The 56,991-nt window shown below is 68.2% G+C and carries 51 protein-coding genes and 1 tRNA gene (2 of these 52 only partly in view); 35 read left to right on the top strand and 17 right to left on the bottom strand.

The window, feature by feature from the left end:
- From ASE20_RS09595 to ASE20_RS09605, 3 genes are all read left to right on the top strand, one after another.
- Positions 1-359, top strand: partial view of a cupin domain-containing protein gene (locus ASE20_RS09595; protein ID WP_056894326.1) — the 3' portion only. Its footprint begins 52 nt before the window's first position; 359 of the gene's 411 nt are visible here — the last part of the coding sequence; its start codon lies beyond the left edge, outside the window; the stop codon is at positions 357-359.
- A gap of 67 nt (positions 360-426) precedes the next feature.
- A complete protein-coding gene (locus ASE20_RS09600; RefSeq protein ID WP_082612293.1) occupies positions 427-3,675 on the top strand; it encodes an ATP-dependent helicase in 3,249 nt (1,082 codons plus the stop codon).
- Complete coding sequence (locus ASE20_RS09605) at positions 3,672-6,875, top strand: ATP-dependent helicase (protein ID WP_056894327.1); 3,204 nt, start codon at positions 3,672-3,674, stop codon at positions 6,873-6,875. The genes ASE20_RS09600 and ASE20_RS09605 overlap by 4 nt, the downstream gene beginning before the upstream one ends.
- Here ASE20_RS09605 and ASE20_RS09610 read toward each other — a convergent pair.
- A complete protein-coding gene (locus ASE20_RS09610) occupies positions 6,856-7,359 on the bottom strand; it encodes an OsmC family protein (protein ID WP_056894328.1) in 504 nt (167 codons plus the stop codon). The two genes, ASE20_RS09605 and ASE20_RS09610, sit on opposite strands and share 20 nt — an antisense overlap.
- A 54-nt stretch (positions 7,360-7,413) precedes the next feature.
- On the opposite strand from ASE20_RS09610, the gene nudC reads away from it, so the two are divergent.
- Positions 7,414-8,325: an NAD(+) diphosphatase gene (nudC, locus tag ASE20_RS09615; RefSeq protein ID WP_056894329.1), complete on the top strand. Its 912-nt coding sequence runs from the start codon at positions 7,414-7,416 to the stop codon at positions 8,323-8,325.
- A 12-nt stretch (positions 8,326-8,337) separates the two neighbouring features.
- On the opposite strand, the gene ASE20_RS09620 is transcribed toward nudC, so the two are convergent.
- Positions 8,338-8,592 (bottom strand): mycoredoxin, encoded by a 255-nt coding sequence (locus ASE20_RS09620; protein ID WP_082612294.1) that lies wholly within the window; start codon positions 8,590-8,592, stop codon positions 8,338-8,340.
- 193 nt (positions 8,593-8,785) lie between these two features.
- On the opposite strand from ASE20_RS09620, the gene ASE20_RS09625 reads away from it, so the two are divergent.
- The 5 genes from ASE20_RS09625 (at position 8,786) to ASE20_RS25150 (ending at position 12,330) form a co-directional block, all read left to right on the top strand.
- Entirely contained in the window at positions 8,786-10,867 is a 2,082-nt protein-coding gene (locus ASE20_RS09625; protein ID WP_056894422.1) for an ATP-dependent DNA helicase UvrD2, read from the top strand.
- 125 nt (positions 10,868-10,992) lie between these two features.
- A complete protein-coding gene (locus ASE20_RS09630) occupies positions 10,993-11,280 on the top strand; it encodes a hypothetical protein (protein WP_056894330.1) in 288 nt (95 codons plus the stop codon).
- A gap of 152 nt (positions 11,281-11,432) precedes the next feature.
- Positions 11,433-11,708 carry a WhiB family transcriptional regulator gene (locus ASE20_RS09635; RefSeq protein WP_056894331.1) on the top strand — a complete coding sequence of 92 codons (276 nt, stop codon included), beginning with the start codon at positions 11,433-11,435 and terminating at the stop codon, positions 11,706-11,708.
- A gap of 66 nt (positions 11,709-11,774) precedes the next feature.
- Positions 11,775-11,942 carry a hypothetical protein gene (locus ASE20_RS25145; protein WP_164483668.1) on the top strand — a complete coding sequence of 56 codons (168 nt, stop codon included), beginning with the start codon at positions 11,775-11,777 and terminating at the stop codon, positions 11,940-11,942.
- Positions 11,943-12,165: 223 nt separating this feature from the next.
- Entirely contained in the window at positions 12,166-12,330 is a 165-nt protein-coding gene (locus tag ASE20_RS25150; protein WP_164483669.1) for a hypothetical protein, read from the top strand.
- A 7-nt stretch (positions 12,331-12,337) separates the two neighbouring features.
- Here ASE20_RS25150 and ASE20_RS09640 read toward each other — a convergent pair whose 3' ends face one another.
- Positions 12,338-13,222, bottom strand: coding sequence for a hypothetical protein (locus ASE20_RS09640; protein ID WP_056894332.1), 885 nt, complete (start codon positions 13,220-13,222; stop codon positions 12,338-12,340).
- A 133-nt stretch (positions 13,223-13,355) separates the two neighbouring features.
- Positions 13,356-13,514 (bottom strand): DUF5679 domain-containing protein, encoded by a 159-nt coding sequence (locus ASE20_RS25155; RefSeq protein ID WP_164483670.1) that lies wholly within the window; start codon positions 13,512-13,514, stop codon positions 13,356-13,358.
- 139 nt (positions 13,515-13,653) lie between these two features.
- On the opposite strand from ASE20_RS25155, the gene ASE20_RS09645 reads away from it, so the two are divergent.
- From ASE20_RS09645 to ASE20_RS09655, 3 genes are all read left to right on the top strand, one after another.
- Complete coding sequence (locus ASE20_RS09645; protein ID WP_056894333.1) at positions 13,654-14,475, top strand: enoyl-CoA hydratase/isomerase family protein; 822 nt, start codon at positions 13,654-13,656, stop codon at positions 14,473-14,475.
- A gap of 369 nt (positions 14,476-14,844) precedes the next feature.
- Complete coding sequence (locus ASE20_RS09650; protein WP_056894334.1) at positions 14,845-15,888, top strand: PHP domain-containing protein; 1,044 nt, start codon at positions 14,845-14,847, stop codon at positions 15,886-15,888.
- 101 nt (positions 15,889-15,989) lie between these two features.
- Positions 15,990-16,556: a M48 family metallopeptidase gene (locus ASE20_RS09655; protein WP_056894335.1), complete on the top strand. Its 567-nt coding sequence runs from the start codon at positions 15,990-15,992 to the stop codon at positions 16,554-16,556.
- Positions 16,557-16,563: 7 nt separating this feature from the next.
- Here ASE20_RS09655 and ASE20_RS09660 read toward each other — a convergent pair whose 3' ends face one another.
- Positions 16,564-17,109 carry an NUDIX hydrolase gene (locus ASE20_RS09660; RefSeq protein ID WP_056894336.1) on the bottom strand — a complete coding sequence of 182 codons (546 nt, stop codon included), beginning with the start codon at positions 17,107-17,109 and terminating at the stop codon, positions 16,564-16,566.
- Positions 17,106-18,470, bottom strand: coding sequence for a zinc-dependent metalloprotease (locus ASE20_RS09665; protein ID WP_056894423.1), 1,365 nt, complete (start codon positions 18,468-18,470; stop codon positions 17,106-17,108). Before ASE20_RS09665 ends, ASE20_RS09660 begins: the two co-directional genes overlap by 4 nt.
- A gap of 73 nt (positions 18,471-18,543) precedes the next feature.
- Between ASE20_RS09665 and ASE20_RS09670 the strand changes: the two genes are divergently transcribed.
- The 12 genes from ASE20_RS09670 to mobF all read left to right on the top strand — a co-directional run bounded on the left by ASE20_RS09670 (position 18,544) and on the right by mobF (position 31,526).
- Positions 18,544-18,972 (top strand): molybdenum cofactor biosynthesis protein MoaE, encoded by a 429-nt coding sequence (locus ASE20_RS09670; RefSeq protein ID WP_056894337.1) that lies wholly within the window; start codon positions 18,544-18,546, stop codon positions 18,970-18,972.
- A 49-nt stretch (positions 18,973-19,021) separates the two neighbouring features.
- A complete protein-coding gene (locus ASE20_RS09675) occupies positions 19,022-19,369 on the top strand; it encodes a hypothetical protein (RefSeq protein WP_056894338.1) in 348 nt (115 codons plus the stop codon).
- Between the two features lie 47 nt (positions 19,370-19,416).
- Positions 19,417-20,466 carry a PDZ domain-containing protein gene (locus ASE20_RS09680; protein WP_056894339.1) on the top strand — a complete coding sequence of 350 codons (1,050 nt, stop codon included), beginning with the start codon at positions 19,417-19,419 and terminating at the stop codon, positions 20,464-20,466.
- Positions 20,467-20,504: 38 nt separating this feature from the next.
- Positions 20,505-21,059, top strand: a complete 555-nt coding sequence (locus ASE20_RS09685; RefSeq protein ID WP_056894340.1) for a PPA1309 family protein — start codon at positions 20,505-20,507, stop codon at positions 21,057-21,059.
- Positions 21,052-24,021, top strand: a complete 2,970-nt coding sequence (locus ASE20_RS09690; protein ID WP_157538403.1) for a UPF0182 family protein — start codon at positions 21,052-21,054, stop codon at positions 24,019-24,021. The genes ASE20_RS09685 and ASE20_RS09690 overlap by 8 nt, the downstream gene beginning before the upstream one ends.
- An 18-nt stretch (positions 24,022-24,039) precedes the next feature.
- Positions 24,040-24,642: a trimeric intracellular cation channel family protein gene (locus ASE20_RS09695; RefSeq protein ID WP_056894341.1), complete on the top strand. Its 603-nt coding sequence runs from the start codon at positions 24,040-24,042 to the stop codon at positions 24,640-24,642.
- 92 nt (positions 24,643-24,734) lie between these two features.
- A tRNA-Met gene (locus ASE20_RS09700) sits at positions 24,735-24,808 on the top strand.
- A 241-nt stretch (positions 24,809-25,049) separates the two neighbouring features.
- Positions 25,050-25,238: a helix-turn-helix domain-containing protein gene (locus ASE20_RS09705; RefSeq protein ID WP_157538402.1), complete on the top strand. Its 189-nt coding sequence runs from the start codon at positions 25,050-25,052 to the stop codon at positions 25,236-25,238.
- A gap of 123 nt (positions 25,239-25,361) precedes the next feature.
- Positions 25,362-26,435: a tyrosine-type recombinase/integrase gene (locus tag ASE20_RS09710; protein ID WP_200952756.1), complete on the top strand. Its 1,074-nt coding sequence runs from the start codon at positions 25,362-25,364 to the stop codon at positions 26,433-26,435.
- 484 nt (positions 26,436-26,919) lie between these two features.
- Positions 26,920-27,390, top strand: coding sequence for a nucleotidyltransferase domain-containing protein (locus ASE20_RS09715; RefSeq protein WP_056894343.1), 471 nt, complete (start codon positions 26,920-26,922; stop codon positions 27,388-27,390).
- Positions 27,390-27,779, top strand: coding sequence for a DUF86 domain-containing protein (locus ASE20_RS09720; protein WP_056894344.1), 390 nt, complete (start codon positions 27,390-27,392; stop codon positions 27,777-27,779). Before ASE20_RS09715 ends, ASE20_RS09720 begins: the two co-directional genes overlap by 1 nt.
- Before the next feature lie 222 nt (positions 27,780-28,001).
- Positions 28,002-31,526 carry a MobF family relaxase gene (mobF, locus tag ASE20_RS09725; RefSeq protein WP_056894345.1) on the top strand — a complete coding sequence of 1,175 codons (3,525 nt, stop codon included), beginning with the start codon at positions 28,002-28,004 and terminating at the stop codon, positions 31,524-31,526.
- A 107-nt stretch (positions 31,527-31,633) separates the two neighbouring features.
- Here the strand turns inward: mobF and ASE20_RS09730 are convergent, their stop codons facing one another.
- On the bottom strand, positions 31,634-31,993 hold the full coding sequence (locus tag ASE20_RS09730) for a winged helix-turn-helix transcriptional regulator (protein WP_200952757.1): 360 nt from the start codon (positions 31,991-31,993) through the stop codon (positions 31,634-31,636).
- 62 nt (positions 31,994-32,055) lie between these two features.
- On the opposite strand from ASE20_RS09730, the gene ASE20_RS09735 reads away from it, so the two are divergent.
- Positions 32,056-32,913: an SDR family oxidoreductase gene (locus ASE20_RS09735; protein ID WP_056894347.1), complete on the top strand. Its 858-nt coding sequence runs from the start codon at positions 32,056-32,058 to the stop codon at positions 32,911-32,913.
- 187 nt (positions 32,914-33,100) lie between these two features.
- Here ASE20_RS09735 and ASE20_RS09740 read toward each other — a convergent pair whose 3' ends face one another.
- The 3 genes from ASE20_RS09740 to ASE20_RS09750 all read right to left on the bottom strand — a co-directional run bounded on the left by ASE20_RS09740 (position 33,101) and on the right by ASE20_RS09750 (position 37,962).
- Positions 33,101-34,525 carry an NAD-dependent succinate-semialdehyde dehydrogenase gene (locus tag ASE20_RS09740; RefSeq protein WP_056894348.1) on the bottom strand — a complete coding sequence of 475 codons (1,425 nt, stop codon included), beginning with the start codon at positions 34,523-34,525 and terminating at the stop codon, positions 33,101-33,103.
- On the bottom strand, positions 34,522-36,351 hold the full coding sequence (locus tag ASE20_RS09745; RefSeq protein WP_056894349.1) for a flavin-containing monooxygenase: 1,830 nt from the start codon (positions 36,349-36,351) through the stop codon (positions 34,522-34,524). The genes ASE20_RS09740 and ASE20_RS09745 overlap by 4 nt, the downstream gene beginning before the upstream one ends.
- An 84-nt stretch (positions 36,352-36,435) precedes the next feature.
- On the bottom strand, positions 36,436-37,962 hold the full coding sequence (locus ASE20_RS09750) for a class I adenylate-forming enzyme family protein (protein WP_200952758.1): 1,527 nt from the start codon (positions 37,960-37,962) through the stop codon (positions 36,436-36,438).
- A gap of 432 nt (positions 37,963-38,394) precedes the next feature.
- Here ASE20_RS09750 and fabG point away from each other — a divergent pair, with 432 nt between their 5' ends.
- Together fabG and ASE20_RS09760 are read left to right on the top strand one after the other, a co-directional pair.
- The gene (gene fabG / locus ASE20_RS09755) at positions 38,395-39,150 is read left to right on the top strand and encodes a 3-oxoacyl-ACP reductase FabG (RefSeq protein ID WP_056894350.1); all 756 of its coding nucleotides are present in this window, start codon (positions 38,395-38,397) and stop codon (positions 39,148-39,150) included.
- Positions 39,147-39,596 (top strand): MaoC family dehydratase, encoded by a 450-nt coding sequence (locus tag ASE20_RS09760; RefSeq protein WP_056894351.1) that lies wholly within the window; start codon positions 39,147-39,149, stop codon positions 39,594-39,596. The genes fabG and ASE20_RS09760 overlap by 4 nt, the downstream gene beginning before the upstream one ends.
- A gap of 24 nt (positions 39,597-39,620) precedes the next feature.
- On the opposite strand, the gene ASE20_RS09765 is transcribed toward ASE20_RS09760, so the two are convergent.
- Both ASE20_RS09765 and ASE20_RS09770 read right to left on the bottom strand, forming a co-directional pair.
- On the bottom strand, positions 39,621-40,223 hold the full coding sequence (locus tag ASE20_RS09765; protein WP_056894352.1) for a TetR family transcriptional regulator: 603 nt from the start codon (positions 40,221-40,223) through the stop codon (positions 39,621-39,623).
- Between the two features lie 117 nt (positions 40,224-40,340).
- Positions 40,341-40,847: a thioesterase family protein gene (locus ASE20_RS09770; RefSeq protein ID WP_157538400.1), complete on the bottom strand. Its 507-nt coding sequence runs from the start codon at positions 40,845-40,847 to the stop codon at positions 40,341-40,343.
- Positions 40,848-40,998: 151 nt separating this feature from the next.
- Here ASE20_RS09770 and ASE20_RS09775 point away from each other — a divergent pair, with 151 nt between their 5' ends.
- On the top strand, positions 40,999-42,216 hold the full coding sequence (locus ASE20_RS09775; RefSeq protein ID WP_056894354.1) for an acetyl-CoA C-acetyltransferase: 1,218 nt from the start codon (positions 40,999-41,001) through the stop codon (positions 42,214-42,216).
- A 69-nt stretch (positions 42,217-42,285) separates the two neighbouring features.
- Here the strand turns inward: ASE20_RS09775 and ASE20_RS09780 are convergent, their stop codons facing one another.
- Positions 42,286-43,494 (bottom strand): PucR family transcriptional regulator, encoded by a 1,209-nt coding sequence (locus tag ASE20_RS09780; RefSeq protein WP_056894355.1) that lies wholly within the window; start codon positions 43,492-43,494, stop codon positions 42,286-42,288.
- A gap of 272 nt (positions 43,495-43,766) precedes the next feature.
- On the opposite strand from ASE20_RS09780, the gene ASE20_RS09785 reads away from it, so the two are divergent.
- The 5 genes from ASE20_RS09785 to ASE20_RS09805 all read left to right on the top strand — a co-directional run bounded on the left by ASE20_RS09785 (position 43,767) and on the right by ASE20_RS09805 (position 50,186).
- Complete coding sequence (locus tag ASE20_RS09785) at positions 43,767-44,624, top strand: enoyl-CoA hydratase/isomerase family protein (RefSeq protein ID WP_056894356.1); 858 nt, start codon at positions 43,767-43,769, stop codon at positions 44,622-44,624.
- 2 nt (positions 44,625-44,626) lie between these two features.
- Positions 44,627-45,892: an MFS transporter gene (locus tag ASE20_RS09790; RefSeq protein WP_200952759.1), complete on the top strand. Its 1,266-nt coding sequence runs from the start codon at positions 44,627-44,629 to the stop codon at positions 45,890-45,892.
- 204 nt (positions 45,893-46,096) lie between these two features.
- Complete coding sequence (gene ccrA / locus ASE20_RS09795) at positions 46,097-47,323, top strand: crotonyl-CoA carboxylase/reductase (RefSeq protein ID WP_200952760.1); 1,227 nt, start codon at positions 46,097-46,099, stop codon at positions 47,321-47,323.
- 154 nt (positions 47,324-47,477) lie between these two features.
- The gene (locus tag ASE20_RS09800) at positions 47,478-48,644 is read left to right on the top strand and encodes a flavin reductase (protein ID WP_056894358.1); all 1,167 of its coding nucleotides are present in this window, start codon (positions 47,478-47,480) and stop codon (positions 48,642-48,644) included.
- Positions 48,645-48,836: 192 nt separating this feature from the next.
- On the top strand, positions 48,837-50,186 hold the full coding sequence (locus tag ASE20_RS09805) for an aldehyde dehydrogenase family protein (protein ID WP_056894359.1): 1,350 nt from the start codon (positions 48,837-48,839) through the stop codon (positions 50,184-50,186).
- Between the two features lie 230 nt (positions 50,187-50,416).
- Here the strand turns inward: ASE20_RS09805 and ASE20_RS24260 are convergent, their stop codons facing one another.
- The 4 genes from ASE20_RS24260 to ASE20_RS09820 all read right to left on the bottom strand — a co-directional run bounded on the left by ASE20_RS24260 (position 50,417) and on the right by ASE20_RS09820 (position 54,810).
- The gene (locus tag ASE20_RS24260; protein WP_082612296.1) at positions 50,417-50,806 is read right to left on the bottom strand and encodes a hypothetical protein; all 390 of its coding nucleotides are present in this window, start codon (positions 50,804-50,806) and stop codon (positions 50,417-50,419) included.
- Positions 50,807-50,993: 187 nt separating this feature from the next.
- Positions 50,994-52,019 carry an ABC transporter permease gene (locus tag ASE20_RS09810; protein WP_056894360.1) on the bottom strand — a complete coding sequence of 342 codons (1,026 nt, stop codon included), beginning with the start codon at positions 52,017-52,019 and terminating at the stop codon, positions 50,994-50,996.
- Positions 52,016-53,557 (bottom strand): sugar ABC transporter ATP-binding protein, encoded by a 1,542-nt coding sequence (locus tag ASE20_RS09815; protein WP_056894361.1) that lies wholly within the window; start codon positions 53,555-53,557, stop codon positions 52,016-52,018. The genes ASE20_RS09810 and ASE20_RS09815 overlap by 4 nt, the downstream gene beginning before the upstream one ends.
- A gap of 2 nt (positions 53,558-53,559) precedes the next feature.
- A complete protein-coding gene (locus ASE20_RS09820) occupies positions 53,560-54,810 on the bottom strand; it encodes a sugar ABC transporter substrate-binding protein (RefSeq protein ID WP_162260988.1) in 1,251 nt (416 codons plus the stop codon).
- A gap of 386 nt (positions 54,811-55,196) precedes the next feature.
- Between ASE20_RS09820 and ASE20_RS09825 the strand changes: the two genes are divergently transcribed.
- Entirely contained in the window at positions 55,197-56,738 is a 1,542-nt protein-coding gene (locus tag ASE20_RS09825; RefSeq protein WP_056894363.1) for an amidase, read from the top strand.
- Positions 56,735-56,991 carry the beginning of a nitrile hydratase subunit beta gene (nthB, locus tag ASE20_RS09830; protein WP_056894364.1) on the top strand. Its footprint extends 451 nt past the window's final position, so the window shows 257 of its 708 coding nt (coding positions 1-257); it begins with the start codon at positions 56,735-56,737; its stop codon lies off the right edge, out of view. The genes ASE20_RS09825 and nthB overlap by 4 nt, the downstream gene beginning before the upstream one ends.

Below are 56,991 nucleotides of genomic sequence, written 5' to 3' on the forward strand. Positions count from 1 at the left end.
GTGGGTGGTACCGGCAGACGTGGGCGGCGCCGACGACGGTGACGCTCCCGGACGGGCGGGTGCGGCCGACGGCGACGCTGATCCACTTCCTGCTGCCGGCGGGCGAGTCGTCGGCGTGGCACCGGGTGCGCTCGGACGAGATCTGGCTCGCGCACCTGGGGACGGTGACCGTCGAGCTCGGGGGCGACGGTCCGGCGCCGGACCCGGCTGCCGCGAGGCAGGTCGTCGTCGGGGCGGACGAGCCGCAGGGACGGGTGCCGGCCGGCGTGTGGCAGCGGACGCTGGTCGCGGAGACCGATGCCCTGGTCAGCTGCCTGGTGTCGCCGGGCTTCGACTTCGAGGATTTCGAGCTCGCGTGAAGACAGGCTGAGTGCACGCCCCGACCGGCCGGTGGTTGTGTCGGGCGGGGGTGGTTGAGTGGCGCCCGTGGAGCAGGAGACCGGACACCCGACGTACGTCCTCAAGGCGGGACGAGCGCCCGGTCCTGCCCCGGAGCTGGACGAGCACCAGCGTCGCGTCGTCGAGCACGAGGGCGGCCCGCTGCTGGTGCTGGCCGGTCCGGGCACCGGCAAGACGACCACCCTCGTCGAGGCCGTCGTTGACCGCGTCGAGCGGCGCGGCGCGCGCCCCGACCAGGTGCTGGCGCTGACCTTCTCGCGCAAGGCGGCCGACCAGCTGCGCGACCGGGTCAGTGCGCGGCTCGGGCGCACGACCGGTCACCAGCTCAGCTCGACCTTCCACTCCTTCGCCTACGCGCTGGTGCGCAAGTACGCCCCGGCCGAGCTCTACGAAGCGCCGCTGCGGCTGCTGTCCGCGCCGGAGCAGGACGTGGTGCTCCGTGAGCTGTTGGCCGACCACCCCGAGTCGGTGACCTGGCCCGACCGGTTCCGGCAGGCGACGCAGACCCGCGGCTTCGCTCGCGAGGTGCACGCCGTGCTGGGCCGCGCGCGGGAGAAAGGCATGGACGGCGAGGAGCTGCGGGCGCTGGGGGAGGCCGAGGGCATCGACGAGTTCGTCGCCGCCGGGCTCTTCCTCGAGCAGTACCTCGACTCGCTCGACAGCCTCGGCGCCACCGACTACGCCGACCTGATCCGGCGGGCCCGCATCGAGGCCGAGGTCCACCGCGCCGAGCTCCGCGAGCGCTTCCGGCACGTCTTCGTGGACGAGTACCAGGACACCGACCCCGGGCAGGTCGCGCTGCTGCGCGCGATCGCCGGCGACGGGCGCGACCTGGTGGCCGTGGGAGACCCGCACCAGTCGATCTACGCGTTCCGTGGTGCCGAGGTCCGCGGGATCCTGGAGTTCCCGACGCAGTTCCCCCGCAGCGACGGGACTCCGGCCGACGTCGTGGCGCTGCGGACGACGCGGCGCTTCGGCCCGCGGATCCTGATCGCCTCGCAGCGGGTGGCCGGCCGGATCGGCCTTCCGGGCACGATCCCCGAAGCGGCCCGCGAGTCCTTCCTGGCGCCGCAGTGTGCGCCGGGTCCGCACGGCGACGGCAAGGTCGAGGTGCTCACCTACGACACCGACCGCGCCGAGGCCGACCACCTCGCCGACATCCTGCGACGTGCCCACCTCGAGGACGGTGTCGGCTGGGACGAGATGGCGGTGCTGGTGCGCTCCGGTCGGGCGAGCATCGGTCCGCTGCGGCGTGCGCTCGGCGCGGCCGGGGTGCCGGTCGAGGTGGCCAGCGACGAGGTCCCGCTCGTCCGCGACCCGGCGGTGCTGCCGCTCCTCGAGGCGATGCGGGCCGTCGTCAACCTCGACAACACCGACCACACCGACGTCGGGTACGTCGACCCCGGGCGCGCCGAGGCGCTGCTCACCGGGCCGCTGGGCGGACTCGACGCGGGCGACGTGCGTCGGCTCGCGCGCCAGCTGCGGGCCCGCGAGAAGGACGCCTGCCAGGAGACCGGCGGCACGCCGCGGAGCTCGCGCGAGCTGGTCCGGCTCGCGGTCGTCGACGCGACCCACCTCGAGGGTCTGTCCGGGACCGAGGCCGACCGCGCCCGAGGGGTGGCGCAGCTCCTGGCCGGCGCGCGGACCGCTGCCGACGGCGGGGCGAGCGCCGAGGAGCTGCTCTGGACCCTGTGGTCCGGCACGGCCTGGCCGCAGCGACTGCGGCGATCGGTCGAGGCAGGAGGCGGCGCGGCGCGCCGTGCCCACCGCGACCTCGACGCGATCTGTGCCCTGTTCGACCTCGCCGCGCGGGTGGGCGAGAAGCGCGAGCACCTCGCGGTGGTGCCCTTCCTCGCGAGCCTGGTCCAGCAGGAGATCCCGGCCGACACCCTCGCTGACCGCGGCGCTCGGGGTGCAGCCGTGCGGCTGCTGACCGCGCACCGGAGCAAGGGCCTGGAGTGGCGACTGGTGGTGGTGGCCCACGTCCAGGACGGCGGCTGGCCCGACCTGCGCCGGCGCGCGAGCCTCCTGCAGGCCGACCGGATCGGGCCGGGTGTCGTGGTGCCGGCGGTGACGCCGCGCGAGCTGCTGGCCGAGGAGCGTCGCCTGTTCTACGTCGCCTGCACGCGTGCGCAGGAGCGGCTCGTCGTGACCGCCGTTGCCTCGCCGGACGACGACGGCGAGCAGCCGTCGCGCTTCCTGGAGGAGCTGGTGCCCGACCGCGACCACATCGTCGCGGTGTCGGGCCGACCGCCCCGGCCGCTCTCCCTGGCGGGTCTCGTCGCGGAGCTGCGTCGTACCGTCGCGGACCCGGAGGCTCCCGAGGCACTCCGCACGGCCGCGGCGCGGCGGCTCTCCCGGCTCTCCGGCGAGCGAGCCGGCCGCCGGCAGCTGATTCCGGCGGCCGACCCCGCGAGCTGGTGGGGCACGCGTGCGGCCAGCCGGTCCGAGGAGCCGATCCGCGAGCTCGACAAGCCGGTGCCGATCTCTGCGACCGTGCTCGACGCGATCGCGGCCTGCCCCACCCGCTGGTTCCTCGAGCGCGAGGCCGGCGGCGTGGCCCGCTCGCACCAGTCGGCCAACCTCGGCCAGCTCGTGCACGCCCTCGCCGAGCGGGTGGCCGACGGCAGCGTCGACGGCCGGCTCGACATCCTGATGGGCGAGGTCGACCACGTGTGGGACCGCCTCGACTTCCGGACGCCGTGGTCGAAGGACCGCGAGTACAAGCGCGTCCGCGCCGCCCTCGCCCGGTTCCTCACCTGGCACGAGCGCAACCCGCGGCGGCTGATCGCCACGGAGGCGCGCTTCGCGACCGTGGTGACGATGGACGACGGCACACCCGTGCGCATCAACGGGTACGCCGACCGCGTCGAGGTCGACGGCGACGGACGCGTCGTCGTGGTCGATCTCAAGACCGGCCGCGGGAAGCCGAGCGGTCCTGCGGTGCGCGACCACGTCCAGCTCGCGCTCTACCAGTACGCCGTGGACGCCGGCGCCCTCGACGACCCCGAGGCCGGCCTCACCGGACTGACCAGCGGGGGAGCCGAGCTGATCCAGCTCGGCCTCGAGGACGGCTCGGTCGATGCCACCCGTCAGGAGCAGGACCCGCACGCCGACGACGGTCCCGAGCGCGCGGCGTTGCGCAGCCGGATCACCCAGGTCGCCCACCTGTTGCGGGAGGAGACCTTCCCCGCGGTGGCCGGCGACCACTGCCGCGACTGCGGCTTCGTGCCCCTCTGCCCCGTCAAGAGCCCCGGATCGGTGGTCGAGCGATGAACCAGGCGATCAACACCCCCGAGGACCTGCAGCGGCTGATGAAGGCGGAGTTCCCGCCCAGCCCCGAGCAGTGGACCGCGATCACGGCGCCGCTGTCGCCGGTGGTCGTGATCGCGGGCGCCGGGTCCGGCAAGACGACGCTCATGGCGGCTCGGGTGGTCCACCTGGTGCTCACCGGGCAGGTGCGGCCCGAGGAGATCCTCGGCCTGACCTTCACGACGAAGGCAGCGGCCGAGCTGCGCCAGCGGGTCCGTGCGGCGCTGACCGCGGCCGGCGTGCTCGACCTCAAGCCGGCGGTCGACGGTGAGGAGGTCCTCGAGCCGACCGTCGCGACCTACAACGCCTACGCCGCCGGGCTGCTCACCGACCACGGCCTGCGGATCGGCCACGAGCCCGACACCCGGGTGATCACCGACGCCGCGCGCTACCAGCTCGGTGCGCGCGCGGTCGACCGCTACGACGGCGCCGTCGAGAAGCTGTCCGACCACCCGCCGACCGTGATCCAGAACCTGCTCGCGCTCGACGGATCCATGAGCGAGCACCTGGTCGGACCCGACGACGTGCTCGCGTTCGACGCCGCGGAACGCAAGTCCTTCGAGCGGGCCGTCGCCGAGGAGCAGGCCGGCAAGAACCGCAAGACCTACGTCGAGGCGAGCCAGAAGGCGATCGACGTGATCGACCGCCGGGCCGAGCTGATGGGCCTCGTGGCGTCGTACCGGAACCTGAAGGCGGACCTGGGCCTGATGGACTTCAGCGACCAGATCGCGCTGGCGGCGCGGCTCGCGGTCGCGCAGCCCGAGGTCGGCCGGCTGGAGCGCGAGCGGTTCAAGGTCGTGCTGCTCGACGAGTACCAGGACACGTCGGTCGCCCAGGCGACCCTGCTCGCCCGGCTGTTCGGGGAGGGCCACGCGGTGATGGCCGTGGGCGACCCGAACCAGGCGATCTACGGCTGGCGGGGTGCCTCGGTCTCCAACATCATCAACTTCCCCGAGGTCTTCCCGGCAGCCGGCGGAGCGGCCGTTCCAGTGCTGCCGCTGACCGTCAACCGCCGCTCCGACACCCGCATCCTCGACGTGGCCAACACGCTCGCGCAGCCGCTCATGGCCACGTACGGCGACAAGGTCGCCGTCCTCCGGCACGGCTCGAGCAAGCCGGGATCCGTGCGGGTCAAGGTGTTCGACACCCACCTCGACGAGCTCGCCTGGCTGGCCGGCGAGGTGCAGGCCACCCACGACGCCGGGACGCCCTGGGCCAAGATCGCCGTGCTCAGCCGCGACAACCAGCACGGCGAGGCCGTGTTCGACGCGCTCACCGGGGCCGACATCCCGGTCGAGATCGTGGGCCTGTCCGGCCTGGTGCGGCTGCCGGAGATCGCGACCGTGGTGGCGACGCTCAAGCTCGTCCAGGACGTGACCGACAACGAGTCGCTGCTCAGCCTGCTGGCCGGACCGCGGTGGGCCATCGGGCCGCGCGACCTGCGCCTGCTGGGCCTGCGGGCCTTCGAGCTCGCCGGTCGTGGTGGGCGTGATGACGCCGCGGCGACCGTCCACGACCAGCTCGTCGCCATCGCCGACGGCATCGACCCGGCCGAGATCCCGTGCCTCGACGACGCCCTCGCCGACCCGGGCACGGCGCCGTACTCCCCGGAGGCGCTGGAGCGCTTCGCCCTGCTGCGCGACGAGCTGCGCCTGCTGCGGTCGGCGGTGGGTGAGCCGCTGCTCGACCTGGTCCGGCGCATCGTCGACGTCACGGGCGTCGACGTCGAGCTGGCGTCGTCGATGAGCAAGGCCGCCGCAGCCCGGCGCGAGAACCTCGACCTCTTCGTCAAGGCGGTCGCCGACTTCCAGGCCGTCGACGGCGATGTGACGCTTCCTGCCCTGATCGCGTGGTTGACGGCCGAGGACGAGGCCGGCAACGGGCTCGAGGTCGCGACGCCGTCGGGTGCTGACTCAGTCAAGCTGCTGACGGTCCACCGCTCGAAGGGCCTCGAGTGGGCCACGGTCTTCTGCGTGGGCGTCGGCGAGGGGCGGTTCCCCAGCACCCAGGGCCGGTCGTTGTGGTGCTCCTCGCCCAGCGTGCTGCCCGCCCCGCTGCGGGGTGACGCCGACGACCTGCCGCAGCTCGCCGGCCACGACAAGGCTGCGCTGGACGCCTACCGCGCGGACACACGCGCGCACGAGGCCGAGGAGGAGCTGCGCCTGGGCTACGTCGCCTTCACCCGTCCGGAGCACGACCTGTGGGTCACGTCCTTCCTGTGGGGGACGCGCAAGAGCCCCTACGGACCGTCGTCCTTCCAGGTGGCGATCCGCGAGCTGTGCGACGGCTGGGGGGAGCCGGTCGACTGGCTCGACAAGCCCGAGAAGGGCGCCGCCAACCCGTTCGACGCGGTCGACCCGTCGCGGCCGTGGCCGGTCGAGGGCGTGGGAGCCGAGACCGCCCGCCGGCTCGAGGCCGCCCTGCGGGTACGTGCGGCCGACCCTGCGGCCGGCGACGACGACCTCGCCCTCGACCTCGTCGAAGCGGCTCGGGTCGCGGACTGGGACGCGGAGATCGAGCGGCTGCTCGCCGAGGCCCGGTCCGACCGGTCCCAGCGGGTGGAGGTGCCGCTGCCGTCGTCCCTGTCGGCGACCGCGCTGGGCCGCCTGCGCGACGACCCCGAGTCGTTCGCGCGCGACCTGGCCCGGCCGATGCCGCGCCAGCCCGCGCCCGCCGCCCGGTTCGGCACGCGCTTCCACGCGTGGGTCGAGACCCGGTTCGGGCAGCAGGGGCTGTTCGAGCCCGACGAGCTCGAGGGTCGCGGCGATGCCGGCATCGACGACGACAGCGACCTCCAGGAGCTGATCACGCAGTTCGAGGCGGGCCCGTTCGGGTCGCGCGAGCCGACGGGCGTCGAGACGCCCTTCGCGCTGGTGCTGACCGGACCGAGTGGCGCCCGGCAGGTCGTGCGCGGACGGATCGACGCGGTCTACACCGAGGACGACGGCTCGTTCCTGGTGGTGGACTGGAAGACCAACCGTCGCCAGGACGCCGACCCGCTCCAGCTGGCGCTCTACCGACTCGCGTGGGCCGAGCTGCACGACGTACCGCTCGACCGGGTGCGTGCGGCCTTCCACTACGTGCGGACCGGCGACCTCGTCGTCCACGACGACCTGCCCGACCGGGCCGGCATCGAGGCGCTGCTCAGCGACGGACCACGCTGATCCGGGGCGGTACAGCGAGCGACCGGCCGACCACGCAGTACCGCTCCGTCGCCGTCGCGAGCCGGTCCAGGGCGGCGTCGTCGGCATCGGTGTCGAGGGTGACCGTCACGACCACGTCCTGCACGCCGACCGGTGCGGCACGGTCGACACCGAGCGTGCCGCGGGCGTCCCACCAGCCGTCGGCGCGCAGCGCGGCCGACCGGACCTCGATGCCCATGGCCGTCGCGACGGCGCGCAGGGTCACGCCGGCGCAGCCCAGCAACGCCTGCAGCAGCAGGTCCGCCGAGCACGCGTCCTGACCGTCGCCGCCGGCCGCGAGGTGGAGGCCGGCGCGGACCGGGCCGGCGAAGCCGTCGATGGTGGCGGTGACCTCGGGATCGCGGTAGTCGCCGGTCGCCCCGGTGGGGATCCGCGCCGTCGCCGGGTCGGTGCGGTAGCGGTCCTTGAGCGGTGCCTGTGCGGAGCGGAGCGTGCTGGCGTCCATGGCTCACGGTAGCGCCGCGGGCCGAGGGGTGGGGGGCGCGACTAGGCTCGCTGCGTGACGTTTCCGCACCTCTCGCTCGTCGCCGATCCCCACGACCGGCGCGGGTTGCTCCGGACCGACGAGGATTGGTTGCAGCAACGCTGGGAGGATCCGGCGAGCCGGGTCCTCGTGATCGCCGGGACCCTGGTGCGGCCCGGACCCGACGGCCTGGAGTGGGTGCCGTCGGCGGACGCGCCGGACGGCGTACGGCTGCTCCTCGGCGACCGCGACGGCACGACCTGGTGGGCGGTGGTCATCGACGGCGCCCTCGCCAGGACCGAGCCGGAGCGCTGGCTGCCGCTGCGTGGCCTGCTGCCGTACCTCGGCGGCGACGCCGCCGCGCAGGCACCGCTGGTGTTCCACGCGATCGGTCTGGCGGAGTGGTTGTGGGCGCACCGGTTCTGCCCGCGCTGCGGCGGCGCCCTGACGCCGCGGGCCGCCGGCCACGAGCTGGTGTGCACCGACTGCGGCAAGCCGCAGTTCCCGCGGTCGGACCCGGCCGTGATCATGCTCATCTCGGCGGGGGAGCCGGGGTCTGCGGAGGAGCGCTGCCTGCTCGGGCGCGGCGCCACCTGGCCGCAGGGCAGGTTCAGCACGCTCGCCGGGTTCTGCGAGCCGGGGGAGACGCTCGAGGACGCCGTGCGCCGCGAGGTGCTCGAGGAGACCGGCGTGGCCGTCGGCGAGGTGACCTACTTCGGCAACCAGCCGTGGCCGTTGCCCTCGAGCCTGATGCTCGGGTTCCACGGCCGCGCCGTCTCGGAGGACATCGTCCTCGACGACGCGGACGTCGAGGAGGCGCAGTGGTTCACGCGCGAGCAGATGCGTGCCGGCGCCGAGGAGGGCTCCCTGGTGCTCCCCGGGGGCGTGTCCATCAGCCGCTCGCTGATCGAGCACTGGTACGGCGGGACGCTCCCCGGCAGCTGGTGAGGACCGCGCCGCTCAGGCGCTGAGCTGCTCCAGTTTGGCCTTGACCTGCACGACGCTCGGGTTCGTCTGCGCCGTGCCGTCGCTGTAGACCAGCGTGGGCACGGTCTGGTTGCCGTTGTTGGCGGACTCGACGATGGCCGCGGCCTCGGGCTGCTGCTCGATGTCGACGACGTCGTAGGCGATGCCCTCACGGTCCAGCTGGCTCTTCAGCCGGTGGCAGTAGCCACACCACGGAGTGGTGTACATGACGAACCGTGCGTCGGACATCGGACGACCTCACTTGTCGAAAACTGGTTGACGTGGCTCCAACGTACCCACCGCGACCCGCATTCCCCCCAACGCCGCAGCGCGGGGCGAAGCCTGTCCACAAGCCACGGGGAGACCCTGCGGATGTGTCGCTGCCCCCGTCTAGGGTCGGTACGTCCTGCTTGACCGACCCGTGAAGGAGCCGTGGCACCCGATGGCCGACGCCGACTCGATCGAACGGCTCCTGTCCGCGCTCGACCCCGAGCAGCGGCAGGTGGCGGAGACGCTGCGGGGACCGGTGCGGGTGCTGGCCGGTGCCGGCACGGGCAAGACCCGCGCGATCACGCACCGCATCGCCCACGGTGTGCTCGCGGGCGTCTACGCCCCGACCGAGGTGCTGGCCGTGACCTTCACGACGCGCGCGGCTGGTGAGCTGCGTCAGCGGTTGCGCCAGCTCGGCGCGCCGGGGGTGCAGGCACGGACCTTCCACAGCGCCGCCCTGCGTCAGCTGCGCTACTTCTGGCCCCACGTGCACGGCACCGAGCTGCCCGAGCTGACCGAGTCCAAGCTCGGCATGATGGCGGCGGCCTGCCGCGCGATCGGCGTGCGCACCGACCAGGCGCTGCTGCGCGACCTCGCCTCCGAGATCGAGTGGGCCAAGGTCAGCAACGTCGGTCCCGACGACTACGCCCGGCTCGCGCCCGGCAAGGGCCGGGCCGTCGCCGACCAGACGCCGGAGACCGTCGCGCGGGTGTTCGCCTCCTACGAGGACGTCAAGCGCGCCCAGGGCCGGATGGACATGGAGGACGTGCTGCTGCTGACGGCCGGCGTGCTCGCGACCGACGAGCGGGTCGCGGCGCAGGTGCGCCGGCAGTACAAGTGGTTCGTCGTCGACGAGTTCCAGGACGTCTCGCCGCTGCAGTCGGCGCTGCTCGACCTGTGGCTCGGAGGACGCGACGAGCTGTGCGTCGTCGGCGACCCGGCGCAGACGATCTACTCCTTCGCGGGCGCCGACGCGGGCTACCTCCGCGACTTCCCGAAGCGCTACCCCGGCACGACGTCGATCGAGCTGGTGCGCAACTACCGCTCGACGCCGCAGGTGGTCGGCGACGCCAACCGGCTCCTGGCCGGCACGGCGAGCGCGGGCGTCGAGCTCCGCTCCCAGCACGCCGCGGGCTCCGCGGTGCGCTACGTCGGCGAGCCCGACGAGGTCGCCGAGGCGCGCACCGTGGCCGACCGGATCGCCCGGCTGCACCGCGCCGGCACGCCCTACGGCGAGATGGCCGTGCTCTTCCGGATCAACGCCCAGTCCGAGACCTTCGAGGACGCGCTCACCGACCGCGCCATCCCCTACGTCATCCGGGGCGCGGCCCGCTTCTTCGAGCGCCGCGAGGTGCGGGAGGCGGTGACCCGGCTGCGCGGCGCAGCCCGCTCCGGGGAGGCCGACGGCCACCCGTGGGTGACGGTCGTGCGCGACGTGCTCAGCGGGATGGGGTGGACGACCGAGCCTCCGACGGCCCGCGGCCAGGCCCGCGACCGCTGGGAGTCCTTCCAGGCGCTCGTCGACCAGGCCGAGGACTTCGCGACCGAGCGGGGCATCGAGGCCTCGGTCGGCACCTTCGTCGACGACCTCGACCGCCGTGCCGCCGAGCAGCACGCCCCGACGGCCGACGGTGTCACCCTGGCGACCTTCCACGCCGCCAAGGGGTTGGAGTGGGACGCCGTGTTCTGCTGCGGCGTGCAGGACGGCACGGTGCCGATCACCTATGCCAGCCAGGAGGGTGCGCCTCCGGGGGCGGTCGAGGAGGAGCGCCGGCTGCTCTACGTCGGCATGACCCGCGCCCGCAAGGAGCTGATGGTCTCGTGGGCGGCGGCCCGCAACCCGGGCCAGGCACCACGCCGTCAGCCCTCGCGCTTCCTCGTCCCGATGCTGCCTGCGTCCCAACAGCCGCAGGCGACCCGGGGGCGCACGAAGGTCGCCCGCTGCCGCGACTGCCTCCAGCCGCTGAGCTCTGCCGCGGAGAAGAAGCGGGGGCGCTGCGCGCACCACCCCGTCCGCTACGACGAGGCGCTCTTCGACCGACTCAAGGCATGGCGCCTCGAGACCGCCAAGGAGGCGGGGGAGGACGGCAAGCCGCTGCCGGCGTACGTCGTGTTCACCGACGCCACGCTCGAGCTGATCGCCGAGCAGAAGCCCACCTCGATCAAGGCGCTGGCGAAGGTCAACGGGGTCGGTCCGAACAAGATCGAGCGGTACGGCGAGGCGGTCCTCGCGCTGGTTTCAGAAAAACCTTGAAAAAACCGCAATAAATGATTTGCGTCGCCTGATACGCGGCCGTTACGGTCGTCAGGCAATCAACCGCTGCGCATCACAGCCCTGGCAAGGCTGGCGCCATTCACGCACCTGAGGAGGTGGCCCCCATGGAGAACATCACGATGATCCCGCTGACCGACGTCAACGTCTGGCAGATCTCGCTGAGCCCGCTCGACTGCGCCACCTCTGCTCTCGCGACCCTCGAGGTCCAGGGCATTGCCGTGCGTCCGGCCGTCCCGGCGTCTGCCGCCTTTGCACCCTTCGCCGCTGGCGAGGCTGCTGTGGCCAATGACGTGACGCCCGTCAAGCGGGAGCGCGCCCTCACCGGCATGGGACACCGCGGCATCACGTCCGCCTACGTCCCGGGTTCACCAGCCTGGAGTCATCCGAACTGACCAACATCAGCTCGGCAGCCTCCAGGCCGCGGAACCCGAAAGACCGGGATCCGCGGCCTTTGTGTTTCTCAGGACCTGAGAACCGCGAAGTCGCAGATCCCTCAAGGAAACCGACCAACGCGATCAGGTCATTGAAGAGGAGGTGAAAGCAGATGACGACCAGTGTTCTCGAGCCGACGCTGGACGAGCTGCTGCCGTGCCGGCTGAACGACGCGGAGCTGTGGTTCGCCGAGTCCCCGTCGGACGTCGAGTCCGCCAAGGCGCTGTGCCAGGCGTGCCCGGTGCAGGAGATGTGCCTGTCCGGCGCCCTCGACCGGCGCGAGCCGTGGGGCGTGTGGGGTGGCGAGCTGTTCCTGGCCGGCGTGGTGATCCCGCGCAAGCGGCCCCGGGGCCGGCCGCGCAAGGACGCCACCGTGACCGCGGCCTAGGAAACGACTGCTCCACCCATCGATCACCGAGTGATCAACCAGACCAGACGACCAAAGGAATTCACGATGTACAACATGCTGAACGAAGACATGGCGCGCGCGCAGATGGCCGCGCGCCTGGGAGAGGCGCAGCAGCTGCGCGATGCCACCCGCGTGGCTCGCGCCCGCCGCTTGAGCCGCAAGGCCGAGCGTGCTGCGCAGCAGGCTCGTCTCGCCCTCGCTCGCGCTCTCTGACCCAGACCGGGTCCCCCTGCCACGGGACCCTGCCTGACAGCGAGACAGAACGTCCTGGAGGACCTCCTCTGGGAGCACCTGATCGCGGGTGACAAGAAGGGGCCGGAACCGACCACCGTCGGGTCCGGCCCCTTCGCAACTTTTCGGTCACGACCCAGCCACGACCCAGCCACGACCCAGCCACGAAGGCCCGGCGGGCGCTCGTGGCTCCTACGCTGGGCCCATGCCCGTGTCCTGTGACTTCTGCGGTCGCCGCGCCGACGGTGAGGAGCCGCCGGTGACGTGGACGACGGCGTTCGAGCGTGGCCGGGTTCGCCGCTACTGCGACGAGTGCTCGCGGGCCCACCTGCGGTCGATGGAGGCCAAGCTCGACAGCGAGTGGTGGTAGCCCGGCGTCAGCCGAACAGCGTGGCCGCGTCGTCCCAGGCGCAGCCGCAGTCGGGGTGCCGGCCCCACCGAACCCGGTCCGGGCCGAGTGCGGGGCCGACGTCGTACGTCGTGGACCACGTGCTGGGCAGGTCGCCCTCGACGAAGCGGGTCAGGTCGCGCACCGCCCAGGCGAGGACGAGCAGGTCGAGCACCGGGTCGACCGGCGGCGGCGTCTCGGCGGCCGCCCGGGCCGCCTGGGCGACCAGGAGGGGTCGACGGGCGTCGTGGAGCGCCTCGTGGGCGTCCACGCAGCGCAGGCAGGCCGTGCGGCCCGGGTCCACGAACGGGCCGAGTCGGCGCCCGCCGGCCGCCCCGCTGACCACGAGGTGGGGCAGCGAGGCCCGGACCAGCGGGTCGAGACGCTCCCTGTCGACGGGGCCGTTGCCGACGACGAGGTGGACGGTGGCGTCCTCCACGTCCGGGCCCGCCGTACGCCGCAGGCCGGCGCGCTCCAGGAGCGGGCCGAGCACGGGCTCGGCCGCGGGAGCGGCCCGCACGGCGACCACGGCGCGGGCGCGCGCCGCGCGGCGTCGTACCGCGTCGGGGCCGAACTGGGCGCGCAGCAGCACGTCGGCGGGGTCGGCCACGCCCTCCCCGTCCGGTACGACGACCACGAGCCCTGCTGCGCGCAGCCGCTCGAGCAGCCCCGCGGACTCCGGGTCGAGCTCGTCCAGCGGCTCCGTGACGCCACGGCCGGCGCCCAACGCGCTCAGCAGGCTGCGGACGGCCGGTTCGTCCGGGACCCGGACGCCGGGCTCGTCGAGGCCGACCTGGAGCACGCCGGGGGAGCGGGCCAGGACAGGGGTACCGGGGCGAAGGGTGAGGCGACGCTTCCCGAGGGCGGACGGCATGACAGCAGCGTGGCACCGGGCGCGATCAAGCGGGTCGGCTCATCCACAGACGTGGTCGTCGGCGAAAAAGTGCCGCGGGCGGCACCACCGGTGGGTGGTACCGCCCGCGACGAATCGGTCTAAGGCCGAGAAATCAGGCCTTGCCGAGGATGCGGTTGAGGTTCGTGCCGCACTCGGGGCAGACGGCCTTGGCCATCCGGGTGCCCTTCTCGTTGACCTTGACCTCGCCCGTGGCCTCACGCTTGGCCTTGCACTTCACGCAGTAGAACTCGCCGCTCCAGGTCTCCGCCATGACGGCCTCCTTGCCATGTTTCATCGTTGGTCGTCGCGACGGGGGTCTTTGGGGGAAGCCCGTCGGGGTCCGGAGTCCGACTCCAGAACCGCCCCGACCCTACGCCACGCCGCCCAGCAGGCGCAGTAGCGTGCCCCGCATGTCTGAAACGGCTCTGAATTCACCTCGACCGCCGGAACTGACCCATCTGCGTCTCGAGCGGCCCTCGGAGGGGGTCGCGCTGCTCGTGCTGGACCAGCCGGACCTGCGCAACGCGATGAGCGACGAGATGACCGCGTCGTGGGTCGCGGCGGTCGACCACCTGGCCGCGGACCCCTCCGTCCGGGCCGTCGTGGTGACGGGCGAGGGCAAGGCCTTCTGCTCGGGCGGCAACCTGTCGTGGCTGGCCTCGGAGCCGGACGCGACGGTCGACGACCTGCGCAACCGGATGCTGCCTTTCTACCGGGCCTGGCTGTCGATCCGGCGCCTGGAGGTCCCGACGATCGCCGCCATCAACGGCGCGGCGATCGGGGCGGGGCTGTGCATGGCGCTGGCCTGTGACATCCGGTACGCCGCGCGCGGAGCCCGGATGGGCGTGCCGTTCACGAAGCTGGGGATCCACCCGGGCATGGCCGGCACCTACCTGCTGCCCGACACGGTCGGCCCCGCGGCGGCACGGGACCTGTTCCTGACCGGACGTCTGGTCGACGCCGAGGAGGCGCTCGGGCTGGGCCTGGTGTCGCGGGTGATGGAGCCTGCCGACTTCCGCGCGCAGGCGCTGGCGGTCGCCGCCGACATCGCCGGAGCCGCGCCGATCGCGACGAAGCTGACCAAGCGGGCGCTGCAGCGCGGGCACGCGAGCATCGAGACGGCGCTCGAGTGGGAGGGCCTGGCCCAGCCGGTCACCCTGGCCACCGAGGACCTGCTCGAGGGCATCCGTGCGGCGCAGGAGAAGCGGCCGCCGGTCTTCCGTGGGCGCTGAGCGCGCACCGGGAGCCGCAGACGTGGCGAGGCCCCCGGTTCGCAGGACCCCTCGCTTGCCTTCCCCTTGCGAGCGAGGGACTGCGGCCCGGGGGCCTCGTCGAAGCAGACGCTAGGGAGGCGTGGCGACTCCGGTCAATCCAGCGCCGGGGGAGCCTGTGGACGACGCTGTGGACACAGCTGTGGATGAACGGCGTCAGCGGTGGATGGTGGGGGAGGATCGGTGAGTTCGGTGTGGACGATCCGCGGTGAGAGCGGGCTTTTCTGGCGTCGTACGGTCGGATGACCTGCGGAAACACTGCCCACAGGTTCTTCCACCGCCTGTGGACAACAAATAGTCGAGCGGCAATCGAAGGGTGATCGGGGTCACATGGAGGAGCAGGGCTACGACGGGACGCCGGTCGCCGCGCTGCGCCGGATCGCGTTCCTGCTGGAGCGCGGCCGCGCCGACAGCTACAAGGTCAAGGCCTACCGTGGCGCCGCCGCCGCGATCCTGCCGCTGTCGTCCGACGAGGTCGCCGAGCGGGCGCGCGCCGGCACGCTGACCCAGCTGTCCGGTGTCGGCGCGAGCACGGCGCGGGTGATCAGCCAGGCGGTCGAGGGGCAGCTGCCCGAGAAGCTCGCCGAGGCCGAGGAGCAGTACGGCGGCCCGCAGACCGCCGGCGGCGCCGGCACCGCACTGCGCGCCCGGCTGCGCGGCGACCTGCACTCGCACTCGGACTGGTCCGACGGCGGCTCGCCCATCGAGGAGATGGCGATGACGGCGATGGAGTTGGGCCACGACTACCTGCTGCTCACCGACCATTCGCCGCGGCTCAAGGTCGCCCGCGGCCTGTCCGCGGAGCGGCTGACCCGCCAGCTCGACGTGATCGACGCCGTCAACGAGCACCTCGGCGACGGGTTCCGGCTGCTCAAGGGCATCGAGGTCGACATCCTCGACGACGGCCGGCTGGACCAGACCGACCGGATGCTCGAGCGGCTCGACGCACGGGTCGCGAGCGTGCACTCGAAGCTGGCGATGGACCCCGAGCAGATGACGAAGCGGATGGTCGCCGCCGTGCGGAACCCGTACACCAACGTGCTCGGCCACTGCACCGGGCGTCTGGTGACCGGCAACCGGGGCACACGGGCGCAGTCGCGCTTCGACGCGCGAGCGGTGTTCGAGGCGTGCGCCGAGGAGGGTGTGGCGGTCGAGATCAACTCGCGGCCCGAGCGCCGCGACCCACCGACGAAGCTGCTCGACCTGGCGCGCGACATCGGCTGCGTGTTCTCGATCGACAGCGACGCGCACGCGCCGGGCCAGCTGGACTACCCCCTGCTCGGCTGCGAGCGCGCCGAGACCGCCGGCATCGACCCGGACCGGATCGTCAACACGTGGCCTGTTGAGCGCCTCCTCGACTGGGCCACGCCCTGAGCCGTCATTCCTGCCGGTGCTGGCTGCTGCGCGCCACGAGAGGGGCACGCTCGTGTCGCTCGCTACGCCACCACCGACACGATGACGGCTAGGGTCGGCCCATGGGAGCGCGGAGCAGGCCGCGGGTCGAGGTACGACGGTCCGACAAGCGCCGTCGTACGGTCTCCGCCTACCGCGACGGCGCCAAGATCATCGTGCTCGTCCCCGACAACCTCACCGGTGACGAGGAGCGGGCGTGGGTGTCCAAGATGGTCGCCCGCATCGAGCGCAAGGAGATGCGCGCCGCCCCCCGCAAGTGGGACGACGCCGACCTGATGGCTCGCGCGCAGGAGCTCAGTGACGCCTACCTCGGCGGACTGGCGGTGCCGGAGTCGGTGCGCTGGGTCGGCAACCAGCGCTCGCGGTGGGGTTCGTGTACGCCGCGCGACCGCACGATCCGGCTGTCCGAGCGGCTGCAGCGGATGCCGGAGTGGGTCGTCGACTACGTGATCGTGCACGAGCTGGCCCACCTGATCGAGCCGCAGCACGACGAGAAGTTCTGGGGCTGGGTGGCGCACTACCCGGCGACCGAGCGGGCCAAGGGCTACCTCGCCGGCTGGTCGGACGCGGCCCGGATGCCGCGGCCGCCCTCGCACGAGGTCTACCCCGCCGGTGACGCGGTCGACTAGACCTCGACTAGAGGAGGATCTCCCGCGCCCGGGCGATCAGCGCGTGCATGGCCGGCTCGAGCTCGGGCAGGGCGTCGACCGGCCACCAGCGCACGGCCAGGGACTCGTCGCTGACGACGGCCTCGGCCGCGGCCGGTGCGGCGGCGACGTAGCGGACATCGAGGTGGTTGACGCCGCCCCGGTCGCCGCAGAAGGGCACCGTGTGGAGGTCGAGCTGCACCGGCTCCGGGTGGAAGGCGAGCGCGGTCAGCCCGCTCTCCTCGTGCGCCTCGCGCAGCGCGACGGCGGCGAGGGTCGCGTCAGCCTCCTCGGCGTGGCCGCCGAAGTGGAACCAGCGCCCGGCCTTGCGGTGCAGGTTGAGTAGCACGTTGTCGCCGGTCGCGTCGATGACGAGGGTGCCCGCCGTGACGTGGTCCGGGTACGACGCCCGCCACATCCCGTCCGGCGTGGACTCCAGGTGCCGGACGTAGCGCACCCGGAGCGCCTCCTCCGCGGCGTCGGGCGCGCGCCAGTCGGCCAGGACGCGCAGGGCGTCCGTGTGCAGGCCGCTCACTCGGCGTCGGGCTCGTCGGGCTCGTCGGTGTCGTCAGCGGAGGCCGCCGGGCCGTCGAGCAGCCGGCGCAGCTCGGCGTCGAACTCGTCCTCGCTCAGCTCCTCGGGCGTCGTGGCCTCGGCACGGAAGGACAGCGGGTCGTCGAGGTCGGCCGCGGTCGGCAGCAGGTCGGGGTGCATCCACACGCCGTCGCGCGCCTCGGCGCCGGAGCGGGCGCGCAGGCCACCCCACAGGGTGGAGGCGTCGCGGAGCCGGCGCGGGCGCAGCTCGAGGCCGACGAGAGCGGCGAAGGTCTGCTCGGCCGGACCGCCGGCGGCGCGGCGGCGTCGTACGGCCTCGCGGAGCTTGGCGGCGGCGGGCATCCGCTCCTCGGTGGCCTGGCCGACGACCTCGTCGACCCAGCCCTCGACGAGCGCGAGCGCGATCTCGAGCCGCGACAGGGCGGCGGTCTGCGCCTCGGTCTGCGGCGGCTCGAACATGCCGCCCTCGAGCAGGCCCTGCATCGACTCGAGGTTGGTCGGGTCGATGCCGCGCAGCTGCTCCTGGACCTGGTCCTGGATCTGCTGGGCGTTGATCTCGAGGCCACGGGCGTAGTCGGTCACCGCGCCGATCAGGTGCTCGCGCAGCCACGGCACGTGGGCGAACAGCCGCTGGTGGGCGGCCTCGCGCAGGGCGAGGTAGAGGACGACGTCGTCCTCGGTGACGTCGAGACCCTCGGCGAACGCGCGCACGTTGCTCATCACCAGGGCGGCCTTGCCGGCGGCGCCGAGGGGCAGACCGATGTCGGAGGCGGTGAGCACGTCGCCGGCCAGGGCACCGAGGCCCTGGCCGATCTGCATCGCCAGCATCCCGCCGACGGCCTGGCCGATGATGCCGACCAGCGGGCCGGCGGCGGCCTTCATCTCCTCGGGGAGTCCGCTCGACAGGCTGGTCACCGAGCGCGCGGCGACGGGCTCGACGAGGACCTTCCACACCGGCTGGGTCTCGACGAGCCACTCCGCGCGCGACCAGGCGGCGGTGGTGCTGACGCCCGACGGGAAGCCGGTCGTCGCGTCGAGCCAGTGGTCGGCGAGCCGGACCGAGTCGGCGACCCGGTCGTGGTCGCGGCCGGTCGGCGAGGGGTCCTGCTCCTGGGCGACCTGCTTGCGGGCGATGTCGCCTGCCGCGTTCCAGTTGAGCGGGCCGTCGTAGGGCTGCATCAGCGACTGGAGCTGCTGGAAGAACGCCATCTGGCCGCCCGGTCCGAACGGGCTGGCGCCGCCCGGCACCCCGCCACCGAGTGCTCCGAAGAGCTGCTCGAAGGGCGTGCCCTTGAACGGGTTCGGCTGGTCGTCGCCCGGGTTGCCCGGATCGTTGCTCATGACCACGAATTTACGCCTGATCGCCAACCGGGGGTGTGGGGGAGACCCCTGAACGGACCCTTAGGCTGACCCCATGCCCCACCCCGCCGTACGCCTGGTCGCGATCTCCGAGGAGCCGCTGTCGGTCGCCGACGTGCTCGACAGCCTCGAGGACGGCACCGCAGGCGGCCTCGTGCTCTTCGTCGGCCGGGTCCGCGACCACGACCACGGCCAGGGGGTGACCGGCCTGTCGTACTCCGCCCATCCCAGCGCGCTCGGCCGGTTGCAGGAGGTGTGCGACCGCGTGGCAGGGGAGTACGACGTCACCGGGGTCGCCGCCGTGCACCGGGTCGGCGACCTGGAGATCGGCGACCTCGCCGTCGTCGTCGCCACCACCGCGGGGCACCGCGGCTCGTCCTTCGAGGCCAGCCGGGCACTGATCGACACCCTCAAGGCCGAGGTACCGATCTGGAAGCACCAGCGCTTCGTCGACGGCAGTGACGAGTGGGTCGGGAGTCCCTGACCCGCGTGTCCTGTCGGATCCGCTGGGTCCGGCGACCTAGGCTTTTCGGGTGGAGGTCCTCTTCTGGCTGTTGCCCGCCGGCATCGCGACTGCGGTCGCGATGCTGTGGGTCGGCTGGTGGGGCCGTGAGGGCCGGGGCCAGGTCGACCGCGAGACCGCGGCCCGACGCCTCGGCGAGGCGCTCTCCCGCGAGCAGCGCACCCGGCCCGGGTACGCCGTCCCACCGCGTGAGCGGGACCGGTCCACCGGCATCGCGCTCCGGCCGTCGAAGGCACGCCCGGTCGTGGTGCCTGCTGCCGTGGAGGAACCGGTGGTCGAGGAGTCAGTTGTCGAGGAGTCGGTGGTCGTGAAGGAGCCCGCCTCCGAGACCTCCGCGCGCGACCGCCGCGCGTCCTGACCCCCTCTGGCGCCGCGACGTTGGCGCCGTCTGAGAAGGTAGGCGCCATGAGCCAGCGCCTGATCGCCGTGTGCATCGCGGGACCCCTGGCGCTGATCCTCGGGGGTGTCGCCCTGGCGGTGCCGCTGCCGTACGCCTCCTACAGCCCCGGCCCGACCTTCGACATGCTCGCCACGGACGCCAACCGGGCCGAGATCATCCAGGTCGACGGGCACAAGGCCTACTACGACAAGGGCGAGCTCCGGTTCACCACCGTGATCGCCTCGTCCAACGGCGACAAGCTCACCCTCGGCGACGCGCTCGCCCGCTGGCTCGACCCCGACAAGGCCGTCGTGCCCTACGACGTCGTGCACCCGCCGAAGCAGTCGGCGGAGGACGAGGAGGCCGAGGGCGCGGTCCAGATGACCACGTCGCAGGACACGGCCAAGGCCGTCGCCCTGCAGGAGATGGGCATCGAGGTCCCGACCGCCCTCCAGGTCGCCTACGTGCGCCCCGAAGGCGCCTCGGTCGACAAGCTGCTGGTGCGCGACATCCTCAAGGAGGTCGACGGCGAGCCGGTCACCGACGCCGAGCAGCTCGTCAGGGCCGTCCAGAAGCACAAGGACCTCAGCCTCGTGGAGCTGCGCATCCAGCGCGGCGACGACGAGCTCACGGTCCGGATCAAGCCGAAGATGGGCGAGGTCGACGGCAAGAAGGTGCCGCTGATCGGCATCACGCCGGGCCTGGGCTACGAGTTCCCCTTCGACATCCAGCTCCACGTGGACCCGTCGGTCGGCGGACCGAGCGCCGGGCTGATGTTCTCGTTGGCGATCTACGACACCCTGACCCCGGGCTCGCTGACGGGCGGCGCGACCGTCGCCGGCACCGGCGAGCTCGCCCCCGACGGCCGGGTCGGCCCGATCGGCGGCATCGCGCAGAAGATCGCGGGGGCCGAGAAGGCCGGCGCGGAGCTCTTCTTCGTGCCCAAGGACAACTGCGCCGACGTCGCCGGGCTCGACCCGGACCTGCGCCTGGTCAAGGCCACCACCATGCACGAGGCGCGGCAGGCCCTCGAGAAGTGGGCCGGCGACCACGACGCCAAGCTTCCGACCTGCTGACCACCTGCACCTGCTGCACCGAGCACGAAACGAGCCCCATGGACTACGAGCTGGACGTCGACCCGGCCCTGGCGGCCGCCGTGCTGGAGCTGGAGGGGCACCACTCCCGGGCAGGCTGGGACCAGCCGGCCCGCCTCTATGCGCTCGTCGACACCGCTGAGCTGGTCGCCCAGGAGCCGGCGCTGGCCGCGCAGCTGGGCCTCGACCAGCCGATCGAGCGCGGCTCGCTGACCCCGGTCGAGCAGGAGGAGCTGCCCCACGGGCGGCAGCTCGAGGAGGTGCTGCCCGACATCGTGTGGCCCGTCGAGGTCGCCGGGTGCGCCGCCGTGGTCGAGCGCCTCGTGCTGCCGCCGGCGGCCGACGGCCAGGTCCCCGAGGATCCCGCCGCGGCACTGGAGTTCGCCCGGGAGCACCCGGACGCCGAGGAGGTACGCATCGTCGCCGGCGTCACGCGGCACGGTGCGGCGTACTGCGCCCTGCGCATGCGCAGCCAGGACGAGGACATGGCCGTGATGGGCGGGCCGGACCTCGTACCCGGCCTGATCGAGCTGTTGCGTGGCACGCTGGACGACGCGGAGGACAACGATGAGTGACCTGTTCGACGAGGACGCCGAGCGTCCCGCCCCCGAGCGTCCCGGACGGCGCGCCCGCGCGCTCGTCATCACCGGCGTCGTCCTCGTCGTCGGCTTCTTCCTGCTGACCGCGTTCGCGTCGATCTACACCGACCGGCTCTGGTACAAGGAGGTCGGCTACGGCGAGGTGTTCACCACCATGCTGTGGACCCGGATCGGGCTGTTCGTCGCCTTCGGCGCGCTGATGGCCGGCGCGGTCGCGGTCAACATGCACCTCGCCTTCCGCTTCCGCCCGCTGTTCCGCATGGCCCCCGGCGACGCGAGCGTCGAGCGCTACCGCGACGCGGTCACCCCGATCCGCGGCTGGCTGCTCGCCGGCGTCGCGGTCGTCGTCGGCATCTTCGCTGGTACGTCGGCCGTCGGCCAGTGGCGCACCTTCCAGCTCTGGCTCAACGCCCAGAGCTTCGGCAAGCAGGACGCCTACTTCGGCAAGGACATCAGCTTCTACGTCTTCCGCCTGCCGTGGTGGAACTTCGTGGTCGACTTCGTGATGGCTGCCACCGTGGTGGCCCTGATCGGCACCGCCGTCGTCCACTACCTGTACGGCGGCATCCGGCTCCAGCAGGCGCACGACCGCCTCTCCGGAGCAGCCCAGGTCCAGCTCTCGGTGCTGCTCGGCATCTTCGTGCTGGCCAAGTCGGTCGACTACTACCTCGACCGCTACGACCTGGTCGCCGACGACCACCGGCTCTTCACCGGCATGAACTACACCGCCGAGAACGCGCTGCTCCCCGCGCGCAACATCCTCGTCGGCGTCGCGCTGATCTGCGCGGTCCTCTTCTTCCTCAACGTCTGGCGCCGGACCTGGCAGCTGCCCTCGGTCGGTCTCGCACTGCTCGCCCTGTCGGCGGTCCTGCTCGGCATGATCTGGCCGGCCATCGTGCAGAACGTCCAGGTCGACCCGTCCGAGGCCGACAAGGAGAACCCGTACCTGCAGAAGAACATCGACGCCACGCGGGAGGCCTACGGCCTCAGCGACGTCGAGACGGCGCCGTACTCGGGCGACTCGGCCACCGATGCAGCGCAGGCGCAGGCCGTCCTGCGCCAGCTCGCGAACGCGCCGGTCGTCGACCCGCTGCAGGTGCGCGACACCTTCCAGCAGCGGCAGCAGGTGCGGTCCTACTACAGCGTGCCGAAGGTGCTCGACGTCGACCGATACGCAATCGGCGGCAAGGACGTGCCGCTCGTGCTCGGCGCGCGCGAGCTCGACCAGTCCGGCATCCCGACGGGCGACCAGAACTGGTCCAACCTGCACACCGTCTACACCCACGGCGAGGGCCTGATCGCGGCGTACGCCAACCAGATCGCGGACGACGAGCAGAACGGCCGCATCAAGTGGGCCGAGGGGATCGGCAGCGGCACCAACGGCCGCACCGACCTCAGCACGGCGGAGAAGTTCGAGACGCGCATCTACTTCGGTGAACTCAGCCCGAGCTACTCCATCGTCGGCAAGTCGAGCAAGGACGCCAACAACGTCGAGCTGGGTCTCGCCAACGTCGGCAGCCAGGGCCAGGACGAGCGCACGACGTACGACGGCAAGGGTGGTGTGCCGATCGGCGGCACCTTCAACCAGCTGATGTACGCGATCAAGTTCGGCGAGCCGAACTTCCTGCTCTCGGGTCGGGTCAACGACAACTCGAAGGTCCTCTACAACCGCGAGCCCATCGAGCGGGTCGAGAAGGTCGCACCGTGGCTGACGGTCGACAGCGACCCCTATCCCTCGGTCGTCGACGGCAAGATCGTGTGGATCCTCGACGGCTACACCACGACGGACCGCTACCCGAACGCGCAGCGCGACTCGTTCGAGTCGATGACCGACGACTCCCTCCAGCAGGAGACGCTCGGCATCCAGACGATCCCCACCGACGAGATCAACTACATGCGCTCGGCGGTCAAGGCGACGGTCGACGCCTACGACGGCACGGTGACCCTCTACGAGTGGGACGAGAGCGACCCGATCCTCAAGACGTGGATGAAGGTCTTCCCCGACTCGGTCCAGCCGAAGTCGGAGATCAGCGAGGACCTGCTCGAGCACATCCGCTACCCCGAGGACCTGTTCAAGGTCCAGCGCTACCAGCTCGCGCGCTACCACGTGACGAACGCGGGCGACTTCTACTCCGGCAACAACCGGTGGGAGGTGCCCGAGGACCCGAACTCCGCGCGCCAAGTGTTCCAGCCGCCGTACCGGCTCTTCGCCACTGGTGAGGGCGAGAGCGTCGACAGCGACTGGTCGCTGACGTCGGTGTTCGTGCCCTACCGCAAGGGCTCCCTCGCGTCGTACCTCCAGGTGAACTCGGACGCGACGACGTCGAGCTTCGGCAAGCTCCGGCTGCTCGAGATGAGCGACCAGAACGCGCAGGGCCCGGGTCAGGTGGTCAACGAGATGAAGCAGGAGGACTCCGTCCGCGACACCCTGCTCGACCTCAACGCGCAGCAGGACACCCCGCCGCGTTACGGCAACCTGCTGACCCTGCCGGTGGCCGGCGGCCTCGTCTACATCGAGCCGATCTACGTCGTGCGCACCACCGGTGCGGGCAGCTTCCCGATCCTGCAGTACGTCATCGTCAAGTACGGCGACAAGGTCGGCATCGGCACCAACCTGGCCAAGGCACTGGCCGACGCCCTCGACGTGACGATCGACGACGGCGACTCCACGCCGCCCGGTCCGGGCCAGGGCGACGGCGACCCGGAACCGTCCGGCACGCTGGACCAGCAGATCGCCGAGGCACTGCGCACCGCGGACGCGGCCTTCAAGGAGGCCGAGGGCTTCCAGAAGGACGGCGACACCGTGAACTGGGCCAAGAAGCTCGACGAGGCGCAGGCCGCCATCGAGGATGCGGTCAAGCTCGCGGACAAGCGCGACAAGGCTGCGGCCGAGGACAAGACCGCGACCGACAAGAACGCGACCGACAAGAAGCAGTAGTCCGAGCAGGAGGCCCGCGTGCTCCTCACCCTCGACCTCGTGGGGATCTTCGTCTTCGCGATCTCCGGTGGGCTGGTCGCCGTGCGCAACCAGCTCGACATCGTCGGCGTGACCGTGCTGGCGATGGCCACCGGGCTGGGCGGCGGCGTGATCCGCGACGTGGTCATCGGTGCGGTGCCGCCGCCGGCGGTGAAGGACTGGTGGTACCTGCTGGTGCCCGTCCTCGGGGGCCTGGTCACCTTCTACTGGCACCCGGCGGTCGGTCGCCTGGAGCGCGTGATCAACGTCTTCGACGCCTTCGGGCTGGGACTGTTCTGCGTGGCGGGCGCGTTGAAGGCCCACGAGTACGGGCTGGGGCCGGTGCCGGGCGCGGCCCTCGGCATGGTCACCGGCGTGGGCGGTGGCATCATCCGCGACCTGCTCGTCGGCCGGGTCCCGGTGATCTTCCGCAAGGGCGAGCTCTACGCGATCCCGGCCCTGGCAGGTGCGGCCGTCGCGTCCACCGGCGCCGAGCTCGACGTGGCCGCGCAGGTGATCGTTGGTCCCGCGGCAGCGGTGACGATCGTGTGGCGGTTGCTCGCGCTGCAGCGCGGCTGGACCGCACCCGTGCCCCGGGCCTGAGGCCGGGGGACCCGGAGGATCGTGCGTTCTTTCGCGGGTGCACCCCCGGATTTGGTGCGGATGGGGCGATGCCGTAACGTTGGGTTCAGCGACGCGGGGTGGAGCAGCTCGGTAGCTCGCTGGGCTCATAACCCAGAGGTCGCAGGTTCAAATCCTGCCCCCGCTACAAAATTCAGGCTCGGAATCTACGGATTCCGAGCCTGAAAGCATTTGAGACTTGATCCAGTGTCCAGAAACTGTCCACAAACCCTGTCCGAATACGGGCGGAAGGACAGATCGCGATCTCGGCATCCGAGCCATCCGGATGACTGCCGATCGGTTCGGACTCGTCTGCGCACCTGATGGGTATGAAGACCACCAGTGCACCAGAAACAGCAACTACGACTCCGGGCGGCCTGGAGCCCCTGATGAGCCTCGAGGAACTCTCCGAGTACCTCCACGTCCCGATCAAGACCCTGTACGACTGGCGACTGACCGGCAAGGGGCCCTGTGCGGTCCGCGTCGGCCGCCAGTTGCGGTTCTTCGTCGGCGACGTCCACGACTGGCTGGCCAGCCAGCGCGAACAGCAACCGGGCATCACGTCAAGCGGGGCGTGATCCGCCGTGGCTAGGCCGCGGACCCCGATCGGCACCTTCGGGGAGATCTCCTTCGCCCCCACAACGGGCGGCGGGTTCCGTGCCCGCACCCGCTATCGAGACGACGACGGGAAGGTCCGGCGGGTGTCGGCCACGGGAGCATCCCGATCCGAGGCCGTACGCAACCTCAAGAAGGCGGTAGCCCAACGGCCCACCTACCGATCCGCGGGCGAGCTGAGCGGCGACAGTTCCTTCACGCGCCTGGTAAAGGTATGGCTCAGCGACCTGGACGCCGAAGCGAGACTGGCTCCCAGCACGCGCGCGTTGTACGAGCGCAACATGCGTCAACTGGTTCTGCCCGCGTTCGCGGATTACACCCTGCGCGAGATCACGGTGAGCAAGGTGGATCGCTACATCAAGACGCTGGCCACGGCACAGAGTCACAGCATGGCGAAGCAGGCCAGAACGGTGCTGAGTCTGGCCTTCGGGCTCGCGGTCCGCTACGACGCACTGTCCAAGAACCCAGTGCGGGACATCGCGCAGATGCGCAAGCCACCCACTCAGGCGATGGCACTCACCCTGGCCCAGGTGGAACAGATCCGCATTGCGGCACGCAGTTGGCGACGCGGCCCGGGATTCGCGGGGCCCCCGCCCGATGGCCAGCTGGAGCAGATCATCGAGGTCATGCTCGGCACATCGGCTCGGATCGGTGAGGTGCTCGCGATCCGCAAGTGCGACGTCGACGTCACCGTGTCGCCCGCAACGGTCCGGATCAGCGGAACGATCGTCTCGCCCTCAGGTGGGCCCACACACCGGCAGCCGCACCCCAAGACCAAGACGTCCTCACGTACCGTCGCAGTCCCGTCGTTCACCGCCGCGGTCCTGCGGAGACGACTGGAAGGTCTCGCGCCCGAGGAGCCCGAGCACCTGATCTTCTTCAGCCGTACCGGGACACCGTTGACGACCAACAATGTCCGCCGGCGCCTCCGTGCGGTCATGGACGACGCCGGAATCGAGGGCGTGACCCCACATTCCTTCCGACGCACCGTCGCGACTGTTGTCGACCGTGCCGGCGGCGCAGACCTTGCGGCTGAACTCCTCGGTCACACCTCTTCGGACATCACCAAAGCGCACTACATCGAACCTAGCGAGAAGGTGAATCCGGTGACTGCCGACATCCTTGAAGCCCTCGCGCCCCGCGATGGGGCAGAAGGATGAGGCCGGAGCCTGGCACCCTCCGTGGCGTCGCAGTGTTGCTCGGATCCGATGACATCTCACCGCCCACCTGGAGTGCGCGCTGGAGTTCGCGCTAGGGGGATCAGGCCCGTCACGCCGTCCGGTCCGCCATGGTGCTGCACTCGACCCCTGCTGGTTGTTGCCGATCACCTCGGGTTGCCTTGGAGTACTGCGGGTGCCGAGAGTTGGCACTTGACAGGCAGCCGAGCGCGAGCGCACGGTGGAGGCGTGTCTTCTCGGACCCGTGCCTCTGCCGCCATCGTGCCCCTGCCGGTTCGCGGCGTGGCACTCTCCGGTGCCGGACACTGTCCGGCACCGTGACCACGCCTGAATCTCCGGCTGTGCACCGGGCGCACAGCCTGCAACGCAGCAGTAGATCCACGGTGCCGCGTCGGGCGCGGCACCGCCGAGGTCGGGTTGGCACTCGGCTGGCGGAGTCAGCGCAGTCGCTTGATAAGGTTGCCTTATGACACTGCTGGGCGAGTACCTTGGAGCGCAACGTGACGAGGACGTCGCCCGCCTGCGCCGCGTCCTCGCGCTTCGCGCGCTCGCTACGGGAATGTCGCAACGGCAGATCGCCGAGGCCCTCGGCATCACTCAGCCGGCCGTCAGCCAGCAGCTCAAGTTCGCGCGCCATCTGGGCGAGGTCCACCCGGAGGTCCTGCTCGACGCGGGGGCACCGATCCTTCGTTCCCTCGCGGAGGAGCACGGGTATTCGCGGTTGGCGGTCTTCGGTTCGGTCGCCCGACGGCAGGCCCGCGAGGACTCTGACATCGACCTGATCGTGGAGGCGCCTGCAAAAGTCTCCTCGTTCGACTTCATCCGGTTCCGGCAGCTCCTGGAGAAGGTGCTGGGGCGTGAGATCGACCTGGTCGAGTACGGCGGTCTGAAGTCCGGTCTCGACGACGACATCCGTCGCGAGGCGGTGCTGCTGTGATGGACCGCAAGGCCGCCAAGGAACTCGCCCACATCGAAGCGTGGTTCGAGCGGGTCGTCGAGATTGTCGAGCGTGGCCGGGACGCCTACCTGGCCGATGCGCTCCTGCAGGAGGCCGGCGACTCGCTGATGATGAAGCTCGGCGAGGCCGCCAACCGCTTGTCGAAGCTGGGCGTCCTGGCGCCCGCCGGCGTGGAATGGGCGATCGCGGTGGCGAACCGGAACTTCATCATTCACCAGTACGACGAGATCAATCGGTCGATCACTTGGCAGACCTTGGCTGTTGACCTCCGCGAGTGGCGCGAGTCGTTGGCGCCACTGTTCGCGGACGCATGCCGGTCTCTGGCGGTCAAGGCTGACGGCTCTGAAGAGCCGCTGCAGCGCAACTGACGCGCCATCCCTCCTCGCCCTCCTCACTCCTCCCCGGCTGCCCTCGCCGCTCCCGCTCCCGCCTCCACGTCACCCCACTCCACATCCCTGTCCCTGCCCCGGCACCCCAACCCTTTCTCGATCCCACACGTATTGCACCTCGAGGTGTACAGCCCCATGTCCACTTCAGGTTGGCCTGTGGATGAAGGTGCGTACCTGAGGGTCTGTGGAACGGAAACGGCCGTGACGGTCTCGATGCGCCGCATGTCGGCAGGCACGGGCTACCAGTACCTGCTGCGCAGCGTCGTGGCCGGCGACGGCGACCGCGCCATGTCGACGCCGCTCACCCGCTACTACGCCGAGACGGGTACGCCGCCCGGCCGCTGGATGGGTTCCGGCCTGGCAGCGTTCGGGGACGGCCGTCTGCACCCGGGCATGCAAGTGAGCGAAGCGCAACTGGCCTTGTTGATCGGGATGGGCCGGGACCCGGTGACCGGAGACCAATTGGGACTTGCCTATCCGACGTACAAGAAGCTTTCCGCCCGGATCGAGGAACGCGTCGCTGGGCTGGACCCGGAGATGACTCAGGAGGACTGTGCGGCCGAGACGAGCCGCATCGAAGCCGAGGAAACCAAAGCAGGGAGCCGGAATGCGGTCGCCGGCTTCGACCTGACCTTCAGCGTGCCGAAGTCGGTCTCGGTCCTGTGGGGCGTCGCCGACGCGGCGACCCAGGAACGGATCGTCAACGCCCACCACGCAGCCGTGAGCGACGTCCTTGCGTACTTCGAGCGCGAGGTCGCCGCCACGAGAGCGGGGCTCGCGGACCGCGATGGGGCGGTCGCCCAGGTCGGTGTCGCTGGTGTCGCGGCCGTCGCGTACGACCACTACGACTCCCGGGCAGGTGACCCGCAACTCCACACCCACCTCGTCTTGTCGAACAAGGTCCTCACTCTGCGCGACGGACAGTGGCGCAGCCTGGACGGCCGCCCGGTCTTCGCCTCTGTCACCGGACTCTCCGCGCACTACAACGCCCTGCTCGCCGACCGCCTGACACGCGACCTCGGTGTCGAGTGGGAGCTGCGTCAACGTGGCGCGGACCGGAACCCGCAGTGGGAGATCGTCGGCGTCAGTGACGAGCTGATCGCCGAGTTCTCGAGCCGTACCCGTGAGATCGAACTGAGGAAGGACGAACTCATCGCCGAGTACGTCGCCCGGCACGGCCGGATGCCCTCGGCGAAGACGATCGTCGAGCTTCGCGCCCAAGCCACCCTCGCCACCCGGCCACCGAAGGAAACCCGGTCCCTGGCGGACCTCACAGCACAATGGCGCCAGCGAGCGGCTGCGCATCTCGGGTTGGAGCCCACGTCGTGGGCAGCGACTCTGCTCGATAACGCCGCCGGGTCACTCAACGTGGACGACGTCCCCCTCGCGGCAATCGAAGCAATCGGCGCAGACGTTGTCACTGCGGTGAGCGTCAAGCGCTCGGTCTGGAGCCACTGGAATCTGCTGGCCGAGGTCTCGAAGCAGACGATGGACATGCGCTTTGCCAGCACCGCAGAACGGGAGGCGGTGGTGGCGATGGTGGTCGACGCGGCACAGTTCCAATCCGTGGCGCTGACGCCTCCGGAGTTGGCGATCAGTCCGGTTCGGTTCCAGCGCGAGGACGGGACCAGTATCTTCCGGCCACGGCACTCGGTGAAGTACTCCTCGACCGCAGTGATCGAAGCCGAGACCCGGCTCCTCGACCGCTCCGAAAAGACCACCGCACCGTCGGTGCCGCCATCCGTCGTCATGCGCGCCATCCGCGATGCCCATGGGGCGCTCAGCGCCGAACAGCGCACAGCCTTGGAGAGCATCACCGACTCCGGGCGCCTGGTCGACTTGTTGGTCGGCCCGGCCGGGGCGGGCAAGACCACGACCATGCATGCGCTTCGATCGGCGTGGGTCCACGAGCACGGCAGGGGGAGTGTCGTGGGTCTCGCACCGTCGGCCACCGCTGCGCAGGCCCTGGCGGACGACCTCAGAATCGCATGCGACAACACCGCCAAATGGCTGTACGAGTACGACCACGGCCGCACCCAACTCCGCCCCGGGCAACTGGTGATCATCGATGAGGCCACCTTGGCCGGCACAACCAGCCTCGACCGAATCAGCGGCATCGCCGCCGGCGCCGGCGCGAAGTTGCTGCTCGTCGGCGACCCCCACCAACTCCAGTCCATCGACGCCGGCGGCGCGTTCGCCCTGCTGGTTGACCGCCGTACCGACGCCCCCGAGTTGACCGAGATTCACCGGTTCAAGAACAAATGGGAGAAGCACGCCTCCCTCGCCCTACGCCGCGGGGAGGCCGAAGTCATGTCGACCTACGCCCGACAGGACCGAATCCGCGAAGGCATGACCGACGACATGCTCGACGCCGCCTACGAAGCCTGGCGCGCAGACACCAACTCCGGTGTGGCGAGCCTGCTCGTGGCCGAGTCCGCGCGCGCCGTACAAGCACTCAACGAACGAGCCCGCGCCGAGCGCCTGCTCGTCGACGGTGCTGTCAACGGCCGAGAAGTCCACCTCACCGGCGGGAGTCGGGCGTCGGTGGGCGATGTCGTGATCACTCGACGAAACGATCGCACCATCGAAACTACGGCCCGGGGATGGGTGATGAACGGAGACCGCTGGCGCATCACCGACATCCGACGAGACGGGTCCGTGGCCGTCAATCGTCTCGACCTGCGCCGCCGGGGGAGCAGCGTCCTGCCGGCGGAGTACGTCGAGCACCACCTCGACCTCGGGTACGCCGTCACAGCCCACCGCGCCCAGGGCATCACCGTCGACACCTCGCATGTCGTTGTTACGCCGACGACAACCCGGGAGAACCTCTACGTCTCGATGAGTCGCGGCCGAGACTCGAACATTGCGTACGTCGCCCTCGACCAACCGGACGACAGTCACTCGACTCCGGAACTCGAGGACGTCACGGCGCGCACCGTGCTGTTCGGAGTGCTCCAACACAGCGGCGCCAGCTTGTCCGCCCACCAGACGATGGAAGCCGAGTACGCCATCCACGGCGGCATCGCCCGCCTCGCCGCAGAACTCGAGACCATTGCCGCCGATGCACAGCGGGACCGCTTCGTCGACTTGCTCAACCGATCCGGGCTGACAGCCGACCAGCTATCGGCTGCTGTTGAGTCTGCCGCTTTCGGACCCCTCACCTCCGCACTCCGCAGAGCCGAGGCCTACCACCACGACCTGGAAGCCCTGGTGCCCCGTATCGTCCGACAGCACGGCCTCGATGACGCCGACGACATCGCGGCTGTACTCCGCCATCGCACGGACCGCGTCGCCTCGTCTTCTCCACGAGGTTGCCGACTTCACCCGAGACTGATCGCCGGACTCATCCCCGAGCCGCTGGGTGTGATGAGCATCAAGGATCGTCAGGCGCTCGATCAGCGTAAGGAGCTGATCGAATCTCGCGCGCGGATGCTTGCAGACATGGCGATCTGTTCGGGGGATGCCTGGGTTCGGTGCTTGGCGGAGCTGCCAAGCCGTCCGTGGGGCCGAGACGAATGGCTCGGTGCGGCGATCACAGTCGCTGCCTACCGCGACCGCTACAACATCACCTCGGTCGTGCCTGTTGGTGCGGGATTGGTCAGCGAGACCCAATGGATGGATCGTCAGCGAGCGTTGGGCGCGGTCCGTGACGCGTCATGCCTCGGTCGGACCGACCGCGGTGGGGCGCACCTAGTTGGCGGCGGGTCGGTCATCTCGGCTCCATAGGCGGCTCCCGCGTCCGGATGGCCGCCCAGTCATGGTCGGAGCAACGCAGTCCCATCGGGCAGTTCGGTTGTGGCACAGGCTTCTTCGCCCGGAAGGAGTTCCAGCAGCTACTGAGCCTGTGGCGCTGCAGCCTGGTCGTCATCGCTCGCGTCGGCTATCTCGATCGACATCGCCCACGCGCTCATGGTGTCGAGGACATCGCGTAGCCGCTCGCCGTGGGGAGTCAGCTGGTACACCACGCGGGGCGGGATCTCGGGGTACGAGGTACGAGTCACTATGCCGTAGGCCTCGAACTGGCGAAGACGGCTGGTCAGCGTGTGCGGGCTGATGCCGGGCAGGGCAGCACGCAACTCGGTGAATCGGAGCGGCCCGGGAAGGAGTTCGCGGACCACGAGTGTGGCCCAGGGTCCGTTGACCAAGGCCAGAAAGCGCGCAACCCCGCACTCGGGAAGGCTCGAGTTCGTCACATTGTGACGATAGCCCATTAGTGCAGTTGATGTAACTGGTGCAGTGCTTGTACTAATGGCTCATGACCTATGTGATTCATGGCGCTACCGGCGCCCAAGGTGGACCCGTCGTCGCCGCTCTCACCGCAGTGGGCAAGCCCGTCGTCGCACTCACCCGCAGGCAGGATGCCGTCGTTAACGGAGCACGTGTGCGGGCCGTAGATGCGTCTTCGGTTGAGCAGTTGGCCGAGGCCTACCGCGGAGCAGACGGTGTCTTTGTGCACTTGCCGATGGCAAGCGAGGCTGACAGAGAAGCCTTCGCAAGAAGCGTCGTTGCAGCGCTGGGGGAGGTGCGACCGGCCCGGGTGGTGTTCTCCACGAGCGGTAGCGTCGTCGTGCCCGAAGGGGGTGCCGGGCAGAGCACGTCAGCGGGGGTCTCGACCCTGATCAACGGACTCGAGGAAACCGGACTGGACCACGTGGTCGTGGCTCCTCGGCTGTTCCTGGAGAACCTGCTGATGCCACCGGTCGTCGCATCGGCACGCGAGCGCGGCTCCTTGCCCTACCCGCTGCGGGCAGACTTTCCCGTGTCCTGGGCTTCCCACCTCGACGTGGCCGACGTCGTCGCTGAACTGTTCGCGCGCCGCGAGGTCCCTGGCGTCGTGGAGGTCGGCCACGATCCAGCGATTCTCGGAGCTGACCTGGCTGGAGCGTTCGGCACGCGGCTCGGCCACGACGTCGCTTATCAGGCACTCACGCCAGCGGCCTTCGGGGAGATCATCAAGCCACTGCTTGGCCCGGCGTCCACAGGTGTCGTAGGCCTGTACGAGTACCTGGGCTCACTCGCGCACGCTGCCATCGCTCCGGGGCGCTCAGCGCAGTCGCTGCTCGGAATCATGCCCCGAAGTGTCCAACAGTGGCTGGCCGACGTGAGCTTGTGAGAGCGCGGCCGCAGGACCGGCAGTCGCTCCGTAGCCACGGATGTTCAGTCGGTTCGCTGCGGTGTGAGCCGCCCGGCGGCGCGCTCTGCCACGAAGGCGTGTGGATGCCGGCAATGAGGCCACCGGCAGGGTGTGCCTGCTTGAGACGCCGGACTGTCGATAGGTGGATGAACCGGTGACGCGAAGCTCAGCCCGGCCAGTCGATGCTGAGGAACTGAGTTTCCGTGAACTCCTCGAGCCCGGCGCGGGCGCCTTCACGGCCGAGGCCGGACTGCTTCATACCGCCGAACGGCGCCGAGGGGTCGGAGACGATCCCTCGGTTGATGCCGACCATCCCGGCGTCGATGGCCTCCCCGATTCGCATCGCGCGCTGGAGATCGCCCGCAAAGACGTACGCCGCAAGACCGAACTCGGACGCGTTGACGAGTCGCAGCATCTGCGCCTCGTCTGTCCAGGTCACGATTGGTGCGACTGGGCCGAAGATCTCGTTCATGACGACGTCGGCGTCGGCCGGAACGTCCTGTAGCACGGTGGGCGCATAGTAGAAACCCTTGCTGTTGGGAATCGACGCCTGATGTGTGACTCGTGCGCCAGCCGCGACGGCGGACTCGACGAGCGCCTTGATGCCATCGACTGCCTTGGCCGAGATGAGCGGCCCGATCTGGGACCCCTCCGCTGCCGGGCCTACCGTCAGCGACTCGACAGCAGCACCGAGCTTGGTGGAGAACTCGTCGGCGATGTCGGCATGGATGTACAGGCGGTTTGCGGCGGTGCAGGCCTGTCCTGCGCCCCGGAATTTTGCGACCATGGTGCCAGCGACCGCAGCGTCGATGTCGGCGTCCTCGGTCACCACGAGCGGCGCGTTGCCGCCCAACTCCATCGATGAGTTGACGACACGTTCGGCCGCCTGCTTCAGCAGCAGCCGTCCGATGCCGGTCGACCCGGTGAAGGAGATCTTGCGGACGCGCGGGTCATTCATCCATGTCGTCACAACTGACGGCGCGTCGGTCGTCGGTACGACATTGACCACCCCATCTGGCAGCCCGGCCTCGATCAGGAGTCGGGTCACGGCGAGCGCCGTCAGCGGTGTCTCTGACGCAGGTTTGAGGACGACGGTGCACCCGGCTGCGAGGGCCGGCGCAATCTTGCGTGTCGCCATCGCTGCAGGAAAGTTCCACGGAGTCACGAGCGCGGCGACACCGACGGGTTTGTGTGTCACGACCGTGCGCGTGCCACCTGCGGGGGACACACCGTAGTCACCGGTGGTTCGAACGGCCTCTTCGGCGAACCAGCGGAAGAACTCCGCGGCGTAGGTGACCTCGCTTGTTGCGTCAGACAACGACTTTCCGTTTTCCAAAGAGATCATCGCGGCGAGGCTGTCGCGGTCGCGGATCATCAGTTCGTACATCCGACGCAGCACTTCGGAGCGTTCGCGCGGGGCAGTGCGGCTCCACGCGGAGAGGGCAGCAGCGGCTGCATCCACTGCTGAGGTCGCGTCGTCGGGTCCGCCGTCGGACACCTGTGCGATGACCTCGCGGCTCGCCGGGTTCTCTACGTCGAATTCCCCAGCGGATCCCGGCACCCACTGTCCAGCGATGAAGAGATCATTCATCGTGATGCCTGCGGTGCGTTCTTCGAGGTCAGTCCGCTGTCCGATGCCGACTTTGGGCGGCGGCGGAACGACTCCGGGATCCGGCCGTCTAGATCAGCCTTGACGAGCAGCGCCATCAACCGGGTAGCTGGCCGGATCTGCAAGATGGCCCCGCCGTTGATCCACAAGCCTCGCTGGCCGGTTTGACCCCACATCGCCGACCATTCTCCTTCTTCGTCCCAACGTGCGATCTCTCCAACACGTTCAGCGACCTCGGCGCCGAACTGATCTGCGACCTCAACCTGTCGATTCTGATACCCGGTTGCAAGGATGACGATGTCGGCGTCCAACGTCGTGCCGTCGTCGAGATCGGCACCAGCCTCCGCGAACTCGACAACGCGATCGAAGGGCAGAATCTTGATTCCTCCGGCGATGATCACGTCGGAGGCACCCTTGTTCAGGTAGAACCCACCTCCGGTGCGCTGAAACAGATCGGGCCAACCCTGGCCGTCGAATCCGTCCCCGATCCGCATCCCGGCTCCTTCGAGGCCCTTCAGCAGATCCGAGTCAAGACTCTTCGCGAACGAGTGATACTGCCGCAATCCGGCTTCTCGGATCGGCCTGACCTGAGTCATCCCGTCGCGGAGGTCGACCAGATCGGTCGGAATCGTCGGGTCGAGATGTTCGGCGTACACGAGATTGGCCGTCTCGACCTGGTTCACCACCACTGGACCTCGCTGCACCATCGTCACTTCGACGCCGTTCTCGTACAGGTCGAGTGCGATGTCGTGCGCGCTGGTCGCGGTGCCGACGACCACCGCCTTGCGTACGTCGAAGTCCGCTGCCTTCGTGTAAGCCGAAGAGTGGATCACCTGCCCGCGGAACGACGACAAGCCCGGAAGCGTGGGCACTGATGGACGTCCGCCAATGCCGCCGGTGGCGAGGATGATGTGCTGTGGATGAAGAACGCGCTCGCTGCCGTCCGATCGCTGAACGGTCGCCGCCCAGAGCCCGTCCTCGTCGGCGTACTTGGCGCCGAGGAACTCGGCCGAGTTCCACACATTCAGGTTGAGGTAGCGCGCGTAGGTCTCCAACCAGTCGCCCATGACGTCCTTGGGAAGGAACTCGGGATAGTGAGGTGGATAGGACAGGAACGGGAACGCGTTCATCTCGACGGTGTTGTGCAGGCAGAGTGAGTCATAGCGAAGTCGCCAGTTGTCGCCGACTCGCTCGTTCTTGTCGATGATGAGGGCATCGACTCCGACCTTCGCCAGGTGAGCGGCTGCCACCAGCCCCGCTTGTCCACCACCCACGATCAGCACTTCCGGACTGCCCTCGGCCCAGTCGCGGCGCCGACGGTCGTGCTCTCCGAACGTCTGCCCACGATAGGAAGGCGTGAAGCCGTTGCCGCGGGGGTGCCGGTCGGGTGCGCGGACATCCTTCAATTCCTCAAGGCGCGTGTACATGGCCCGCACGGCAAATCCATACGCGGACGTCTCGTCCGGTGTCGCGTTGATGAGCGCCACAGCTCTCCCGGACTTCGTGTCGAAGTCGAAGAAGGCCTCCACCATGGCGTCGTCCCCTTCGCCGACCACCTGCGGTTCCGGCCACGCTGAGGAGACCGAGAAGCCGGTTGGCTGGATCTCGTCGAGCACGCTCAGCAACATCGACACGACGGCGTCCCGGCCATGGAACTGACGGAAGTCCCAGGTGAGTGCTCCGTTGTCGCGGAGGTCGGACTGTTCTGCGAACAGGCCCAAGAGCGCGTCCGCGCTCCGAGTGGTGAGTGCATGTTCGAGATCGAGCGCCCAGGCTGCGGCTCCATCACTGATTCCGAGCGTGCTCATGTGAATTCCTTCGGTTTCGGTGCAGGGCTGCGTTGCATCGCTGTTCGTCGGGTAGGTAGAGGTAGTGGGCGTCGTGCCGGACGCTCAGGTCCTGGCTGGCTTTGGTGGCCGCACCCCGTCGCTGAGCAGATCCTGCTGGTCAATCTCACGTTTGAGGATCTTCCCGGTCGTGCCCTTCGGCAGCCCTTCGCTCAGCTGGAAGATTCGCGGAACTTTGTATGCGGCGAGACGCTCGGCGAGCCACTCACGCAGCTCAACCAGGTCGATGTCCGATCCCTGCTGCGGCACCAGTACCGCCGCGACCTCTTCGCCAAGTCGGTCGTCAGGTACGCCGACGACAGCACACTCCAAGATCGAGGGGTGTCTGTAGAGGACATCCTCGATCTCGGTCGGGTACACGTTGTAGCCACCTCGGATGATCAAGTCCTTCAGTCGGCCCACGATCCACAGATCGCCGTCGGCATCCATGGTGCCCAGGTCCCCGGTGAGGAACCACGGTCCGCTACGCACGCTGGCAGTCGCTTCCGGGCGCTTCCAGTACTCACGCATCACGCCAGGTCCATCCACGGCCACCTGTCCTACCTCACCGAGAGGGGCAGGCTGCAAGTCGTTGTCGAGGATCGCGATACGAGTCCCATGCACCGCGCGCCCCACGCTGCCCTCTTTGGTCTGATGGTGAACAGAACCACACGTCGCGGCGGCCGACGTCTCGGTCAAGCCGTATCCGTCGACCATGTGAGCGCCGAACCTCGCGAGGAACGCGTCCTTCACCGCGGTAGGAAGCGGTGCCCCGCCGCACAGGCACAGCCGCAAGCCGGCGAGATCGGCGGGAGTGTACGAAGTCTCTGCGTGGAGCATCTCGTTCCACATCGTCGGCACGCCGGCCATCGCCGTGAGCCGGTGGGACACGGCAAGCTTGAGCATTGCCTCGGCGTCGAATCGACGAAGTAGGGAGAGGCCGCCGCCGACGTAGTGGATAGCACCCATCGCCGAGACCTGGCCGAATACGTGGAAGAGCGGCAACGCCGTGCCCATACGGTCATCCGGCCCGACTTCCAGCCCAATCGATGCTGCCTGTGCCGTTGAGATCAGGTTGCGATGGCTGAGCACTGCTCCTTTGGGACGACCCGTTGTCCCGGACGTGTAGAGAATCGCGGCAGAGTCGCTGTCGTCCAGGTCGACGTACTCAGGGAGGCCGCCAGTTTCATCCGTCACGTCCCTGGCTACGGAGCCAGGACTCAGGATCCAGGTGGGCGTGGTCACTCTTGCTGCCGCGACGGAGAGGGCATCGGAAGTGTCGTCATAGCCGACGGCAAGGGTGCATTGAGCGTCGCTGAGGTAGTACTCAATCTCAGGGGCCGTACAGAGCGTGTTCACAGTCACGGCCGTGGCTCCGATCGACAGGATGCCGTAGTAGACAAAGACGAACTCAGCACTCGAAGGAACAACCATGAGCACTCGGTCGCCGCGGTTGACCCCGCGGTCCTTGAGTCCCAATGCCGCGCGAGCGACGTTGGCCTGCAACTCCGCATAGCTCCATGCCTGGTCGTCCACACGGAGAGCGATGTGCTCGGGAGTGGACTCGGCATGCTCCCAGATGTTGCGCACCACGTTTGTCATCCAGATCATTCCTTGTCAGATTCGGGGAGCTCGAGAAATTGCGCCTGACCACGTCAGCGTGGCCAGGACATGTGCTTTTGGCAGCGACTCAAAGAGCAGATTGGGTGAGGAAATCAGGCCCGCTATCCGGGCCTGGTGACCATTGTTCGCAGCCATGATGCATAGCGACGCGCCACCGCAGGCACAGGAATTGCGCAAAGAGTCGCCGCTTCCATGCGGATATCTCCAGCGCCTCTTCGCGTCCGAGCTGCGCCGAGAGCGGTCGGCCGGACAGCGCGCCCTGTTCAGTCCGTTCGAGGTTTGACCGCCGAGCGCAGCGGACGTTACCGTCGCTGGGTTAGCGAGCGATTAGTAACTGCTGTCGCCGCCGCGAACTGACAGCGGTCAGACGCGCTCGACAGAACCAACCTCAGGGAGTGCCACATGGACTACAACCGCATCGCGATCGTGACCGGTGCCGCCCGCGGCATCGGCGCCGCCGTTGCCCGCAGACTCGCCTCAGACGGGATGGCAGTTGCGGTCCTGGACCTCGACGAGTCAGCCTGCATTGGCGTCGCCGACAGCATCAAGGCGGCCGGTGGACGATCAATGGCAATCGGTGCCGATGTGGCCGACGAATCCGCTGTGCTGCATGCCGTCGATCGAGTGGTGGGCGAGCTCGGTGCCCCGACGGTGCTTGTCAACAACGCCGGCATCATCCGCGACAATCTGCTGTTCCGGATGAGCGTGGAGGACTGGGATGCCGTGATGAACGTGCATCTGCGCGGCGCGTTCCTGATGAGCCGGACCGCCCAGGCGCACATGACGAAAGCTGGCTTTGGTCGGATCATCAACCTCTCGAGTGCCTCAGCCGTAGGCAATCGGGGTCAGGCGAACTACGCCGCCGCAAAGGCCGGCATCCAGGGTTTCACCAAGACACTGGCCAACGAGCTGGGCAAATTCGGTGTGACTGCCAATGCCATCGCCCCGGGATTCATCGAGACGGAGATGACGGTCGCCACGGCGGAGCGCATGGGTGTCTCATTCGAGAACTTCAAGGCGGAGATCGCCGCACAGATCCCGGTCGGGCGGACTGGCTGTCCGGCGGACATCGCACACGCCGCGTCATTCTTCGCCAGTGAAGCGGCAGGCTTCGTGTCGGGACAGGTGCTTTACGTCGCTGGGGGGCCGGTTTCATGAGGACGTTCGAGGACATCGCTCACCTCCAGCAGGCCGTCGGAACCCATCTGGGCTACTCCGAATGGCACACCATTACCCAAGAGCAGATCAATACCTTCGCGCGAGCGACCGGTGACCACCAGTGGATCCACGTCGATCCGGTTGAGGCGTCGACGGGTCCGTTCGGTACGACCATCGCGCATGGGTACTTGACGCTGTCCCTGGTCCCGCAACTGATCTGGGAAATCTATGACGTCAAGGGCGTCAAGATGGGTGTCAACTACGGAGCAGAGAAGCTTCGATTCCCGGCGCCAGTCCCTGTGGACTCCAAGGTGCGGGCGGGAGTCGAACTGCTCTCGGTCGTGCCCGCGGGCGGCGGGCACAAGGTCAACGCGTTGGTCATCTTGGAACGAGAGGGCGGCGACAAGCCGGTTTGTGTGGTCGAGACCGTATCCATGCTGGCTTGACTCCCGGGATGAACAGGAACTGCCTCAGTGCCCGCGTGCGCGAACGATGCGTAGAGCCAATTCCGCGTATTCCTCACCCAACTCTTCAGGGCTCAGTCTGAAGTCGTCGCTGAACCACCGTGCAAGGTCTATGCCGAGGGACAGGATTGCGGACGCAGCGATCCGAGGGTCCGGGATGTCGAAGGTTCCTGCCTTGATACCCGCGGCGATCAGATCGATCAATTCCACGTCGATGCGATGGCGAAGGGCCGTGATCTCTTCCAGGTGCTCCGGATCGAGCGCGGCCATCTCGTAGTTCACGATCCGTGCGCGGGTGTGGTTGCGTGCGTGATCGGCGATGAAGTCCCTGACTACGGTATGCAGTTGTTCGGCAGGATCGCCTGACGATCCCCGGCCTTCCAGCATGAGCGCCAAAGTGGTCTCGTGGCCAGCCTTCGAGATCAGGAAGAGCAACTCTTCCTTGGACTTGTGGTGCACGTAGAGCGCGGCGGAACTGGTGCCGGCGGCGGTCGTGATGTCCCGGGTCGAGGTGCCGTGAAAGCCTCGCTCCGCAAAGGCTTTTGTCGCGGACTCCAGGATTCGCTGTTTCGTGACCTCGGTCCGAGACGGCTCTGCCGATGCGGTCATTGGCCCTTCCCTCGTGTCGCGCGAGCGGAACTGGCGCCGATGCTCGCGCTCTTGGTCATGTCTCGCTGGACCCCAGATCTCCGGAGGGTGACGAGGTCAAGCCCGATCATACGTATTTCACCGGCGAACACTCATTGCTCCAGAGGTCGGAAGAGGCCAGGAGATCGACCGTGATACTGCGATGCCTCGATCGATCTGCGCTGCGACGTCGGGCGGAAGTGCAACGGCGGACCGACTCTCCAGGTCCACGTTCACCACGACGAGCTCAAGAATCGACGAGAGCGCCCGTGTCGTCTGGTTCAGGACGAAAACGAGGACGTGCGCTGCTCGTTCTGAGCGATCGATCCAGACGGGGTGGACCGAGAAGAGGTCTCTCTCGTGCAGCTCAGCAAAGAATCCGATGTGGTGCTCAGCGGCGAACGTCCCCATCCTGCGGCTGGAGCGGTACTCGTCATCGATGCCTACCTGTTCGGACAGCAGGTCAGCTCCCGTGACGCCGAGGGCATAGATGTGGCGCACGTTCATGTGTCCGTTGCCGTCGGTCAGATCTGGTGCGACGTGCCCCTCAGCAATGGCGCAGAGCGCACGGACGTCGTCGAAGGAAGGCTTCGGTGAATTTCGCATGGGGGGTCCATTGTGGTTGGCCGGTTGTGATGCGGGAGTGCGCGATCGTGACGGAGGTCTCCGTATTCGTTGGTTGACGAAAGTGCTCGCGCAGCGCACAGTAGCAGCACATTACTGGGCGCTCGCTAACCTACCTCCTGAAGGAGCCATCATGCCTGAAGCCGTCATTGTCTCGCTCGCTCGCTCGCCGATCGGTCGCGCATTCAAGGGATCCCTCAAGGACATGCGTCCTGATGACCTGACCGTGCAGATGATTCACGCAGCTCTCGCCAAGGTGCCTGAGCTGGACCCGGTGGACATCGAGGACCTCATGCTGGGAGTGGGGCAGCCGTCGGGTGAGGCTGGGTTCAACATCGGGCGCACGGTCGGGGTCCTCGCCGGACTCGACCACCTTGCTGGCGTGACCGTCAATCGTTACTGCGCGGCGAGTGTCCAGACCACACGCATGGCGCTGCATGCCATCAAGGCCGGCGAGGGCGACGTCTACATTTCCGGCGGAGTGGAGACGATCAGCCGCTATCAGGAAGGCTGGGCCGACGGACCGGCCGGCTCGGAGAACCCGTTGTTCGCCGCGGCGCAGGCGCGTACAGCCGCCGCTGCGGCTGGCGGGCCGATGTGGAGCGAGCCCCGCGCAGAGGGCCTGTTGCCCGATGCCTACATGTCGATGGGGCTGACCGCCGAGAACGTGGCGCAGTTCAAGGGCGTGTCTCGCGAGGACCAGGACGCGTTTGCAGCGCGAAGTCAGAACCGCGCCGTCGCCGCCATCGACTCGGGCTTCTGGGCTCGCGAGATCACCCCCGTGACGCTCCCTGACGGCACCGTGGTGAGCGCCGACGACGGTCCCCGTCGTGGGGTGACGACAGAAACCCTCGCGGGGCTCAAGCCGGTATTTCGACCCGACGGGTCCGTCACAGCGGGCAACTGTTGCTCCCTCAACGACGGTGCTGCCGCGATCGTCATCATGTCGGACACGAAGGCCAAGGATCTCGGTCTCACTCCGTTGGCCCGCATCGTCAGCACTGGTGTGTCGGGACTGTCCCCAGAGATCATGGGGCTCGGACCTGTCGACGCCTCCCGGCTCGCGCTCGCCCGGGCAGGAATGACGATGAACGACATCGACCTCGTTGAGATCAACGAGGCGTTCGCCGCGCAGGTCATTGCCTCGGCCCGAGAGCTCAAGATCGACGAGGACAGGCTCAACGTCAACGGCGGAGCGATCGCCGTGGGTCACCCGTTCGGTATGACGGGTGCCCGCATCACGGGCACCCTTATCAACTCGTTGCAGTGGCACGACAAGCAGTTCGGGCTTGAAACGATGTGCGTTGGCGGCGGTCAGGGGATGGCCATGGTGATCGAGCGGCTCTCCTGAAACGAGAACAGTGGCGAGCAGGGCGTCCATGTCTGACATGGACGCCCTGTGATGCCTTTCGGCGCGAACTCAGCTCTCCATCAACCTGAGCGCGACGGCCAGCGTCACGATGCCCGCTGACGTGGTGGGGTCCTGGCCTGTGAGTTGACCGACTCGCTTGATGCGGTAGGCGACGGTGTTGGGATTTACCATCAGGTCCTTGGCAGTCCGCGTCATGTTCATGTCGTTGGCCACGTACGAGCGCAGGGTATTCACGAGATCGGCCTCGTGCTCGGCGTCGTATGCCAACAGTGGACCGAGGGCTTCTTCCAAGAGGTCCTCGGCGTAGTCGCTACGGACCAGGATGCGATCAAGGATGACCTCGGAAAACAGAATCGCTCCGCCACGGGGACGCAGCGAAGCAGCAACGGCCGCCGCTTCCTGAGCCTCGCGGAAGGAGCGCTGGATTCCTGCGACTCCGTCGTGAGGGCGTCCGACCGACACCCGCCATTGCGGGTTCTCCTCGGCAATCTTGTGGGCAGTTGCGTGGAGGCGCTGCAGTTCGGCCGCGTTGCCGATTCGAACGAGGCAGATCACGTCGCCGTCGCGAACACCGAGTAGCACTTTCGCCTGCGGCGTCATGTTCTGTCGACAGGCTTGCAAGATCTTGATCGTCTCCGACCGTGCCTGCTCAGGCGGGGTTTCACCGGGCTTGATGACGGCCACCGCCAGTTTGCTGTCGGATGTGGGGTTCAGGCGTGCGATCTCAACGCGCGCGCGATCCGAGAGAACCTGTCCGAGCAGCAGGCTCTCGAGGAGGTCACTGCGCAGCACATCGCGGGCTCGATACGCACCCGCGGATTCCTCGGCGTAGACCTGCGCCAGGGTGATCGACACCCTGTCGACGTAGGAGAAGATGCGGCTGACCAGGCCCAGTGCCGCCTCGCGCATGACCGGGTCGTCACCCGCCTCGTCCAGCACTGCTTGCCAGATCCGCGCGCCCCAGATGCGGTAGCTCTGAAGCAGTGAGGTGAGACTGACGTCCTGATGCACTCGTCGAGACGCGCTGCGCTGGATGTTTTCGAGGTGGCGAGATCCTTCCGGATCCTCGTCGAGCAGGCTCTCGAGCAGGTCGGTCACGGTCAGTAGAGCGGTCTCCATGACGTCACCAGAAACCGTGAGGGCTCCCAGGCTCCCGTAGTCAAGGACGTCGCTCTTGACGTCCGCGACGATGAGGTCAGCGAGATTACGACGTCGACGGAGAAGTCTCTCCACCAATAGCCGGCCGTCGGCGCTCACCGGCGCAGTCACCCGGGCTCCGCGGGCTGGGTCAATCATTCCGCACCTCCCTCCATCGATCAGCAGAACAGGCATTGAGGAAACCCCGAAGTTCGCCGAGAAAGTCTTCGAACTTCGACGAGAGATCACATGGCGAGGGCGTCAATATCGCCATGTGATGTTACCGCGTCGAGACGATCACCTTGCGCCTTGTTCGAGGCAGACGTGATCCGCTTCGCCGCACCCCAGGGCCCATCGGGGGCCCTGGCCAACTTGAGAGTTCTTGGACCAGCATGACCGCGACCGCACCCGCATCTGCAGCCACCGTCCTTGTGCGCAACGACGGTCCTGTTCGCATTCTGACCATCGACAACGCTCCAAAGCGCAACGCTTTCGATAGCAAGATGACTGCTCGCCTTCTCGACCTGCTGCACGAGGCGGACGCCGATTCGGCGGTCCGATGCATCGTCGTGACGGGTGCCGGAACCTCGTCGTTCTCCTCGGGGCACGATCTCGCAGAGGTCATGGAGAACCCCGAAACAGCTGGTGATCCTGTTGCCAACGCTGCTTTTACCACTCCGCCGCTTCTCGGAACCCCGGTCATCGCGGCAGTCAACGGCAACGCCTACGCGGCTGGTTTCATCCTTGCTCTCAACTGCGACCTGCGGGTTGCCGGGAGCAACGCCCGGTTCTGTGCCGTTGGGGCCAAGATTGGCCTGGTCCCCGTCGGCGGGCAGCTCAGCCGACTGCTCAGCGTTGTGACCTACCCGACGGCATTCAAGATGTTGGCGACGGCGCAGCCCATCGACGCCCACGAGGCACTCGCCTCCCAGTTCGTCACCACCGTCTGTGAGCCCGCCGACACCCTTGACGAGGCAATTCGGCTCGCGAAACAGGTCGCGGAGGTGTCGCCAGCGGTGATCAGGGCCATCAAGACAGGGCTGAGGGCGACTATGTCTCACGGGCTCGACGCTGGCCTCACGCTCGAGCCGAAACTGGCCGGCGTTATTCGCGAGCTTCCCGATGGCGCAGAGGGCGTCGCTTCCTTTCTCGACAAACGGCCCGCCGCTTACCCCGACAGCCCCGAAGGCCTGCAGGACCAGCTTGACGAGGCTCTCTCGTCGCACTTGACGAGCATCACCAGAGGCTGACGGTGACGCCGCCGATCGCCAACGACTCAACCACGGGCGGGCACGTAGGATTGTACGGCCTGCCGACGTCCTCGGTGACCAGTCGACCGATCACGGCGGTGGCGCTGATTGCGTTGAGCACGCTGTTGTCGATGAGCGCCTGGTTCTCCGCAACGTTCGTGGTCCCGCAGTTGAAGGACGACTGGGGTCTCGGTGCTGGCGGCACCTCGGCGCTCACAATCGCGGTCCAACTGGGATTCGTCGTCGGCGCGTTGGTGTCTGCCGCCACGGGCGTCGTCGACGCCATCCCCACTCGGACGCTGATCTCCGTCGGCGGCCTCGGCGCAGGTCTGTGCAACGCGGGCCTCCTGATCTGCGACGGCCTTGCCTCGGCGTTGCCTCTGCGTGTCGCCACCGGAATGTTCCTTGCGGCCGTGTATCCGCCGGCGGTCAAGGAGGTGTCGACCTGGTTCCTCCGCGGACGAGGCAAGGCCCTGAGCGTCATGATCGGCGCCCTCACGCTGGGCTCGGCCCTACCGCACCTGGTGAGAGCCACGGGTGGTGGCGTCGACTGGCGCCTGGTGATCGGAACCACCAGTGTGCTGGCCATCGCCGGTGGCCTCGTGGTGCTGCTCATTCGAGGCTCGGGACCCTATCCCTTCCCGCGTCGCCCTTTCAGCCTCGGCGGCGGGCTGAGGTCGATCCGCAACCGGGATGTGGCTCTGGCCAACGTCGGCTACGTCGGACACATGTGGGAGCTCTACGCCATGTGGGCGTTTGTAGGCTCCTTCATCGTGGCGCTGCCTGCCGTGGCATCTCGCTCCGACGCAGAGAGCTTCGGTGCTCTGCTCGCCTTCATCTGCATCGGCGTCGGCGCGGCCGGATGCCTGCTGGGAGGCGTGATGGGAGACAGATGGGGAAGACCGCGCGCTGCTCTGATCAGCCTCGTGTGCTCGGGCGGCTCGGCTCTGCTCCTGGCGGGGACCTACACCACGGCGCCGCTCGGGCTCGTCCTCGGTGTCTGCGCTTTCTGGGGGTTCTGGGTCATCGCCGACTCAGCCCAATTCTCCGCCATGGTCGCGGAGAGCGCGGACCCCGACTATGTCGGCGGCGCGATCTCCCTTCAGCTGGCTCTCGGCTACATCACGACGATGGTGACGTTGGCCGTCATCCCGCAATTGGTTGATCACTTCTCGTGGCGTACCGCCCTCATGGTCCTGGCCGTCGGCCCCGCTGTAGGGGCGGTGGCGATGGTTGTCGCCGATCGCGCCAGATCCGCGCGAGCCTGAGTGTCGCGGCCCGTCCCCGGGCTTCGGGATTTTCGACACAGGTGCGGCGCAATGTCCTCGTCCTGCCCGTCGAACCGGGGCACTCAGGGCCGACAAACTCGGACGGTCACAGTTCAGGACGCGCCCAGACGGTGCAGATGAGAGAGGTTCGACATGGTTGCAGATGACCAGCGCATACCAGTAAGCACTCCCGGCGCTTCGGCCGTGGACATCGGAACGCTTCCCCCGTTGGGTGTTGTCCCGGAGAAGATGTCCGCCCAGGTCGTGCGGCAGGACCGCTACGGTGACCCGGCGTCGGCCTTCGTTCCAGAGGTGGTCCAGACACCGCGGATCGGGCCGGGAGAGGTGCTCGTCGCGGTCATGGCGGCCGGCGTCAACTACAACAACGTGTGGGCTGCGCGCGGCTACCCGGTCGACCAGGTCGCTACTCGTCAGCGGCGAGGAGAGCCCGAGGACTTCCACATCGGCGGATCCGACGCGTCGGGCATTGTCTACGCCGTCGGCGAGGGCGTAGCCAACTGGGCCGTGGGTGACGAGGTCGTGGTGCACCCCGGTGTGTGGGACGCCGATGACCCGTGGATCGCCGCAGGACGCGATCAGATGATTGCTCCCAGCGCGAAGATCTGGGGTTACGACACCAACTACGGTTCCTTCGGCCAGTTCGCTCGCGTGCAGTCGCACCAGTTGATGCCGAAGGCGGATCACCTGTCCTGGGCCGAGGCCGCAGCTCCCACTCTGGTCGGCACCACGGCGTACCGGATGCTGTTGGGCTGGGAGGGCAATACCGTCCGGGACGGTGATCTGGTCCTGGTCTGGGGCGGTTCCGGCGGGCTCGGAACGCAGGCCAGCCAGCTGGTCAAGGCGGCCGGCGGTCGCGCCATCGCAGTCGTGTCCGGCGATGACCGGGGCGCCTACGCGATGAAGTATGGCGCCATCGGCTACCTCGATCGTCGTAAGTACAGCCACTGGGGCGTCCCGCCGCTCGTCGATGACAAGGACGGTCAGAAGACATGGACCGCGGGTGCCCGCCAGTTCGGCAAGGACTTCTGGGAGATCGCGGGCGGTCGCGAGGAACCGGCCATTGTGTTCGAGCACCCGGGCGCAGCGACCGTCCCAACCTCGATCTTCCTCTGCCAGCCCGGCGGCATGGTCGTGATCTGCGCCGGCACCACCGGCTTCGACGCCATGGTTGACCTTCGATACCACTGGACGCGCCAGAAGCGCCTGCAAGGTTCGCACGGCACCAACGACGCCCAGGCCTACGCGTACAACGACCTCGTGCGCGCAGAGAAGATCGATCCAGTTCTCGGCCGGGTTCTCAGTTTCGCTGATGTCGCGCGGTCGCACGCCGAGATGGGGCGTGGCGAAGAGGTTTTCGGCAACACGGTCCACCTGGTAGGTGCTGATACTCCGGAGGCTGGTCGAAAGTAGCCCCTTGGCGAGTGGTGGCGGGTGCAGCCCCGGTCGTGGATTGCGGCTAAGGCGTCACCCGTCACTCCTTTTCTAGGTGTGACGGCCGCAATCATGAGAGTATGCTCTCAAACAAAGTGCACTCACGATTAACCGTTGCAGCGAGAGGGTCGTCATGTTCGGAGACACGTCACAGGTCGACCCGGCACGCTTCCGAGAAGTGCTGGGGCAATACCCGACGGGAGTTGTCGTCGTGACCGCTGTCGACGCGGCGGGAGAGCCCATCGGGATGACCGTAGGATCGTTCACCTCGGTGTCCCTGGACCCGCCGTTGGTGGCCTTCTTGCCGAGCCAGTCGTCGTCGTCATGGCGAGCGCTCCGTGAGAGCGGGGATGCTTTCTGCATCAACGTTCTCGGGTCCGGTCAGGAGGACCTTTGCCGGGCCGTCGCGATGCGGAAGACCGACAAGTTCGCGGGGTTCGACCTGCGCGAGTCGCCAGCCGGCAACCCGGTGATCGACGGAGCGGTGGTCTGGATCGATTGCGTCACCGAACAGGTGTATCCGGGGGGTGATCACGACATCGTCCTCGGTCGAGTCCTGGACCTGGACCACGGTTCCCCTGACCAGCCACTGCTGTTCTTCAGGGGAGGGTATGGGTCGTTCACCCCGCTCTCGCTGGCCTCGGGGGATACCGAACTGCTAAGCCATCTGGGCGAGATCGACCTGGGCCGTCCGCACATGGAGTCGCTGGCGAACGGGTTCGACACGGAGGTCACTGCGATCGTTCTGGTCAACGACGAGATGGTACTGGCGGCATCTGCCGGTCGGACCGACATCGCGGTCGCCCCGACCCGGGTCGGCCAACGGCTGCCATTCATGCCTCCGATCGGAAGTTGCTTCGCGGCGTGGGGAGACTCTGCACTGAGGGAAGCGTGGGTCCGGTCCGTGGCTGATTCACTGGACAGCGAGCAGGTTGACGTCCTGCGCCGAGTCCCTGATCTCGTGCGCGAGCGGGGCTATGCCGTGGCGCTCGGGCACCAGGCTGGAGCACACCTGGAACTGGTCGCGACGCGGATCAATGCCGGCGACCCGGATGTCTCGACAACGTCCATGCGAGACGCGTTCTTCAAGGCGCTCGACCACTACAACCAACTCGGGGATCTCGACGATGTGGAGCTCCGGTCCTTGAGTGCGCCGGTGTTCGACGCCAACGGGCGAGTGGCGTACATGCTGACGATGTGGGGGAGGGGGGACCGCGTGACGTCAGACGAGCTGCGTGGCAGAGCCGATGCGCTCTGCGCGACCGCGGCAGCAGCCAGCAGGGCGATTCTCGACCGGTGAGTGCACCGCCCCGCTGACTTGCGCAAATCGAGAACATCGGCCGCGATCTTTGCGTCAGCGCTGTGTCGCCGGTCCGGCGACCGGGGTGATGATGCCGAGGATCGACCATCAGGGATCAGCCGATCGATCCCCCTTTCATCAGATCCACCACAGCCCGCTCACACGGCGGCGAGAGTTTGGAGCACAGACGTCATGAGTGATGTTAAGTACGCCGTCATCGACCCGAGTGATGGCAGGCTGGTGTCGGAGTACCCGACCCACACGGACGAGGAGATTTCCCGCGCTGTCGGCTCAGCGAACGAAGCATTTCGCTCTTGGGGCCGGCACGGATCTGTGGTCGAGCGGGCGGAACTGCTGCGGAAGGTAGCGACGCTGCATGTTGAGCGCCGCGATCAGTTCGCCGCGATCATTTCCCGGGAGATGGGCAAGGCTGTCGAGAGCGCCCTGTTCGAGATCGATTTCAGCGCATCGATCTATGCCTACTACGCGGACAACGCAGCGGCGTTCCTGGCTGATCAGGACCTACCCTTGATGGGCGGCGAAGGTACTGCGCTGCTGCGCCGCGAGCCGCTCGGTGTCCTCCTGGGAATCATGCCGTGGAACTTCCCGGCCTATCAGGTCGCTCGCTTCGCCGCCCCTCACCTGGCAGCGGGCAACACGGTCCTACTGAAACACGCCCCGCAATGCCCGGAGTCCGCCAGCTTCCTGGAGACAGTGTTCCGCGATGCCGGGTTCCCGCCTGGCGCCTACGTCAACGTCTACGCGACGAACGCCCAGGTCGAGACGATCATCGCCGACTCGCGGGTTCAGGGAGTTTCGCTGACCGGCTCGGAGCGCGCCGGCTCCGCAGTTGCAGAGATCGCCGGGCGACACCTCAAGAAGGTGGTCCTCGAGCTCGGGGGATCTGATCCGGTGATCGTGCTCAGCACCGATGACATGGATGCCACGGTCGAGGACGCAGCCCAGGCCCGGGTGGCCGGCAACGCTGGGCAGGCCTGCAACGCTGGCAAGCGCGTCATCGTGCACGAGAGCATCTACGACGAGTTCGTCGAGAAGTTCACCGCGCGGATGGTTGGTGCCCCAGCGGTGCCGCTGTCGTCACAGGCAGCCGCTGAACGGCTTGAGCAGCAGGTGAACGATGCCGTCGCACAGGGGGCACAACTGGCTGCGGATAGCGAACGCCAGGGCGCTTGGTACCCCACCAGCGTGCTGACCGGGATCGAGGTCGGTTCCGCGACCTCCCAAGAAGAGCTGTTTGGTCCTGTCGCGATGGTGTTCAAGGTCGGCAGCGAAGACGAGGCCATTGTTGTGGCCAACGACACCCCTTACGGGCTGGGGTCGTATGTGTTCACGACTGATCGCGAGCAGGCTCGGCGCGTGGCCGAACAGATCGACGCCGGCATGGTCATCATCAACGGCGTCTACGCAACCGGAGCGGAGTTGCCGTTCGGAGGGGTGAAGCGGTCAGGCTACGGGCGTGAGCTCGGACCGCTGGGCATCGATGAGTTCGTCAACAAGAAGCTCATCCGAACGGTGCGTTGAACCTCGCGGCTAACAGCGCCGGCAATGAGGGGCCAATAGAAGTTCGCTGTGGATAGGCCGACCGGGCCTGGGGGAACCCAAGCCCGGTCGGCCTACTTCGTGTGCTCGGGCTTTCGTGGACTGCGGACCCATTCGATGATCTCGCGGACGACGACCGCTCCGAATGCGACTACGGAACGAACATCAAACAGTCCGATCATTGGCTTGGGGTCTTCGCTCATCTCTGACCCCTAGGGCACCAGGTCTGTGAAGGGTTCCGTGGCGATTGTCGCCAGGTCACTGGGCAGATCGGCTCTTCCGGGCCCGCCGGCCTTGACCCAGCGGACGATTGAGGCGACTGTCAGCGAGTCCAGCACCCGACCGAGCCAGATTGGTCTTGCCCCGCATTCCACTCGTGCGGACTGGGTCGGCGAAACCACGACGACGTTGGATTCCCCGCACACCAGCAGGCAGTTGGTCACCCGCACGTCGGCGCTGTTGCCAAGACCGCGCATCAACTCGTCGAAATGCGCGGCGTGGTCGACGCCCGGATGGCGACCGGCATCACCGCAACAACACCCACGGCAGACCGTGACCAGACAACGGTCGCGATCCACCGCGGTTGACCTGTTGATGGTCATGCGCGGACGGCCGTCGGCGACGCGGGTTCGCGCCCGCGCGAAACAGGACGTGGGATTGGAACGCCGCGGACGAGCCCGCTGGCGCCCCGCATGGCGGCGGAGTGCACTGCGGACGATGAGAGGTTGGTCATGGTGAGTCGCCCTTCCGTCATGCCGGATCTTGTTCTGCGCGACAACGGGAGCGAACTCAGGTCTGGCCGGCCCGTCGCCGGGCGATGGCAGTGGACAATGTCACCGCCACGAGCAGTGCTACTCCGTTGAATGTCGGCTCCACCCAGTCGGCGGTGCCTGCCAGGACAAGTCCGTTCACACTGATGGCGACGAACAGGACGCCGAGCAGCGTTCCCGGCACGTTGAACGTCCCCGGTCGGATCGCGGTTGCGCCCAGGAAGGCCGCCGACAGCGCCGCAAGGGTGAATCCGGGGCCAACCTGCGGGTTGGCCGTACCTGCTCGAGCGAGCAGGAGGATGCCTGCGATCCCGGACAGGGCCCCAGACAGCACGAAACTGGAAAGGATCATGCGAGGCACGTTCAAGCCGACCAACCGGGCTGACGACGGGCTGGCACCGACCGACGCCAGATAGCGCCCGTAGGGTGTGTGGCGCAACAGGTAGTAGACGAACAGCGCCACGATGGCGATCGCGTACACCGGCCGGGGAATTCCGAGCAGGTCTCCGGCCCCCAGGTTCGTCAAGCTCTCGGGAATGCCGACGCTGATGATCTGATTGTCCGTGTATAGACTGACGAGTCCGGCAACAAGCGTCGACGTACCCAACGTCGCGATGAGCGCATTGACGCCGCGATAGGCAACGAGCCATCCGTTGAAGGCGCCGACGAGTGAGCCCGCAAGGACACCCGCAAGGACAGCGACCGCCACGGGAAGGTCGTGCGTAGCAACGGCACTGGCGCCCACGATCGACGACAGGCCGATCACGGCACCCACCGACAAGTCGAACTGTCCGCAGGTGAGCGGCAAGATGGACGCCAATGCGGCAATCGCGATGACGGACTCGCCGCCCAGCACGTTCTTGATGTTCGCCACGGTGGGGAAGGTCTCCGCCGTCGAACTCATGTTTGCGAAGACCACGCAGAGCAAGATGAACATGCCAGCGAGGGCGTACTTCTCCAGCAGGACCGCTGGGTCCGGTCGGCCGCGCTTAGGCGACACCAGTGGTTCTGCGTGGTGGGCATCAGGTTGGGTCGTGGTGGTCATGCGCTGGTCTCCTCGGATATGTAGGACAGTTCTGTCAGTCGTTGCGGGTCGAGGTCGCCTCCGCGTGCCTCGGCAGCAACGCGGCCGTCGCGCAGCACCACGACCCGGTCGGACAGGTGAGCCAGTTCTTCGAAGTCGGAGGTGACGAGCAGCACCGAGGAGCCCTTGGCGACTGCTCGACGTACGTGTTCATAGATCTCCGAGCGGGCTTGAACATCCACGCCCTGGGTCGGCTCGTCGAGCAGGAGTACTACGGGGTCGCGGCGCAACCACCGAGCCATGACGACCTTCTGCTGGTTTCCGCCTGAGAGCGTGCCGGCCACGGCAGCATCGCTGGCCGGACGCACGGCGTAAGCGCCGACCAAGGCGCTGGCATCACTACGTTCGCGACCGTGCTGCAGGCGGCCAAGGGACCAGTACCGGGGCACGACGGCCGCCGACAGGTTCTCCCGGACCGAGAGCGAACCAAACAGGCCCTCGGCGCCGCGATCCTCGGGGACCATTGCAACGCCGGCCCTCATTGCGGATGCAGGTCTCCGTGGCCTAAAGGGAGCACCTTCCAGCGTCAGTTGGCCCGATTCGATGTTGATGTCTCCGAAGAGGGCGCGAAGCAATGTCGTCCGGCCGGAGCCGAGCAGGCCGGCGACACCGAGCACCTCGCCACGCCGAAGGTCGAGATCGACTCCTCGCAGCGGCCCTGCGACGAGTCCGCGCACCGACAGGGCGATCTCCTCGGACACTGTCGCTGGACGGTCGGGGAAGACTCGCTCGAGGTCTCGGCCAGCGATGAGCTCGACGAGGCTCCGTTCGTCCAGTTCGGCGATGTCCCGCGTGGCGACCTGGATCCCATCCCGAAGGACCGTGACACGGTCGGCCAGTTCGAGGATCTCGGGGAGCCTGTGGCTGACGTACAGGATGGTCTGCCCGGCTGCCGCGTACTTGCGAAGTGCGGCCAGCAGGATGTCGACCTCCCAAGCGGGCAGTGACGCCGTCGGTTCGTCGAGCACCAACACGCCGTCGTGCGCGCCCTCCTGGTCCTGCAGTGCCCGGGCGATCGACAACATCGTGCGCTCGGCAGGACGAAGGTTCGCAACGAGCGCCTCAGGCGAGACATCGATCGAGAACCTCTCAAGGATCTTCGCTGCTCGACGCCGGTTGGCTGGCCAGTTGATGCGGCCGCCAACAGCTTGGATGAATCCTCTACCGATCGCGAGATTTTCCGCGACAGTGAGAGGCCCGAAAACAGCCGGGTCCTGGTGGACGAAGTGGAGACCTGCGTTGCGAGCCATGGCCGGCGACCATTCGTCGGCGGGTGCAGAAACGCCTTGAACGGCGATGCGCCCGCCGGAGTCGGCTCCGTAGACGCCGGCGAGGACCTTGATAAGGGTGGACTTGCCTGATCCGTTGCCGCCGAGGAGGGCGTGGATCTCCCCGCGCTTGACCTCCAGGTGGGCGTCCTGCAGGACAGTGGTCCCGGCGAAGGTCTTGCTGAGCCCGGTGGTGCACAGGACGACGTCCTGCGCACCACCGGTGATCATGGTCAAGAAACGTCCCAGATCTTCTTGAAGTTGGCGGCGTAGTCCTGCTTCGGGGTGCCGTCCGGGTTCATGTTCCCGTCGTAGAAGGTGGTCTGCGTGGGGAACGGGCCGTTCTCGTCGATGTTCTGGAGTCCCATGCCCTGGTCGACCTGCGGCTCGCCCTGCAGGAGACGGTTCATGCTGTCGATTGCGGCCCAGCCGACCCAACGGGCAGGAAGTCCGGTGATGAAGTCCTGGCCCTTGTTGTCTTGGGTGAAACCGATGTTGGGCGTGAGCCCCTCGTTGCCCGTGACCAGGATGTCGTCGTTGCGGCCCGATGCCACGACTGCCTGAGCGATACCGACGGTCAGAGCGGAGTCGTACGGGGAGTAGAGGACGTTGGCGTCCGGGTTCTGGGTGAGAGCAGCCTCGGCCTTGCCGCCCAGCTTGCCGGTCACGAAGTCATCGAGGTTGAAGGGGACCTTCTTGACGATCTCGCAGCCCTCGCAGTCCTTGATGCGATCCTCGAAGCCCTTCTTGAGGTGCTGAGTGATCACGAGGTCGTCCTCGGTGAACTCGATGATCTTTGCCTTGCCCTCGGTCTGGGCGATGATGTAGTCGGCGGCACTGCGCGACTGCACCTTCTCGACGTAGTCGATGAACGACACACCGTTGCCGAAGCTGAGTTCGGCGTCGAAGAGCGGTTCGCTCTGGTCCTTCAGAATTGGGTCATTGCAGTCGAAGGCGTAGAAGGCGAAGATCTTGGTGCCCGCCTTTCTGGCGTCTTGCAGTGCGCTCTTGGCGGCAATGCAGTCGATGGCATCGAGAATGATGCCGTCGGCGTCGTCAGCAACAGCTGAGCGAATGGCACTCGCGAAGACGTCGGGACGTCCCTTGCCGTCCACGATGGTCAGGTCCCAGCCGACGACGGCGGCGGCTTCCTCGGCCCCTTCGGCGGGCGCCGAGCAGCCCTCACCTGCCTGACTGCACGAGATCAGCCAGACGTTCTGGCCCGCTTGGGGCTTGGGTGCGCTGATCGGCAGCGCCCGATCGGTGCCCTCGCGGTTCTTTGCCACAGCTGCCTTGGCTTCTGCAATGACCGAGGCCGAGGTCTCGGCGGTCCCACCGCCGTCGTCTCCGGCGCCACCGCAGGCCGTCAGGGCCAGGGCGAGCATGCTGGCGCTGAGCAGGACGAGACCTCGTCGGCGGGCGGGAGACGTCCCCACCGCGCCCCGGCTGATACGGCTGGCGATGTCGCCAGAGGCAGTTGTCATGATCATTCTCCTTCATGCGAGTAGCACGGACTCGCGCATTGGTGGTTGCCGTGAGTTTGGCCACAGCGGATCTTCCGAGTCGTTGGGGAAGGCGAGGACTTTCCGCGCCTTGGTTTGGGAAGTCCGTAGTTGCGCCCGTACGCCGACTCGCCAGGCCCCGGCAATGTTGGTCAACCGCCTGTGCATCCGCCCGGCACGTCGCTTTGGGGATAGCGAGAACGGGCAGCAGCAATCTCTGGAGGTTGCCTGTATCGGTCGGTGACGGACGGGGCAACGATGAGAGAGCATCGGGTGATGGAGGTCACTGACTGTGGCGATTCAGCACCCCGGGCGCGCACCGACCCCTTGGACACATCCTCAACTCCTTGACTGCGAAGCGAGCACCGATGCCGATCAACCGCCCCGATAGTTCTGCTCTCCAGGCGATCGCCGCGAACTACGGGCTGACCATGTCGACGTCCGACATGGAGCAGTACCGCATTGCCACGCATGGCGCCCTCGATGCCTGGGACGCCGTCGAGGCCGCCCACGAGAAGATCGCGTCGCCGCCGCCCGACCGGGTGTGGAACAAGCCAGCTTCCAAGGACAACCCGTGGGGCGCGTGGTATGTCACGACGGAGATCCAGGAACGGGCCGAAGGTCCACTCGCAGGCGTCCGGGTCGCAGTCAAGGACAACACCAGTGTTGCTGGCGTACCCATGATGAACGGTTCCGCCACACTCGAGGGCTTCACTCCCTCACGCGACGCCACCGTCGTCTCGAGACTTCTAGACGCTGGTGCGATTATCACGGGCAAGTCGGTGTGTGAGGACCTCTGCATGTCGGGGGGGTCGCACTCGAGCAGGACTGGTGCGGTGCGCAATCCGTGGGACCCCACGAGATCTTCTGGGGGTTCGTCCAGTGGCAGCGGAGTCCTGGTCGCGACGGGCGGGGCCGACCTGGCGATCTCGGGCGACCAGGGCGGTTCGATCCGCATCCCTGCCGCTTGGCTGGGACTCGTGGGTCACAAACCCACGTGGGGTCTCGTCCCGTACACCGGAGCCATGCCGGTGGAGCAGTCCGTCGACCACCTCGGGCCGACCGCCCGCACTGTGGTCGAGGCGGCGCGAATGCTCACGGTGATCGCAGGTCCCGACGGTCTGGACCCACGCCAGCCGCGAGCCTGGGAGCGGATTGACTACGAATCCGAGCTGCGGAGGGGGAGCCGGGGGCTTCGTGTCGGCGTGGTGACGGAGGGTTTCGGGCATCCCGACTCCGACCCGGCGGTAGACGAGACTGTGCGCGCCGGCGTACGGCGACTGACATCGGCGGGACTTCTCGTCGAGGAGGTGTCGATTCCTTGGCACCTCATGGCACCTGCTCTCTTCGCCGTAATTGCCTGCGAAGGCGGGCTGACACAGCTCGTCGAGGGCAACGCGTTCGGAGCGAACTGGAAGGGCCGGTACGACGAGGACCTGATCGCCTTCTACGGTGCGCAGTGGCGCCGCTCCCCGGACCAGTTCCCCGAGGGGGTCAAGTTGGCGATGCTCAGCGGGCGGTACGCGCGAGACGTCGACTTCGGACGTCACTACGCGATGGCACGCAACCTCGAGCGCACGCTGGCAGCAGCCTACGACGAAGCGCTGAGCCGGTATGACGTCCTGGTCATGCCGACGTCGCCTGTGTCAGCGACGCCTTTGCCGGGGCCGGACGCGTCCGTCCTTGAGCTCTTGGCCCGCGGTTCTGAGCAACTAGTCAACACATCGGCGTTCGATGTCACAGGTCACCCTGCCTGCTCGGTTCCGGCAGGGATGCTCGATGGGCTCCCGGTGGGCATGATGGTGGTGGGCAAGCAGTTTGACGATGCCACCGTCCTGCGAGTGGCTCAGGCAGCCGAACGTGAGCTCGGAGGCTTCCAGAGTCCGCCAACCAACAAGGAGACGGCATGAACGGCGTGTTTGACCTGGGAGGGACCGATGGATTCGGCGCGGTCGGCCCGACGCCTTCCGAGCCGGTGTTCCACGAGGAGTGGGAGAGGATCGTCTTCGGCCTGCAGTTGGGATGCTTCGCCGGGGGATGGTTCAACATCGACTCCTTCAGGCATGGCATCGAGCTGATGGACCCCGTGCACTACCTGACGTCGTCGTACTACGAGCATTGGCTCGCGACCTTCGAGCGCCACGGCGTCGCCAAGGGCCACAT

It is taken from the genome of Nocardioides sp. Root240, from assembly GCF_001428825.1.
Lineage (GTDB): Bacteria > Actinomycetota > Actinomycetes > Propionibacteriales > Nocardioidaceae > Nocardioides.

Bases quoted from the DNA above. Each gene is read 5' to 3' on its own strand.
- ASE20_RS09715 (WP_056894343.1), top strand. From the start codon at position 26,920: ATGACACTGCTGGGCGAGTACCTTGGAGCGCAACGTGACGAGGACGTC.
- ASE20_RS09825 (WP_056894363.1), top strand. From the start codon at position 55,197: ATGCCGATCAACCGCCCCGATAGTTCTGCTCTCCAGGCGATCGCCGCG.
- fabG (WP_056894350.1), top strand. From the start codon at position 38,395: ATGGACTACAACCGCATCGCGATCGTGACCGGTGCCGCCCGCGGCATC.
- ASE20_RS09620 (WP_082612294.1), bottom strand. From the start codon at position 8,592: ATGTCCGACGCACGGTTCGTCATGTACACCACTCCGTGGTGTGGCTAC.
- ASE20_RS09785 (WP_056894356.1), top strand. From the start codon at position 43,767: ATGACCGCGACCGCACCCGCATCTGCAGCCACCGTCCTTGTGCGCAAC.
- ASE20_RS09760 (WP_056894351.1), top strand. From the start codon at position 39,147: ATGAGGACGTTCGAGGACATCGCTCACCTCCAGCAGGCCGTCGGAACC.
- ASE20_RS09740 (WP_056894348.1), bottom strand. From the start codon at position 34,525: ATGAATGATCTCTTCATCGCTGGACAGTGGGTGCCGGGATCCGCTGGG.
- ASE20_RS09810 (WP_056894360.1), bottom strand. From the start codon at position 52,019: ATGACCACCACGACCCAACCTGATGCCCACCACGCAGAACCACTGGTG.
- ASE20_RS09655 (WP_056894335.1), top strand. From the start codon at position 15,990: ATGGGAGCGCGGAGCAGGCCGCGGGTCGAGGTACGACGGTCCGACAAG.
- ASE20_RS09650 (WP_056894334.1), top strand. From the start codon at position 14,845: ATGGAGGAGCAGGGCTACGACGGGACGCCGGTCGCCGCGCTGCGCCGG.
- ASE20_RS09685 (WP_056894340.1), top strand. From the start codon at position 20,505: ATGGACTACGAGCTGGACGTCGACCCGGCCCTGGCGGCCGCCGTGCTG.
- ASE20_RS09805 (WP_056894359.1), top strand. From the start codon at position 48,837: ATGAGTGATGTTAAGTACGCCGTCATCGACCCGAGTGATGGCAGGCTG.
- ASE20_RS25155 (WP_164483670.1), bottom strand. From the start codon at position 13,514: ATGGCGGAGACCTGGAGCGGCGAGTTCTACTGCGTGAAGTGCAAGGCC.
- ASE20_RS09610 (WP_056894328.1), bottom strand. From the start codon at position 7,359: ATGGACGCCAGCACGCTCCGCTCCGCACAGGCACCGCTCAAGGACCGC.
- ASE20_RS09690 (WP_157538403.1), top strand. From the start codon at position 21,052: ATGAGTGACCTGTTCGACGAGGACGCCGAGCGTCCCGCCCCCGAGCGT.
- ASE20_RS09640 (WP_056894332.1), bottom strand. From the start codon at position 13,222: ATGCCGTCCGCCCTCGGGAAGCGTCGCCTCACCCTTCGCCCCGGTACC.
- ASE20_RS09770 (WP_157538400.1), bottom strand. From the start codon at position 40,847: ATGCGAAATTCACCGAAGCCTTCCTTCGACGACGTCCGTGCGCTCTGC.
- ASE20_RS09800 (WP_056894358.1), top strand. From the start codon at position 47,478: ATGTTCGGAGACACGTCACAGGTCGACCCGGCACGCTTCCGAGAAGTG.
- ASE20_RS09820 (WP_162260988.1), bottom strand. From the start codon at position 54,810: ATGACAACTGCCTCTGGCGACATCGCCAGCCGTATCAGCCGGGGCGCG.
- ASE20_RS09745 (WP_056894349.1), bottom strand. From the start codon at position 36,351: ATGAGCACGCTCGGAATCAGTGATGGAGCCGCAGCCTGGGCGCTCGAT.
- ASE20_RS09775 (WP_056894354.1), top strand. From the start codon at position 40,999: ATGCCTGAAGCCGTCATTGTCTCGCTCGCTCGCTCGCCGATCGGTCGC.
- ASE20_RS25145 (WP_164483668.1), top strand. From the start codon at position 11,775: ATGTACAACATGCTGAACGAAGACATGGCGCGCGCGCAGATGGCCGCG.
- ASE20_RS09815 (WP_056894361.1), bottom strand. From the start codon at position 53,557: ATGATCACCGGTGGTGCGCAGGACGTCGTCCTGTGCACCACCGGGCTC.
- ASE20_RS09720 (WP_056894344.1), top strand. From the start codon at position 27,390: ATGGACCGCAAGGCCGCCAAGGAACTCGCCCACATCGAAGCGTGGTTC.
- ASE20_RS09630 (WP_056894330.1), top strand. From the start codon at position 10,993: ATGGAGAACATCACGATGATCCCGCTGACCGACGTCAACGTCTGGCAG.
- ASE20_RS09645 (WP_056894333.1), top strand. From the start codon at position 13,654: ATGTCTGAAACGGCTCTGAATTCACCTCGACCGCCGGAACTGACCCAT.
- ASE20_RS09680 (WP_056894339.1), top strand. From the start codon at position 19,417: ATGAGCCAGCGCCTGATCGCCGTGTGCATCGCGGGACCCCTGGCGCTG.
- ASE20_RS09635 (WP_056894331.1), top strand. From the start codon at position 11,433: ATGACGACCAGTGTTCTCGAGCCGACGCTGGACGAGCTGCTGCCGTGC.
- ASE20_RS09665 (WP_056894423.1), bottom strand. From the start codon at position 18,470: ATGAGCAACGATCCGGGCAACCCGGGCGACGACCAGCCGAACCCGTTC.
- ASE20_RS09765 (WP_056894352.1), bottom strand. From the start codon at position 40,223: ATGACCGCATCGGCAGAGCCGTCTCGGACCGAGGTCACGAAACAGCGA.
- ASE20_RS09605 (WP_056894327.1), top strand. From the start codon at position 3,672: ATGAACCAGGCGATCAACACCCCCGAGGACCTGCAGCGGCTGATGAAG.
- ASE20_RS09670 (WP_056894337.1), top strand. From the start codon at position 18,544: ATGCCCCACCCCGCCGTACGCCTGGTCGCGATCTCCGAGGAGCCGCTG.
- ASE20_RS09705 (WP_157538402.1), top strand. From the start codon at position 25,050: ATGAGCCTCGAGGAACTCTCCGAGTACCTCCACGTCCCGATCAAGACC.
- ASE20_RS09735 (WP_056894347.1), top strand. From the start codon at position 32,056: ATGACCTATGTGATTCATGGCGCTACCGGCGCCCAAGGTGGACCCGTC.
- ASE20_RS09625 (WP_056894422.1), top strand. From the start codon at position 8,786: ATGGCCGACGCCGACTCGATCGAACGGCTCCTGTCCGCGCTCGACCCC.
- ASE20_RS25150 (WP_164483669.1), top strand. From the start codon at position 12,166: ATGCCCGTGTCCTGTGACTTCTGCGGTCGCCGCGCCGACGGTGAGGAG.
- ASE20_RS24260 (WP_082612296.1), bottom strand. From the start codon at position 50,806: ATGACCATCAACAGGTCAACCGCGGTGGATCGCGACCGTTGTCTGGTC.